Genomic DNA, 57,671 nt, shown 5'->3' with positions numbered 1-57,671 from the left:
TGAGTAATTGTTAGTAGTTAGTGTCATAACAACCAACGACTAACTACTAACAAATAACAATACTACCTAAATTCAAAATCTCAATTCGACCGTCCCTATCCCTGTTAATTATGGATTGGGAGCGTCGTAGGTAGCTGTTCCGCTGAACTTAACTTTAGAAGGACTGGGATTTTTACCGATACTGCGGTCTACATAACGTACTTTTTCACGACCTTCCTTGACTTTTTCTGGGAAGGTACCATCAGCTGGGTGTATGTACTGAATTTCTCCGTTGGGAAAAATCCGGTAAACTTTGTAGTCTGTAATTTTCAATTTCCGGAATACTTGACCACCCAAATAAACGCCGTATTCCTTACGAGCCAAATACAGCAGGTTATCGCCTTGGCGCATAATGGCGGTACCACCTGTTGGCAGTTCAAACGGTTGCTCTTTGGGGCTAGTCCAGGTGATAGCGTACTTTTCTTCTAATTCTGCTTTTTTGAGCAAGCCACCAGTGCTGCCACCAAATACGGGAGTTTGTCCAGAAAGGGTTTCTGCCATAAAGTTTCTCTCAACGTTTTTACGGCATCCTATCACCGCAACCAGGGTCATGTTGCGATCGCGTCATAGTCTGTAACAGTTATTTAGTTATAAGTCATTTGCTTGAATATAAGGACTTTTTACTCTTGACTTTTGACGATTTTTGGTCTATAATCCCCTGAATCATCGGTATGGTAAAGTGAAACTGACTCCCCTGGTTTTTGCCTTTTGATGTTGCCCAAATCTCTCCACCCCAACCATTGACTATTTGACGACAAATTGCTAAACCAAGACCTGTGCCACCAGCTGTACGCCGGAGTGCTCCTTCTTCTTGATAGAAGCGGTCAAAAACGATTTCTAAAAGATGTGGTTCAATACCACGTCCAGTGTCAGCCACGGTAACCTCAACCATTTTGTTTCGGTTGCGTTCACCTTTAATCGTGATTTGTCCGTCTGTGGGTGTAAATTTGCAAGCATTGTCTACCAATTTTGCCAAGACTTCCACCAGCCAATCTCCATCAGCTTTGATTAAGGGCAGGTTTTTTGGAATTTGAGTGACTATTTTGGCCAGTTTTTCGGAAGCAAATCGGGTACGAATGCGACTCAGTGACAAATCCACACACTCTTGTAAAGTCAGCGATTCTGGATGCCATTCCACACGACCGCTTTCTAGATTGGAAAGTGTCAGGAAATCTTGTATGAGTTTGCGCATTCGTTCTGAGTCTGAAAGAGCAGTGCTTAACATGACCTGCTGTAATTCTGAAGGCATATCCGGTTCGCTAGCAAGACTTTCTAAACAGACTTGAATGGTGGACAATGGCGTGCGAAGTTCGTGTCCTGTGATTGCTATCAAGTTGCTGCGGGTGCGGTCAAGGGCTTCCAACTGCTTATTAAGGTCTTCTAAGTTAGCATAAGCCTCTGCTTGAATAAGCGCAGCTCCCACTTGGATCGCAATCGCTTCTGCTAGGTCAAAATCCCCTGCTTGCCAATCATGTAAAGTTTCATTGCAATAGTGCAGCTCGACGATACCCAACAACCGCCCTTGGAAGAACACTGGTTCCATCAGCCAAGAGCGAATGCCATACTTTTTGACGAGTTCTTCAAGTTCTCTAGAAGTGGTGATGCGAACGTCGGTACGAGTATCAGTCACATAAATCCCTTGGCTTTGGAGGACAACTTCCTTAAATAAGAGATTTTTTTCCAAGGGCCAGGTTTTTCCCCGCAAAGATGAGATACCAGGACTTAAAAATTCATGTTCAATAATGGCTTTAGCATCTGTCTCTTGAGCGCGGTAAATTAAACAACGACTAGCTTCCAAGTTTTGTCCCAGTTCTTGGGTTGCGACTTGGAGAATTTCGTGGGGGTCGAGCGATCGCCTGATCGCGGTACTAATTGTATTGACTAAACGCTCTTTACGTGCTTGAGCTGCTATAGCTCGGTATGCTTTGTGCAATTTGTACTGACTTGCTTGCAGGTAAGTCACCAAACGCTGCACAAACGGGTCAGTGTCTATGTCGCAGGCATACTCGTTGTTCTGGTCTACTTTTGTTTCGTTATTGTTTTCGCCTATCCCAAATCTCAAGCGTGCTTGCTGAATTTTGTCTACCAGTTCTGGTCTGTAAACCAAAATCCTGTTCAAAAGTAATTCAGCAACTTTTAGGCTCACTCCCCGTTCTGCTGTCCAAATTCCTTCAAACCTGCGCGCCGTGTCCATATCTAGACTTGGGCTGATCTCCGCCGGTAGTTGTTGATTTTTGGCAACAGAACCCATGTTCTCCCGACAAACCAAGCAAGTCGCATAGTTTTGAGCAATGACCACTAAGTGCCATTCTTGACTTAAGGCATCATCTGTTTCAAAGGCTATTTTTTCATAATATTCCGAACTGTTGGTGAAATCCGTTTCGGGTGCGGATAATACGTATATTTGATTACTGCGCTGAGCAAGCCGCTGATATCGATGAGCTTCTTGACGGTAAAATCGCTCTCTTTGGAAGCTAGCAATGACCAGAGGCTGCTCCAAAGTAGCCGCCAATACCTGGTCTTCCATAGCGTGGGAAAGCGCCGTTAGTGAAGCCTTGAAATATATTTGAGGTCTCAGGTGGGGTAGAGCCTGTAGCAGTTCACTTAGCACGGAAGTCGCAATGCTCATCAATTTCATTAAGGAGCCACAATCTGGACAAAATCCAAGTCACAGCTGCATTGTACAAATTACAACGGACTCTCAAGTGAATGAGATAGTTGCAATATGTAAAGAATGGTGAAAGACACGTTAAAACCCTGATTCAGAAGCAGCACTTTGTTTAAGATGCTGCAATACTCATCCTTTGGTTTCTCACCAACAAACCAAAGGCTGCTTGAAGGCTATAGTAAGCATCTCATAGAAATAGACTGGCATAAATATTCCCCACAAGCACCCTGTTCTTTGCTTAAATCTTCTTAAGTTTTGTGTACTTGACATATCACAAAAGATATTATCAACGAACTTTATAAAAAATAACAAACAAAGGCATGAGGTAGTTCTGTGATCAGATAGAAATTCAAACCCAACTTGATTTTAAACCGCCAAAAACAGACGGGAGTCACGGAACTCAATTAAGCAATCGCAATGGGCATACCTGAAAGTTTCCTCTTTCCTTCTGCTTTGGAGCCTTCTACCACGCCCGGTAACAGCAGTTGCTACAATGAGGAACCCTCTGTTCCTTGCGCGTACCCGTTCGCATGATTGCGTGTGCAAAGCACATAGGGCATAGATTAGAGACTCCCTTTTTTGATAAGCTTATACGCTTTTAAGATATTAACATTGCCTTGGCTATCAAAACTATCTGTCCTTGGGCGTTCAGCATGAGCTTTTGCGATCGCTGCCTACAGCGCGGCTTGGCCTAACGTTTTAAAGTTAAACCAAAAGGAGTCAGGTAAGATAAATTACATTGCTGCACCTCGCTCTTCTGGGAACTCAATACATTAGTCACATCTTTCTTAAAAATAAACAAAAAGCGCAATCGGCAAACACTGCTCAAAGGGGCAGTGCTTACCAGCGTCTAAGCAATATTTGTGTTTTGCAATCATGTTGATTAAAGGCGGCGCTAAGGACTTTACTGACGTCGCCTGGTTGTTGCCAATTGCTTGCTTAATTCAATTTTATAGATCTCTAAATCTTTATGGTCTCTAATATTTTTCCAGTCATTCCCTTCATCTTCCCCATAAAAAAATCATGATCCTGCGACCACTGCTTGTGTTTTTAACATACAGACTAAATCTTGAACTCCCTTTTGCAAATATCGCGTAACTGTCATTGGACTAGTACCAATTTTCTTAGCGGTATCTTTGCGAGAAAGTTCTTTCAAATAAACCATTTCCACTGCCAGGCGGGGCTTTTCTTCTAACAAACTTATTGCCCCTTGAAGTTGTTGCCGTTCTTCGTCTTGTTGTTGCAAGGCAATACAATGATGACAAGGAAGTGCATCACCCAGAGTAATTTGACAATCAATAGATTGAGCTATAGTAGCATCTAAACTCAAAGGCATACGGTTTTGAGCCGCTAATTTTGTCTCTTGCCATTCTTGCAGAGATACTTTGAGTTTGCTTGCAATTTCTGAATCTTTGGGAGGACGACCTAAAGTCAGTTCCAATTCTTTACGAGCCTTTTGCCCTTCATTGTACAGTTCTTGCCAACGACGTGGAATTTTTAATAGGGTACAGTGATCTCGTAAAAAGTGTAGCATTTCGCCCCGAATATAGGGGACAGCAAAAGAACTAAAAGCATATCCTTGGCTTGGGTCAAAGCGCTCAATTGCCCTTATTAAACCAAGATAACCCACTTGCTCTAAATCTTCATAAGGCTCCTTGCATTGATAGCTAAATTTATGAGCCATCTTACGCACTAAGCCAGTATGTATTTGTACTAGTTGATTACGAAGTTTAATAGAGGGATTTTGGTGGTATGACTGTAATAATTCTATACCATCAAATTGCACAGAGAATTGACTTGCTGCCATATAAATTCCTTTTTAGAAACTCCTTTTCAAAGAAAAAATGGAGTTGCGTAAACCTCCATTACAGCTGTTATTATTTTCCTTAGGAATGCTGGTTGAAACCATTCGTCGTTTTACTGAAATTGTTAGTAGTCTTACCAAAATTACCAGTATTTATACGGTTGATTTTTATCATATTTTTTCGTCAAATTCCTCAAGAAGGTGCTGATACCAAATCTTCATGAAGCTGCATTAACTGCATTTAATATTTTGCAATGGTATGGTTTAAAATCCTAAAGTTTCACCGTCATTGCCGACCTATTATTAAGTGCAAGTTTACTCCAGAATTGGTATGATATGTGAGTCATGTAAACTTGACGGACACGTTGATCGGGAGCATGTCACCTTTTTGGGTTAGGTTTAGATAGTTAACATCGCATTGAGATAAGCTTTGGCGTTGAGCCAATACTTGAGGAACATTTTCCTTTTTCCAGGCTCGCACCGGATATTTTAGTACGTCGGTCAATCTGCTTAACGGCTGACTCTATAGCGCCAGAACGAACCCTCGCAAATCTGTTCAGCTTGGTAATATTGGTAGTTAACGATGCGGTGACGATGGTTGTTAAGATAGTTAATAAAATTTTCAGATTGTTTCCGGTTGCCATCGCCAACAAGTGCGATCGCTTGATCACTAGTCCTTGCCAAAGAAGGTTTTTGACTTGCTTCAAACGTTTCAATGACTGAGGAGATGTCAACTTTATGGCTACTAGCTCTGGTTATTGGTAAAAATGGAAATAAACACGAATGCATAACTAAAAACAAGTGTGAAATATGAGCAATACCAGTAATTTCCGTGATGCAATTCGTCAGGCTAAAACTCAAGCCCTGGTGGGTCCTAATGTCATTGCTAACGCTCTTCCCTACGTAGGCGGCGGGCTGGTGCTAACAGCATTAGGAGCATACGGTGGATTGAATGTTATCCGTACTAACCTTGGACTGTTCCTGCCTACCTTCTTTGGTGCAATTGTTGTAGAATTGATTCTGTTCTTCGTTGCCCAGAATGTTGCCGAAAAAGGCAATAACAAAGTTGCACTGCCTCTGTTGGCAACCTACAGTCTTCTATCTGGGTACACAATCAGTGGTTTAATTTATGTAGCACTGCAAACTAAAGGTGTAGGTATTCAAGGTATTGGGATGGCTGCCCTTGGTTGTGGTGTCACCTTTATCGCCGCTCGTCAAATTGGCTCAAATCTTTCTGAGCAAGACGGTATGGCATTGACAAAAACGATTAATCTGGGGTTGATTGCCTTAGTTGTTGTAGTTGGTGTGCAATTTCTATTCAGTTTGTTTGGTGTTTACACGCCGAACTGGTTGGAAATCGGCATCTCAGGCTTGGGTGTATTTCTCTTTGTAGGCGCGTCTGTGGTTGACTTCTACATCCTGCCACGTTCATACCGCGATGACCAATATTTGCCTGCAGCTTTATCAATGTACTTGACATACATCAATTTGTTTGTTTTCATTTTACGGTTGCTTATTGCTCTTAACAGCCGCGATTAAGGACATTGAATATTTTTTGTAAGAACTAAAAAATAAGCCGTGGTTTGATCTTTTAAACCACGGTTTTTTATCGTTGAAGGGATGAAAATTTAAGATTCAACTTAATGGAGCACAAAGAACTTTACTCAGGTCTCATTCGACTTCACATCCTTCATCATGCAGTTCATGAACCGATATTTGGTTTGGGCATTATTGAGGAGTTAGCTTGTCATGGCTATAAGCTTAGTCCAGGAACTCTCTATCCCATGCTTCATGAGTTGGAACGCAAGGGATACCTGTACTCAACTGAGGAGCGTTCAGGAAAACACTCGCGCCGAGTCTATCGAGCCACGGCTTTGGGAAAAGAGGCATTAGAGGATGCTAAACAGAAGGTTAGAGAGTTGTTTGGAGAATTATTTGAGAATTACTGACTTTCCAAAAACTGCTTGAGGTGTGGTTGATTAGTGTTAATTCCCAGTTCCTCTGCTTTTTGAAGAATCTGCTCGCGGTTCAATCCCTCCTTGGTAGCAAGAGCAATGAGAGCCAGTGCGCTGGCTCTTGCTCCTGCTGCACAATGTAGTAGAATTGGTGTTGGTAATCCCGAAATCTCCTTCAAAACCTTATTTGTTAATTCGGCGTCAGCTTTTGCGGGGTTGAGTGGAACGTTAACATAGTTCAGTCCCGCTGCTTCAGCCTGTTGTTGCTCATCTAAAAAGAAATCCTTTTCATCAGGAGAACGTAAGTTCACAACAGATTTGAACCCCTCTTGAGCCGCCTGTTGCAAATCTTCAGGACTTGGTTGCCCTGCTGCATAGAATTCTTCACTGACTTTTTTGGCGTTAGTCATAAATACTCCTGCATCTTGCTAGGAATAGTGTAGCTATCTTCTTTAAGAAATCATACAAGATTTATGTCATTTAATTTATCGAAAATAGATATCGATATACGATAATATTGGCATGTCAAAATTAAAGGTACTAGATACCGCTACAATCTCTTACTCACAAGGAGGCTTCTTGTGTCGGGTAAAACGGTAACACCCCAATTACAGCGAGAGTTAGGGGTTGTGGGTGCAACCATGATGGGGCTGGGATCGATTATTGGTACTGGCGTATTTGTGAGCATAGGTATTGCGACTGGGATTGCTGGATCTGCCGTGATTCTTGCAGTAGCACTTGCCGCTTTTGTCGCGACCTGCAATGGTCTTAACAGCGCTCAGTTAGCTGCTAATCATGCTGTGAGTGGTGGAACTTACGAATATGGCTACAAGTACTTGAATCCTTGGTTTGGTTTCACGGCAGGGTGGATGTTTCTTCTAGCCAAAACAGCTTCTGCTGCAACAGCTGCTTTAGGTTTCGCAAGCTACTTGTTGACTACAACGAATTTGCTAGGGCGTGGTTTACTAGTTCCCACAGCGCTTTTAGCTGTAGTTGGTTTCACTGCAATTGTGTTGAGCGGAATTCGGCGCTCTAACCGCATTAATATTATTATCGTATCGCTAACGCTGCTTTCTTTAAGTTTCTTTGTCCTTGTTTGTCTGCCGCGTGCTGTCACCGTTGGTGCAGATAATCTCACACCTTTTTTCTCAGAAAATACCGCCTCGCTACTCCAAGCTACAGCTCTAATGTTTGTGGCGTACACGGGTTATGGTCGTATCGCCACAATGGGCGAAGAAGCAAAACAACCGCGCAAAACGATTCCTAAAGCGATGATTGTTTCTCTGCTGCTGACAATGTTGCTTTATATATCTGTGGCTGTGGTTGGCATTGGGGCAGTGGGAGCAGATGTTTTGGGCAAGGTGACTGAACAAGCACAAGCTGCACCTCTTGAACTCGTTATCCGTAACGTTGCTGGTCCTGCTGCTGGGTTAGTCGTAGCAATTGGTGCTATTACTGCTATGCTAGGCGTGCTACTGAACTTAATTTTGGGATTATCCCGTGTCGTACTAGCGATGGGAAGACGCCGTGATTTACCTAGGATTTTTGCCAGACTTAATCATTCAGGAACCACACCAACTTCGGCTGTGCTGTTTGTGGGAGTAGCAATTGCAGGCTTAGTACTCATTGGAGATGTGAAAACCACATGGTCGTTCAGTGCCTTTAATGTTTTGATTTACTATGCAATTACGAACTTGGCAGCACTACAATTGCCACCGGAAGAACGACTCTATCCCAAATGGATAGGCTGGGCTGGCTTGGCTTGCTGTGCGTTTCTTGCTTTTTGGGTAGAACAGCAAATTTGGTTATTCGGTTTAGCGCTAATTGTTGCTGGACTCATCTGGCGTGTCACAGTACAACTACTCGCACGAGAATAAAAGGTATCAATCTTGTCAAGAATAAGTAAAAAAAATGTAAAACTTATGACAGCTAGAAATCGCTATGGGTATGTATTTGGTAAAGTATAGGTAAAACTGAAAAAGCAAATAAAATAGAGAGCAAATTGCATATTATCTAGAGCGCTCATCAATTACTCATATGGAAGTCTTAGAACTCAAACGCGAAATCGAAACGTTATCTCATCGCCTGGGTAAAACCCAGGACTATCTTTGACATACCTGCACTTTCTGCCAAAATTCAAGACTTAGAACAAATAGCAGCCCAGCCAGAGTTATGGAACGACCAAACTCAGGCGCAGGAAACACTGCAAGAACTCAACGACTTGAAAACACATCTGCAACAGTATCATCAGTGGCAAGCGAGTTTGGAAGACACTCAAGCAGTTCTAGAACTGTTGGAGTTAGAAACAGATGATGGGCTACTGCAAGAAGCTGAGTCTAATGTTGATAAACTCAAGCGCGAACTTGACCAATGGGAGTTACTCCAGTTGCTTTCCGGTCCCTATGATGAAAAGGGCGTTGTACTCACAATTAACGCAGGTGCGGGTGGTACTGATGCTCAAGATTGGGCAGAAATGTTACTGCGGATGTACACCCGTTGGGGAGAAAACCACGGCTATAAAGTCCATTTAACAGAACTTTCTGAGGGTGATGAAGCCGGTATCAAATCTGCAACTGTAGAAATGACCGGGCGCTACGCCTATGGTTACCTACGTTCAGAAACAGGTACACATCGTCTCGTGCGGATTTCACCGTTTAATGCCAATGGTAAGCGGCAAACCAGCTTTGCTGGTGTGGAAGTGATGCCCCAGATAGATAATAATGTACAGTTGGAAATTCCGGAGAAGGATTTGGAGGTAACCACAACTCGTTCTGGGGGAAAGGGAGGACAAAACGTTAACAAAGTAGAAACCGCAGTACGAATTGTTCACATTCCCACTGGAATAGCTGTTCGTTGTACGGAAGAACGCAGCCAATTGCAAAACAAAGAAAAAGCTCTCACCCGCTTAAAGGCGAAACTGTTGGTTATCGCTCAAGAGCAACACGCCAAAGAAATCGCGGAAATCCGGGGTGATATGGTAGAAGCTTCTTGGGGTAACCAAATCAGAAACTACGTTTTTCATCCTTACCAGATGGTAAAGGATTTGCGGACTGGTGAAGAAACAACTGCGATCGCCGATGTCATGAACGGTGAAATCGATATGTTTATCCAAGCCTATCTACGGCAAGAAAACCAGTTAGTGGAGGCTTCTACGTAACTCTGAATAAGGGAGATGAACAAGAAACGTTATGGTTAATTTGCTTGTTCATCTTCTCATCTGGTTCTCAAAAGGGGCACAATGGCACCTGAATCTAATAAGAACTGTTACATTGTTATAAGAGTTTGTTGACAAATCATCATTATGAGCGACTCTCCTTCTGCAGAACCTCAACCTAGCTACGTCAAACTCGCCATGCGAAACATGGTGCAAAAGCGTTTTACCTCCTTGAAGCATTTTGTACTGACAACTGTAGGGCTTTTAGCAGTCCTTGTGGGTCTGGCTTACCTGACTCACTAATATTAAGACCCCGTCCTTAAGGACAGGGACTAATAAATTGATACCTAAGTTTAGGAGACTTTGTCGCTGGTGCGAGTTGAACTGTATGTGCAGGATTATTATCATGAGTCATCCCAGTCAGACGCCCTAAACTCTGGGAATAAGGATGCTCATATTGCAGTTGAAACTTGGAAAGACTGGTTTGAGCGCTGGTTGAACATACTACACCCAAGTCTTTCTCCAGCGCCAACTTATGAAATTGGACTACGTCTGACAGATAACAGAGAAATTTGTACACTCAACTACGAGTATCGTCATCAAAATAAGCCGACAGACGTGTTATCTTTTGCAGCACTGGAGGTAGATACTCCTGCGTTATCAGAAATGGATGCCCAAGAACCACTTTATCTGGGTGATATTGTTATTTCTGTCGAAACAGCTCAGCAGCAAGCTCAACAGCAAGAGCACCCTGTGTCAACAGAACTCTGTTGGTTAGCAGCTCATGGGTTACTGCATCTTTTGGGTTGGGATCATCCTGACGAGGAAAGTTTGAACCAAATGCTCAAGCAGCAAGTAATGCTACTGAAATGTATAGGTATTGACATTGACTTTGAATAGCAATGATTTAATATAATCTAAGTGCTATTGTGTATTTTATATCTACTATTTTTCTGTTAAAAATTGCTTATAATTGTTTCTTTTTTTCTTAACATCTGCCATTTTCTCCTCACCTATTGTGCTCTTTGGTTCTTATGCCTATGTCTCAACAAATCTCGTCTCCACCAAAAGCTTCATCCCTGCCAGCACCGAGTTGTATAGAAACAGTTGTTCATACGCAACGTGATTTATCGTGGCAGGTAGCCTCTAATTTATTTGTCAGTTTTAAGTATGCTTGGTGCGGAATTAGCTACGCTTTTCAAACACAGCGTAATTTTCGCATTCACATTGGTGTTGGCGCTTTAGCAATTGGCTTGAGCGTTTTTTTACATCTTAAATCAGTGGAAATTGCTGTCATTGGACTAACAAGCGGTTTAGTTTTGGCATTGGAGTTACTGAATACAGCCATTGAGTCAATTGTGGACTTAACGGTTAAGCAGACCTATCATGAATTGGCAAAAATTGCTAAAGACTGTGCTGCTGGTGCTGTGCTAGTGTCTGCCTTGGTTGCTGTGATCGTAGCTGCTGTTCTCTTACTTCCCCCCCTGTTCGCTTTAGTCTTAGCATCTATTTCGCCTTAGTGGCGTTTTTACCGTTCGCGAATTCATGTCCTTCGCTTTTGGTGTGCCGTTGGCATAGGACATAGGTTGCCAGATTTTTACATGTTTAAACCCAACCGTTGTCCCTCCTTGACTAAAGTGACGAAGTATAGTAAAAGCCTTGGGTATAGTGAAGCTTGAATAAAGCCCTAGTTGACCTGTCTTACGTACCTTGAGTACTACATTTCTTAAATGACCGCAACGAGGTATCATACTGTAGTGATTGAGCGCAATACTTGCCCAAATGTACGATGAGTTACTGCTTGGGTTGAGAATAGTCCAATCACGGGGTGCGACACCGGAACTATCCTCATATTGAGGGCGTCCAGTTGGACTCAGAGAGTATCCTGACAATTTCAGGAAAGCAACTACTGCGAAACTTTCACAGAACAATTGCAGTCTTGAGAGATGAATCCATGAAACGACGACAGTTATTGGGCTATGCAGGGGCAGGATTAGTAACAACATCAGTTACTAGCTTGGGTTCCTACTTTCAAGCTAATGCCCAGTCTGGTGGTTCATTATCAATTCAGTGGCTGGGTCATACTAGCTTTTTGTTTACTGGCGGTGGAGTCAAGATTCTCACAAATCCTTTTCGGACTGTTGGCTGTACCACTGGTTATCGTGTACCAAAGGTTGCGGCTGATTTAGTTCTGATTAGCAGTCAATTGCTAGATGAAGGTGCTGTAGAAGACCTTGTTGGAAATCCAAAGCTCATTTACGAACCAGGAGCTTACGAGTTTAATAAGATTAAGTTCCAGGGAATTGCCATTAACCATGATCGTAAAGGTGGTAAGCAGTTTGGTATAAATACGGCTTGGCTTTGGAAGCAAGGGGGAATTAATATCCTTCATATGGGAGGAGCAGCAGCACCCATTTCCATTGAGCAAAAAATCCTGATGGGGCGTCCTGACGTAGCGTTAGTCCCTGTCGGAGGGGGTGCAAAAGCTTATAATCCTGAAGAAGCAAGACTTGCAATTCAAACCCTCAATCCCAAAATAATTATTCCTACTCATTATCGTACACAAGCTGCAGATGCTGCCAATTGTGATATCTCACCTTTGGATGACTTCCTAAAAGTCATGGATGGAATGACAGTACGTCGTAGCAGTAGTGACACAATAACTGTAAGCTCTGGTAAATTACCGGATAACAGTGCAATTCAAGTTTTGAGCTATAAATTTTAAGTGAACTGTAGATAAAAATGCAACATACAATGTTTGTCTGCACCACCTGTGCGAGTGTGTGGGAAAATGGAAAGCTAGTTGGCGTTAGTGGTGGTAAAAAATTATTACAGCAGTTGCAGGAATTGTACCAACATTGGGAATTGCAAGAAGAGTTTGCAATTGCGCCTGTAGAATGTATGAGCGCTTGCAATCGCTCTTGTGTTATTTGTTTTACGGCAGAGAGTAAATACACATATCTTTTCGGTGATTTATCACCAGACTTGTCAGTTTCAGCAATAGCGGATGTATTGGAGTGTGCCAGTAAGTATTATACTCATCAGCAAGGTTTGTTACCTTGGGCAGAAAGACCAGAACTTCTGAAAAAAGGAATCTTGGCAAAAATTCCTCCTGTATCTATATCCTATGCAAGTTAGTTTCCAAACGGCAGTCATTTTATCCTTTAACCTAATTCGGCGAAATTCCCCATCCGCCTATGCGGTGGGGATGGATAGCCGGACAAAAACGAGATACTCCCCTTCAAAAAGGTTGGAATAACTAACCGCTTGAAGGGGAGTTCGAGTTTTTGTCAATCTCCGTTCTAGCCCACCGTTCAATAAGCTCACTTACACTAATTTGTTGTTGATGAGCTAGTGCGGTTAGACCTTCCCACACGAAATTGGTGAGAGTAATTCCGTGAACACGCTTTTTTTCATCATAAAAAAGAGGAACACCCCGCACAGCTTTTTTCCCTTTTCTGCTTGACATAAATTGCTCACTCGAATAAGCTAAATACAGCTTAGCAAAGAAAAGGAGGTGTCGCATTGTCCCCGAAAAAGTTGGCGTTAGCGTAGCGGCTCCGGAGGAGCTTCCTTCATTGTGTTAATTCGTCGGCGTAGTAGGGTACTCGTTCTTACAAGGCTCGCCAACTTTTTTACGTGTAAGACCTCGGGAGTGATACATGGCAATTCGCAGGCAAACATTTCGTCTTTATCCAAACAAAACGCACGAAGGTAAGTTGCTTCAAGCAAGGCGAGATCATGCCTACTTATACAACGCCTGTATCGCTCACCGTAAGTACGAGTGGAGGGCGAATCGCAAATCAGTTTCGTACCTGGAACAACAAAATTGTTTACCTGATTACAAGAAAGAGTGGGTTGAGTTTGCCTACCTTCATTCTCAAGCCTTGCAAGCCAGGGTTAAACGGGTTGACTTAGCGTATAACGCTTTCTTTCAAGGATTGCGTAAGCTACCTAAATTCAAATCAATCCGCAAGTTTTCAGGCTGGACTTACCCTGCACTCTCTGGATGGAAAGCTAATACGTCTGGTAAGCATGGCAGCGTGAATTTAAACGACCTCGGCATCAAAATAAAGATGCGAGGCCAAGCGAAGCAGTGGGGCAAGCCAACCACGCTTACCATTGTGTACAAGCCTGGTTTGAAGCAATGGTTCGCTTCTTTCACTGTTGAGATTCCCGACATTGCAACAAAATTTGGGTCGAAATCTGATTTAGCGTACGACTCAATCGTTGCTTTTGATTTGGGATGCGAAACGGCAATTACAACCTATGACGGGGAAAATGTTGAACAAGTCGCTAATCCGCGTTTTACTCAAAAGACAGAAGCGAAGATAAAAAAGGCGTCTAAGGAATTACGGCGCAAACAAGCTCGTAATAGAAACAACAAGATTAAGGCGTCGCGACGTTAGAAAAAAGCGAATAAGCGTATTGCAAAGCTACAACGCAAGGCTGGAACTCAACGTCGGGATTGGCAACACAAGGTTACGTCAGAGATTGCAAGTCGTTATGACATCGGCGTAACTGAGGGGCTCAACACAAAGGGGATGACGAGAAAGGCTAAGCGCGGTAGCAAACGCGAAGCTCGCCGGACAGAATCTTCTGCCCGGCAGACTTCGCGTAAGAAGCAAAAAGCAGGACTCAATAAGTCCATTCTTTCTGTGGGTTTTGGTACTCTGAACAAGATGCTGACCTACAAAATTGAGGCGAAAGGGGGATTGATGGTTGTGCTACCCACACGGGATGTAAGACCATCTCAGCGTTGCCCAAAGTGTGGAGCAGTTCACAGGGAATGGGCGGAGTTGTCAAATCGTCATCATGCCTGCCCAGACTGTAAGCTTGAAATACCGCGCGATGCGAGTAGCGCGATGGTGATGTACAACGTTGTTACGAATCAACAACCGGGGTTGGGAACCAGCCTCGATAGTCTCGGATGTCTAAGCTCTACCTCAAAGACCAGTAAACGAAAGAATACCGGATCAATGAGGCAACTTGGGCAAATGAGGAGACAAAAATTCAGCAACACGACGGAACCGGGTGAAACCCCGTCCGCCTGTGCGGCGGGGTAGTTCATACTACAGTCGCGGTAATTCGAGAACTCTGGCGTAAGTCGTTGTAAAATTATTTTTTAATTTTTGACTGTTTGAGTTGTCATAATCCTTTTTCAGAGGATAGACAGCTTTACCAAAAAGTCTTATAATGAGAAAACAAAAGTATATATACTTATTGTAAAATCTTCCCATACATAGTAAAGATTTTCAGAGAATTTCTTTAGACATCGAAATTATTCTATTAAAATCAGAAAGTCTTTCGTAAAGGGCAACAAACACATGGATGTAAAGCTGATTCTAGCTGCACTAACAATTGTCTTCACAGTTTCGTGCTTGTTCTTTGGTACGAAAAATGGATTCTACGATTCAGATAACTATCATGGGAACGGATCTGCCCACTGAAGTTATAAAAGCCATCAGTTACCCAATGAGAGAGTTACTTGCCTGACGTCATTTTCTCCCCTCTGGGAAACTGCTCTTCGGGCGTTCATAACAGGACGCTAAATGCGTGAGTGTCACTGAAGCCAACACCAGTAGCCTCAAAGTCCAAAACCTCCCTCAGTCTTTTGCCCTACGCCTGCGGCACGGCTACGTTTAACAGGTATGACCTATCTGTAGAGTTCACAAATCAGGCGTCAGTCCTGGGGAGGTTGGTGCCAACAAACCAGCATCTGGTGTAAGTATATACACTCACACTGTGCGCTCCGCAGTCGTCTAAATCAGGAGAACGCCCAATGAGTTCACTCTATGCCTGCCTTCGTCTTGTGACGAAGAGCATTTCCTCATAAAGGCCACGGCAGGTGCAATCAACGAGGGAACCTCTTTGGGCGCACTACCTCCCTAACACAGTGGTTTGGGAATCCCTCACAAAACCGAGTTTGAAGGGAAAACGCCACTTGCTACAAGTCGGAAAACCCTCCGGTAGCAGGTTGCCGTCTCTACCCTCTGTTGTTAGCTTGAAGCATTTTTATCACCCATTTATTTACATACCGCAAGTTTGGTACAGTTATCTTAATCGAACAAACATCAGCGTTCCAATGGTGTGGAGATGCATCACTGAACTGGCGATGGACATTGTGTAGAAGGAAAAACTATCCACGAAAAATATCCACAAAGGATACTTTGTTTTCGTTAGAAGTTTCCTTCCACATGCGAGTGTTCTCCCCTTTGGAATAAGCATTAAGCAAATGTCCATAAAAATGAGGTTAGAGGGGAAAGGAGCATGAGCGATCGCCTGTCAGTATCCTCTAAATTTGATACGGAGGAGACGGCGAGTGAATTAGAATGTTTGCCCTTTGGGGTTCACCACGATGATGAGGGTGTTTGTTTGTTAGTACGGATGGGACCACACCGCATTTTGCTTGACTGTGGCTTGGCGGATGTATCACCTCTAGTACAGGGATTGAAAAAATCGGCGCGTCGAGGGAGTTCACCGTTACCAGCAGATTTCGTCTTGGTCAGTCACGCCCATAGCGATCATGCCAGAGGATTGTTAGCTCTGCATAAGGCATTTCCTTTACTACCAATATACGCCAGCGAAGTGACCAGCAAGTTATTGCCTCTCAATTGGCTAGAGCAAGACAATCAGGAAGTAGCGCCATTTTGTCAAGCGCTACCATTGCGATCGCCTGTAGAATTCAAAGAAGGTCTGGTGGCAGAAATCTTTCCTGCCGGTCACTTACCAGGAGCAGTGGCAATTTTACTGACGTATACCACTCAAGAGCGTTCTTACAGGTTACTATATACAGGCGACTTTTTTTTATCCAATTCCCGACTTGTAGAAGGTTTGCGGTTGGAAGAATTGCGGGGAATAAAGTTGGATGTGTTGATTATTGAAGGCAGTTATGGAACTTCCCGTCATCCCCACCGCCGTGCTCAAGAAAATCAACTTGCTGAAAGAATTAACCGAGCGATCGCTGAGCGTTGTTCGGTGCTTCTTCCGACACCTACTTTAGGACTCGGTCAAGAACTGCTGATGCTTTTACGCAGTCATCACCATTTTACTGGAAGAGATTTAAATATCTGGGTTGATGGTACTGTCGCTGTTGGATGTGATGCTTACCTGGAATTGCTACCTCATCTACCACCATCAATACAAAACTTTGCCCGCCATCAACCCTTATTTTGGGATGAACGGATACGCCCACGTGTGCGGCGCATGCAGCCAGAACAGCGCCTTGATGTTGACAATCCTTGTATTATTTTGACTGACTTTACAGCTGACCTATACAAATACTGCCAAAGCAATACTGGTTCTTGGCTCACCCTTTTCCCAGAGAAAACTAACATAAAAATTAACGACGAATATTTACAGGTGATGAGCGTCGAAACTTATCTTCTTGCTCAACATAGTGATGGTCCTGGGACAACTCAACTGATTCATAATTTGCGACCGCAGCATGTCATCTTCGTCCACGGTTCCCCCACTTACCTAGCAGATCTCACAAGCCTAGAAGAGCTACAAAACCGTTATCATCTTCATTCTCCCGCAGCTGGCACACTCGTGGAACTGCCTATTGGTGAAACATTTTTACAACCAGCTGCACCAGAAGCCAATTATGAAGGCGAACTCACGGAACTCGGAACTGTAGTCACAATCACTCTACCCGATGCAATCACTGCTGATCCTCGGTGGCGACACTTCGCTGATACAGGCTTAATTGAAGCCCGCTGGCAAGGTGAAGATTTAGTGTTACGGGGACTGTCGCAAAGAGAACTGCTAAACCAAAATAGCGATCGCTTTACGTGGTCTGATCTTGATTGTTGCGGTACTTGCCGACATCAAAGGGGACAGAGGTGTTGGAATCCTGCGTCCCCACTGTATAATTTCAAAGTCACTCTTGAAGGTTACTGCCCTGCGTTTGAACGTAACACTGAAAAGAACTCAGAGTCGTGAGTGCTAACTCCATTGATTTTCCCCCTGGAGTATCAAGCGCCTCTGCTCAAGAGTCCGCCTTAACGAGAAAGCTTCTTATCGAACCACCTTAGGTTGTCTGTCCTCAAAAACCCAGACATTGTTCGACAAGCGATATCTTAATTGACGTTTTAACGTGGGCATGAGAGTGGTTGGCCGTTTTTAGCCCTCAACGTCCAGACACACTTAAGCCAAGGTTAAGCCATCCGTGCATATCTTATTTTTCTTTGTTTGGTTCGACTAGTGACAGTATGACCAGTCAAAAACTCTTCAACAGAAGCTGCTTTGCAATTCGTAGCCTGTCTACAGGACTGACGCTAAGTTTCCTACAGAGGAAAAACATCAGTTCCTGCAAGTCGCCATCATCACAAGTCAGTCGCTTCTCTTGAGAAAAGGTGACTTGCAGGATTACTGGGAAACCCGCAAGGGCGGACTGCTTCCCCTCCTATGATACAGACTACCACCCTGCTTCGTGCCTCGTTCTATAGTGTGCCTTTGACACTCCCCGAAATTTAATTTCGGGGATTCTTGTTTCACAGGGAGATCCAAAATGCCCCAAGGAGGAATCCATACAGGAACATTCCAGATTACTTTACCCTCCACAAGCGTATACCGTGTGCCCCACGGCGAAGAATAATTAGCCACCCATTCCGAGACAGGTTCCTCCTTTGCAGCGAGACTCTGCCTGTGTAGTGGACAATTTTATTATACTATCTGACAGGACAAATAAATTTGTCCTATTCGCTTATATCCCCCCTTTAGAAAAGGGGGGCTTTATGCATCACGACTCGTAAGGCATCGGCATACGACTTAGAACTTAACAGCATTTGTTTGATCGTCATTTGCGCTGAATCCTTACGCAGTGATTATTCTGGATTTGAAGAATCAGTCAAACGATTACGGATGCGCTCAACTTCAGGACAGTCTTCAGTTAAAAGAGGTTCTACATTACCACGTGGTACTGAAGCTAATTTTTGTGTTACAGCACCAATACTTTCAAGGCGAACCATTTCCTCCCAAGAACAAATTTCATCTTCTTCTTCAGTTTCATAACGTAGGGTGACCAAATCTCCCTCTATGTCGATGATGCGGGCGCGTTCAATCCAGCGTTGCTGGTCCCGCAAGAACACACAGACCTCCCGCCCGTCGCAACACAATTGATAAATCTTGCGGTGTAGCATCTACAGCTTCTGCCTTTTTAAACTTAGTTAAATCTGTCAACAACATCTGGGCTTTATCCCCTACATACAACACCCTTTTATGGTTCGTTGACCGAACCAAGTCAAGATGTCTTTCTTGACCCAAGCCAAAGACTTGTTTGTCGTTGTCTGTTTTGTGAGCTTTTTGGGTCATAAAGTTCACGCCTCATGCACAAGTTAAATTTTATCTTTGTCGAGGTCATTCAAAAAATGTTTACTTCATAGAAGTTACATATTTCGGGGTTTTTCCTGAAAAAGATAACGTTAGCTGGTGAGTCCTTACAACCATTATGTGACAACTGATACTCAAAAACAAACGTTAGCTGCGGTTGTTTTAATTGCCTGCTTATAGTCGTTGGCATTGCTGGGAAGTCAGGGGATTTTGCTTTACTTTTATCCCTATGTATTTGATCTTAGCTTATTCTCTTGTGAGCTTCATGGTTTGAAACAACAACATCTGAGTAAATGGTTCTTAACGTAATCTTTTTCCTTCCTTTGATGAGTAGACAAGCAGGAAGAAATTAAGCTGTGTGGAGATCTGCAAAAATTTATGAAATCTTTACCAATAAACGGCAGGTGCTGATACTGCACCTTGAGCATGAGCAATAGTACCATTAGCGTGACGTTTTGATCTACCGTAACTGAGATTTTGCACCAGCTTCAAAAACGGGTACGAGTGCAACTCATACAATCTAGAACGCTGATTCAGTATTCAGAATTTTGACAAAAAAACCCGGTTCCTTCTTGTTTAGCCAACGACAAATTGGTTTTCCTGTTTAAGAATAAGCTGAAAAAATTCTATTTTTTTTAAGCTTTCTTAAAAAAAGATTTTGTTTGTAAAATTTTCAACCAATAGTTTCTACGGAGAGCTAAAAAACGACCGAAAATCCTCATCCTTTTGGCTTAGCTGTACCCAATCTAAGTTCAAAGAGCGAAACTTTTGCACGAGGCGATCGCATGCTGGGCGTTCTGTAGCGTAATGTCCGGCGTCAATCAAAATGACACCGCGATCGCGGCTTTCCTGAAACTGATGGAACTTACAGTCAGAAGTTAAGTAAGCTTGAGCACCTGTTTTCGCAACTGCTGAGAGAAAACTGGCTCCTGAACCACCCAAAACAGCAACTCGGGAAATCGTCTGCTTTAAAGAAGCCACAGGAGAGGAAATCAGATGAGAAGGAGTAAGCCGGGTTTGAATTGTTGTGAGTAACTCTTGTAAACTTATCGACGGCTGTAAATTTCCAACGCGTCCATATCCTAATCCTGGTTGTGTAGGTACTACAGCAGAGACTTCCTTAAGTTCTAGAATTTGAGCTAAAACGTCAGCAGTTCCATCGTCCACTTGGTCAAAATTTGTATGAGCACTGTAAATACCAATATTGTGGGTAAATGCTAACCGTGCTATTTCGCCGATGGCGTCGCCACGACATAAAGATTTGGGTGGACTGAAAATCAAAGGATGATGGGCAAAAATTAGATTGACGGGGATACCAGCATTTTGGATGGCGATCGCCTCTTGCATGACAGCCAAAGTTGGTGTCAAACAAACCAAAACTTGTGCTTTTTCTTGTAACACTCCTGGCTCAATTTGCCAACCACAATTATCCCAGCTTTCTTGCCAAGCTGGATTTGCCCATTTTTCAAACCAGGTTATGAAATCAGCGATTTTCATTATTCAATTCATTAGTTATCTATTATTAGTCATATTAGTCATTAGTCAGACTACAAACTGGGGACTATAGCAGTCCTATTCGAGTTGTGAGAGAATACGTAGGTTGAAAATCAAATATAAAAGTAAAATTTTATTCAGTCCTGGCGAGAGCGAAATCGCGGCACTCTCCCCAAACCTGCTTGCGCGGGTTATCTTATTAAGTCCACGTAGGTGGACGCATGTTTGTGTAGTAGCGAATTCTATTTGCCCAATTGTTTCCAAATTTCTCACGAATAATTTAGGATGGATTGCTATTATCAATTATTTTTAGGAATATGCAGTTTTAATGATAACTCTTCGCGAAGTTGACAAAAAGGTTTGTTCCAAATAGGTTGGGCATTCCAATCCCATCCTGGTACGGGAATCAGTTGCTGTGCTGCCAAATAGGTAAGCAAGCGATACTCATTTTCTGGTTCACGGGAAAAGCAGAAAGGATTGCGATAACATTTTTCACGCAGTTGATGATAGTGGGAATCACCAACACGGATAAGTTGTAGAATTTTTTTACCTTTTGAGAGCAAATAATCCAAAAAAGTCAAGCTAAAAGGTTCAATCACGGCGCGAGTTTGGGGTTCGTTCTGTACCCATTTTGCCCAATCAAATCCATATGTAAAGTCATGGACGTAGCGAAAGCAGATTTCCGATTTTCTTCCAAACAACTCCATGAGCGACACTATCTTATCACCCCAAGATTCTACAAAAGATAGAGCATTGTCTTCAGCAACCAAAGCCTGCTTCAGGATACTGCTTGTCATCAAATCAAAATCCCAGAAAATATTTTCTGGAAAGTTGTATAACATGGCATCTAGTATACGCTCCAATGTATGGCTAAGAGAATTTATTAGTTGAATATCACAAGTGTTTTCAGTAATTAAATTACCCAGTTCTACAAAGCTTGTCGAGAAAGTCTTGTGGGGATTAAGTGATAAAGGACTGGCTGTATGCTGAGCAAGGATTTCATCAAGAAGTTGAAAATGATGACTGAGCGTCCGATTTTGCTTCATATGATTAAAACAGCTCGATAGTTTGGGGAAAAAGTTATTTTTACAATCCAGAGATATGAATAACCAATTCTCTTGTATGGCTTCTTTGCCTATGTTCCCAAATATAAATTCCTTGCCAAGTTCCCAATACTAAGTAACCTTTATTGATGGGAATAATTTCTGAAGTGTGAGTCAGAACTGTACGGATATGTGCTGGCATATCATCAGGACCTTCTGCATCGTGAATATACTGTCCTGATTCTGGTACAATTTTTGCCATAAAATTGACTAAATCTTTTAGGACATCTGGATCGGCATTTTCTTGAATCAGCAAACTAGCTGAGGTGTGGCGCAAAAACAGAACGCATAATCCTGTTTCAACTCCTGATTCCGCGACTGCATCTTCAACTTTTCCGGTAATGTTATGTAAAGATTTGCCAGTAGTGGAAATCCTCAGTAGCTTTTGGTAGTGAGTCATCTTTACATTAATTATTAGTTATTCGTTATTTGTCATCAGTCTGTTGGTCGTCAGAGTTGATAGACTCTTGAGTGTCATCTGTTGACTCTAAAACTTCTTCCTCTCCTTCTTCTGGATGATTTTCTTCGTTTTCTAGCCAAGGAGAGTCGAAGTGAGTCCAAGGAAGAATTGGTTTATTGGGTAGATTGGGAGTTAGGACTGTAATATTTGCTGGATCTGGTTTTGGCAAACGCAAACCAGCACTTCCAGATTCTGTGTCATAAAATCTTTTGTAATTCTTCATATTTGTTGCCGCAATTGGGGTATGAAATAAACAGCTACCACATGCAACAAGCCAACTAAGGCAATTCCCCAAGTAACACCAGCAGCATAAAATAGCGACTGAGAGATATCGTTAAGAGGCTGCTTATTCGCATTATACGTCTCTACTAAGTTCACTAGCATCTGCAACTGATATTCTTCGGGTGACATTGCCAAATAACCCTCCAGGAATTTTTCATTTTCTGGGTTGGGAGTAATGACGAATTGACGTGGGAGTAAAGCATTGATCAGCAGTGTAAAGTTTATCAGAAATAGCACGATTTCCGTAATGCTAAACAGACTGAAGACGGAAATAAGCCTTGCGATGGTGAGAACGCTCAGTAATGCACTGTTTACTACAAACAGGATATTTGTTTGAGTCAGTAGAATTTGTCTTTCTTCCTTTTGTTTGTCTAAAACTCGACGTATATCCTCAGAAGCTAAGCTTAGAGTCAGGGAAGACAAATTTTGTTCCATGACAAAACTTACGAATATCATTAATATACCGCTTTGGGATGCACCGCGCGGCTTCACAAACTTTGTAAATAACTAAGAACAGCATAAGCTACACTTTCATTCCCATCCTTAGCAATGGATTGAGATTGCTTTGGTGAATTGGGTGGTTGGTTGAGAAAATTCCAAGTTCCTTGGAAAAGTTCAGATGGTTGGAGGATTTGATGCTGGTTATAATTCTTAATACCTTCTAATAAAAAAGCAGCTTCTGCAAAGTCATCACGAGTTACTGAAACAATCGGTACATCTAGACGTGTAGCTTCAGCAAATGTACTATAACCAGGTTTCGATATCACTCGCCCACAAATAGGCATAAAATCCACAGGACGGTATTTGTGGTCGGTGATCTGTACTAAGTTTGGCAAGTCTGGGGTAAATTTATCAAAGGTGATAAACTGCCAATCTGAAAATTGCTTCAGGTTTTCGTAGGGAATTTGCTGTAAACCTAAGCCACCAAAGGTGAGTAAGATAGTCTTTTCTTTTGGCGCTGTGATTCCCCATTTAGAGCGTATTTCTTGGAGAACGTAACGAGGAGAACCGCCTGTTAAGGCTACGTCTGTGATGTTTTTGAAGGCTTGCATGCTTTCATGGAAAGGAAGACGAAACAGGCGATCGCACTTCGAGTAACAATCACTAATCCAATCAGCAATGTCTGTAAAGTCACTACCCCAATCTCGATAGATAAAATCAAAGCCAAAGTTACTCATCATCCAACAAGGTACCTCAGCTGCTTTGGCAATTTCACAGGCGAGGAAAGGAACATCTGCCAAAATAAAATTGACACGATTTTGGCGCATAAAGTTAACTTCAGAAGCAATGATAGAATTTTGATTTTTCTTAATCTCAAGTAACTTTTCTAGAGTTGCAGCCTTATCCATTGTCAAGCTATCTGCTTGTACCACACCTAAATCCATCGCACGGGGACGATGGATAAAATCGCCTTCTATGTAAGACTCTAGTAACCATCGTGGTGCTGTGGTTACCATGATCAGCAAGACTTCTGGACATAATTTTTGAATTGTCGCGGCGACAGCTGCTGTGCGAGTAGTATGTCCGAAGCCATGATTGGTGATTGCTATATATAAAATTGGTCTATCCATTAAAGTCATGAGTTGTGATTTTTGATGTTTGTCTACTTGCTATGGACAGATTTTACCGGAGGACACACATCTCTATGCCTGCAATGGGGCTATTACCTTTTGCCTTCTTCAAAAAATTGTTGAATTCCTTCAACGAGTTTGTCCATTTCTGATTCTAAAGTCAAATAGTGAACACAAGCACGCACGCAGTCAGGATCAGCGATTGTCCGAGTTAAGAACCCTTGTGACTCCAAAAAAATCACGAGTTGACGGGTAGTCTGTGGTGTTTGATTTGTGAATTGAAAAGAGACTAAACCGCTTTCTGGTGGAGAAGTCCGCAAACATTTGACATTGGATAACCTTTGTAATCGTCGCCATAGATACTCACTGTTGTGGCAAATTTGTTGATAACGTTCCTCTGGTGTTCCCCACTGATGATGAGTGGCGATCGCCTCCCTTAAGCCCGTATAAAGTGGATAGTTAGATGTCCCCACTTCATAACGTTTCCCATCGCTTTCCCAATCGACAGGTCTTGCTTGACTAGAGATAATACCTCGCCAACCAATAAAAGTAGGTTTTAAGCTGTCTCGAACTTCTGGTCGGACATACAAACCTCCTGTACCACCAGGACCACACAGCCATTTGTGACCCGTAAAAGCGTAAAAATCCGCTCCCAATTCAGTAAGATTTAAAGACAGCAAACCTACAGATTGAGCTGCATCTATCAAAAGTTTGACTGATTTTTCTCTACAGAATGCAGCTATTTTGTCAATTGGTAAAACTTGACCAGTATTCCAAAGAACATGACTCAGTATGACAAGACGAGTCTTTGGACGCAAGTGTTGGGCAATGAGGTCAATGGGGTCGCCTTCATTTAAAGTAGCCATTAAAGGACAGAAAGTTACTTCAACACCAAACCTACGTCCGATTTCTTGAGCTGTTGCAATAATACCAGGGTGTTCGCAGTCGCTAAGAAGTATATGGTCTCCACAGAGCCACTCAAGACCCCACATAGCAATGTTACAGCCAACGGTGACATCCTCAGTGATGGTGATTGTTTCGGTTGGGACACTAAACTCAGAGGCGATCGCATTTCTCGCCGCTTTCATCTCCTCTTGTATCCAACTGTTCACCTCAGTGCCAAAAGGACCTATTTGTTGAATATAAACTTGCGTCTGAGAAATCGCATCCAATGCTGTTTGTGGCATTGGTCCTTGACCGCCGTAGTTAAAATATGCCTTATTTGCCAAACCTGGAAATAGCTGTCGATGTTGCAGTAACTTGGTTAATGATGCAGAAATACTAGCCATCATTCATTAATGATTATTTAGTCATGACATATTATTTATTCTGATACATTTATGGCCCATAGCCTGATATGGATCGGGATTATGCAGCAATAGCAACACAACTATTGCTCCTCTACTCCCAATACGGTTTAAAACACCACAGATAAAAGTTTTTGTCAATAGTCATATTTTTCATTCATTTTGGATAATTATCTGTACTAAGTCTACTGAAGGGTAAAATGAAGAACTATACATACACATATGTACACAGATAAAACTTCTAACCAAACCGTATTGCCCTGACTCAAAAACTCTAGACAATAACATTAATTTTAGTTATCTGGGTCACTGCCACAAAGTAATAATTCTTGTTACCTTAAAAGAATGTTAATTAATGCTGAACTGTTGCTGCAATACCAACGCTGTAAGCGCCGACCCTTTTTAGACGTTCACGGGGACAAAAGTCGGCGAGTGCTTGAGAATGACATGCTGTTGAAACTGTACCAAGAAAGAGTTGCTCATCAGACAAGTATTCTGACACAATTTACGCATCACCAACCAGTGTATCGACAAGGAGACTGGAAAACAGGAGTAAAAGCAACCTTAGAGTTAATGCAGCAAGGGGCTGAATGCATTTATCAAGGAGTGCTAATAAGTTATTTTCAAACACATACATTACTCAGTCGTCCAGACGTTCTCGTCAAGCATAGAGGAGAGTCTCGCTTTGGAGATTGGCAGTACGTTCCAGTCAGCATTGAACTGGGAAAGCGTCCTAAACAAGAGTATCAGGTTGTCGCAGCATTTCACGCATATGTGTTGGCAATGGTGCAACAAAGTGAGTGTGAAATAGCTTGGCTGATGTTGCGTGGTAAAGAGTCGGGTTACTCTGTGGATTTGACGAAATGGATACCACAAATGCATAGCGTTCTCGAAGAGTATATTCAAACTCTCGAAACAGATGAAGCACCTGAAGTCTTTATCTCTCGTCAACGGTGCAATCTTTGCCCTTGGTATAATTATTGTTATGCTGTTGCCCAATCTCAAAAACACCTTTCTTTATTACCAGGAGTGACACCTGTTCGCTACATACAATTGCAAGCACTAGAGATCACAACAGTAGAGTCTTTGGCAAAAACTCATTCCACTCAACTAGAAAACCTACCAGGTTTCGATAGGACAGTCGCAGCCAAGCTGATATTACAAGCAAAATCGATTCTAGAAAATCGTCCGTTCGTCATACCGTATCAATCACCAAAGCAAGAATATGTCCTCAACTCTTGGGCGGTTGACATTTCTGTTTGTCTCGACAGAACTCCAGAAATGGATACAGAGGTTACACAGTTGCTTTTGCCTAAAAATGACATCCTATCGACAGCACCTGTAGAAATATTCTTTGATATCGAGGCGCAACCAGACTTGAATTTAAATTACCTGTTAGGGGTTTTGGTTGTTGATAGACGAGCGAAAACAGAACAGTTTTATTCTTTTTTAGCAGAAAAAACAGAAGAAGAAGAATTTATTTGGCAACAATTTCTGGATTTAGTTTGGCAATATCCAGATGCACCAATTTACCATTTTTGTGTTTTCGAGTATGATACAGTCAAACGACTCGCCAAGCTCTATCACACTCCACAAAGTTCTGTCTTACCCGTACTGAATCGGTTTGTGGATGTGTATGAGATCTTAACGCAAAACGTGACATTGCCCATAGAAAGTTATGCTTTAAAAGCAATTGCTCGATGGTTGGGGTTTGAGTGGCGTGATACAGAAGCTAGCGGGATGAAGTGTATTTACTGGTATGATGAGTGGTTGAAAACAGGCGATCGCTCTTTACTTGAAATGATCCAACGCTACAACGAAGACGACTGCCGTGCAACCCGCAGCGTGAAAGACTGGCTTGTAAACTTTTTTCAAAAATTTCAAAAAAATAGTAGTTTGTCGTGAGGGCTAACAAACAATATAGGTATTAGCACAGCAATGCTGTGTTCCCAGAGGTAGCAAGTTCCTTGCTGGCGTGATATCGTGTGTATGATTTTCACAGTTTAGCAATAACTAAAAATGCAATTCGTCAAAAATATTTTTAAGTTTCCACAAATTCTTTTCCTTCTTATTCCAATTCTAATTGTTAGCATTTTTTTGATTAGTGTACCTGCCCCAAATTATCCCATAACTGGAATTGATTTTATAGGCTCTGCGACTTTTCCCACAAGTTTTTCTTTTCAAAAAACTCCAATGGGAGGGTTTTCTGGAATAACCTACGATGCGAAAAAACAACTTTATTACACTATATCTGATGACCGTAGCGAAAAAGCTCCTGCCCGCTTCTACACATTAAAAATTGACCTGACTAATGAAACACTAACCGATAATAGGGTTGAACCTGTTGGAGTGACGACACTTTTAAATGAAAATAGTCGAACTTTTTTGCCTGGTAGTCTTGACTCAGAAGGTATAGCCTTCACAAACAAAGAAACTATATACGTTTCTTCTGAAGGTGATAAAAACAAACAAATCAAACCTTTTCTGAAAGAGTTTTCAATCTCTTCTGGTAAGGAATTGAGAACACTACCAATTCCTAGCAAGTTTTTGCCAGATAATAATGGTCAACAAGGTATCCGCAACAATTTAGCTTTTGAATCTCTTGCTATCACACCTAACAATAAGTTTCTGTTTACAGCCACAGAAAACGCTCTGATTCAAGATGGTCCAGAAGCAAAACCAAAAAGAAGTAGTCCTTGCCGCATTTTACAATACAATTTGCTCACTCAAAAACCTGAGAAAGAATTTCTTTACAAAACTGAAGCCGTCACACCATTTTTGAATATCTCTCCTCAATTTTCAAGTGGATTAACTGATTTAGTAGCTCTTGATAACCAAGGTCATTTCTTAAGTTTAGAGAGAACTTTTACTGGCTTTGGGTTAGCTATTTCACTGTTTCAAATTTCCCTGGGAGGTGCTGATAACATTTCTAATATTGACAGCCTTTTGACTGTTGATATTAACAGAGTCAAACCCACAGACAAAAAGCTACTTTTGGATTTGAGAAAACTAAATGTGGGACTAGACAATATCGAAGGCTTAACTCTTGGTCCCAAGCTATCTAATGGGCAACTTTCATTAATCCTTGTAAGTGATAATAATTTTAATCCTCTTCAGAAAACCCAAATACTTGCCTTTAAACTGAAGATGGAACCACCACTTATCAGGTTATTTCGGCGTTTTTTCCCCAATTTCAATCGTTAATAATAGCCATCATGAACTGCGTATACCAGAAGCAATAAAAAACCATTATCCTTTTTTCTTCCCTTGTGAGCTCCTAGCTGAGGAGATAAAATCCCCCGTACCCTACACCTCTACACCCGTACACTCCTAGTTCGTGACTCATGACGAATGACTTATGAAAAAAAGCTTGACAAATTTTAGGAGAAGAAGCATAATAGGGAAAGTGAAAAATTAAGGGACTGTAGTTCAATTGGTTAGAGCACCGCCCTGTCACGGCGGAAGTTGCGGGTTCGAGCCCCGTCAGTCCCGTTAAAAGTTATGAGTGCTGAGTTCTGAGTAGAGAGTCGTAAGTTATTCAGAACTCAGCACTCATTGCTTAAAGCTTAATATAAGCTACATAAATTGTCGTTTGCAAAACATAGAAGAGAGAAAACATTGTGACTGTTAGAGTCCGTCTTGCCCCCAGTCCAACTGGAAATCTACATATTGGAACCGCTAGGACAGGTGTATTTAACTGGTTGTTTGCTCGCCACCACGGCGGTCAGTTTATTCTGCGCATTGAAGACACAGATAGCGAGCGATCGCGTCCTGAATACACCGAAAATATTCTCCAAGGATTGCGTTGGCTGGGATTGACATGGGATGAGGGACCATTTTTCCAAACAAAGCGTCTGGAAATTTATAAACAAGCGGTTCAAACCCTTTTTGATAAAGGACTTGCATATCGCTGCTACACCACAGCCGAGGAATTAGAAGCACTGCGTGAAGCTCAAAAAGCCAGAAATGAAGCTCCTCGTTATGATAACCGTCACCGCAACCTGACACCAGAACAAGAAGCCGCATACAAAGCCCAAGGACGTAGCTTTGTGATTCGTTTCAAAATTGATGACGACCGAGAAATTGTTTGGAATGACCTGGTACGGGGAAAGATGGTTTGGCGAGGTAGCGATTTAGGCGGTGATATGGTTATTGCTCGCGCCGCAGCAGATGGTATTGGTTTGCCACTATACAATTTTGCTGTTGTGGTGGATGACATGGATATGCAAATCACTCATGTCATTAGGGGAGAAGACCACATTGCCAATACTGCTAAACAAATTTTGTTATATGAAGCTTTTGGCGCAAAAGTACCAGAGTTTGCCCATACGCCCTTGATTTTGAATCAGGAAGGACGCAAGCTTTCCAAGCGAGATGGAGTTACATCCATTTTTGACTTTAAGCAAATGGGCTTTACTCCTGAAGGTTTGGCAAATTATATGACATTGCTGGGTTGGTCAGCTCCAGACTCAACTCAAGAAATTTTCACTCTAGAAGAAGCAGCCAAGCAATTTGGCTTTGAACGTGTTAACAAAGCTGGGGCAAAATTTGACTGGGCAAAGTTAGATTGGATCAACAGTCAGTATATTCACAATATGCCAGTGGATAAGCTGACAGATTTACTCATTCCCGTTTGGGAAGAAGCTGGATATCAACTGATAGCAGGACGCGATCGCTCTTGGTTAGAGCAACTTGTCGCTTTAATTGGTCCGAGTTTGACTCGCCTTGTTGATGCAGTTCCTATGAGCAAACTGTTTTTTACAGAAACAGTTGAGTTTAGTGACGAAGCACGTGCTCAATTAAAACAAGAAGGTTCTGCTGCTACTCTCAAGAGTATTATCGCTGCTTTGGAGAATCACCAACTCACTGAAGCTAGCGCTCAAGAAATTATCAAGCACGTGGTTAAAGAACAAAACGTCAAGAAAGGCTTGGTCATGAAAGCACTTCGAGCTGGCTTAACAGGAGATTTGCATGGTCCTGATCTGATTCAATCGTGGTTACTCTTGAATCAAATTGGTTTAGACAAACCGCGCTTGATTCAAGCGGTAAAACAAGCGAGTTAGCAACCATTATCAACCACTCTCAAGAAATATACTTTTTGTGAGCAAGGAACACAACGAGTGAACAGGGCTTGAAACTGTAACTTAATCTCTGGACAAAGCTACCCATTGCTGCTCAATCTTGGGTAAATTCATTGGAATCCCTGCGAAGCAAGAATCCCACGGCTTTTTGTCAAACTGAGCGTAGCGAAAGTTTGGCAGTCGTGGGAGTGTCAACAAGGTGCAATTTAGTTTGATGCGGAAGATGTGGAAAAAGTAAAAAAACTAGTCGAAGACCTTCACATTGGGAACCTCTAGTGTGGTATCCATGTCTCTAAAAATACTTAAAAAAGTATGTTATTGGAATGCTGACAAAAGAGATATATCGAGAGATAAGATTATCTTTGATGATAGCTGCGCTGGTAATCGCGTCAGCAATCAATGCAACGTGTCATGCAGAAGAAACACCTCCAGAAATTTTTGGAGATGTCACAATCGGTCAAAAGTTTTCCCCAAATCCCTATACCGTTCGTGGTATGAGTGGTGGTTCCGTACGGGCGAGGGAAATTGCTGGTAAAAAAGAAACTCCCACAGGTACCTGTACTGGATATTTCGATGAAGAACCAGACCATACAATTGAGTTAACAAGTAAGTTTGACTTCCTAAAATTAGAAGTGGAAAGTCCTGAAGACACTACCCTCATTGTTAGAGGTCCTGGAGGTAGCTGGTGTAATGACGATTTTGATGGCAAGAATCCTGGTATGATTGGAGAATGGCTACCAGGAATATACGATGTATGGATTGGTTCGTACAAGAAAGACAAGTATTTTCCCTATACCCTACGAATTACAGAAGTTAAGTAGAGACCATGAATGCCCAAGTTTACCTAAAACGCTTGATTGGTTGATTTTGGAGACGGTTGTTGTAAGTCCTTGGTTTGGTCTTCAATTCCTCCCTCACCAGTTAAAGCAAGGTAAATACCCAGCATAATGATGGCAAAAGCCACCAAGTTCAACCAACCCAATGCCTCTGCAAAGATTATCCAAGCTAAAAAAGCAGTCACAACCGGATCTAAAAGATTAATCATTGCTACAAGGCTAGAAGATAAGTATTTGAGGCTGTATGCAAGCAGTCCATTAGCGAAAATAAGAGTTAGAGCTAGAGCAATAACATTCAGCCACCCCTCCCAAGAGTGGGGAAACCATTCATCGTTGCTGATGAATAGAATCAGCACAAACAAAAGCGTATTAATCCTACAAACCCAAGTCAGGATAGTTGTTACTGTTAACTGTGTCCGAAGTTTTTCAATTGCCAGAAGATAGGCACCCCAGAATAGTGCTGACAACAAAGCAAGTAAGTCACCTTGAAGTTTAACAGAGGTAACTTGTAAGTCATCTAACCCAAGGACAATTGTTCCTACAGTTGCGATAGCAAGACCAATCAGGAACTTATAATCAAAGCGTTGATTGAAGAGTAAGTATCCTCCCAGTGCAGTGAAGAATGGAGTCAAACTATGTATCAGTGCTGAGTTCGCAATACTAGTCTGAGTTAAAGACCAAGCCCAGAGAATCTGAGTGGCGCAGAAAAACACTGCTGTTACCAACAGTAGCAGGATTTGTTTGTTGTCGAATGACTGCTTGATGATAGTTTGCTCTCCCAACAAACGCTGACGCACAAGCGAAAACTCTTGCCATAGTCCAAAAATAACAGCGGCTATCCAACAACGATTGAACATCGTGGCATTAGGGCTGATTTCATTTTCGCTCCATCGAATTAAGATGGGCATCATGCCAAAAATCAATATAGCAACAAAAATAGCAATTATTGCTCCTGTTGCTTTGCTATGGGACTGCGCTTTAGTGATTTCAAGCTGATCGGTCATATCATTATTAATACTTTATCTCTTGTCGTATTTTATTAGGAAAAATTTAAGATTGCGATAGTGTTATAGAATATCACTCTGTCAAGTTTTTTTTAATTATTTTTCAGTACTTTATACTAAGTCATATCATTCAACCAGTATTTAGCTTAAAAGCCTATTCATCCCACACGGGCCTTTCAGATCGGATGTGGGATGAATAGCCGGACAAAAAGAGTGCATCCGACGCATTGTCCCGTGAACTACCTACACTATATTGCCAGGTCGGTGTAGGTAGTTCACATTATCCTCAAACCTTGTAAGAGTGGCAAGTTCATACTTTAGTACAGGGCTGTCGCAAAGCTTTTGAGAACGAGACTTGGTGGTGGACATCATTGCCAATTGAAAATGATTAATCGGTAGGTCGCAAATAAGTAATTTGCTTTTTTGTTAGAATTTGAACTGTGTTAACCAGACTTGCATTTTCGCTCTAAGACTGAGAAAATAACCAGGGATCTATGAAATCTATTCATAAACATCGATAGTTTTCAAGCATTCCAAATTATGTGAAATATAAAGAAAAGTGATGAAAGACAAATTCCAGCTTCCAAATTTAGAACATCTTACTGAGGAATCGAAAGTCAAGTTTGTGCATTTCCCTGAAAAAACGATCTATTTTTGTTTCGCTCATGAAATTCCCTACGGTTGCTTTTGTAATTTCTCGCCACATGATTTTATATTGGATAACTTGTATTGGAAAACCAGCGAACACTATTTTCAAGCACAGAAGTTTGTAGGCACACCTTATTTTGAAAAAGTGCTGCAGGCGAAAACCCCTTTAGAAGCAGCAAACATTGGTGGCGATCGCTCCCTCCCCCTCCGTCTAGACTGGAGACAAGTCAAAGATGAGGTCATGAAAAAAGCAGTTTTAGCAAAATTCCAAAACCATGCAGATATTCGAGATATTCTGCTCTCGACTGGTCATCAACTACTGATAGAAACTACATCGCATGACTACTACTGGGGTTGCGGAGAAGATGGTAGTGGTAAAAATCGATTAGGGCAGATTTTGATGGAAGTCCGAACTATACTTCGTCATTCTAGTTAATCCTAACGACGAAGCTGACATGACAAAGAAACGCTTTCAACTATAGTTTACAAGTTTACAACTACAACACCTGTTTTAATCACAACAAAGTAAACAATCTGCCCCATGATCTTTTTGAGGCAATTTAGACCTTAAAACATGAGTTAAACGTGGTTATCTTGGCGCACTACTATCAAAAGTGCCGATCACATTGGGGACTCTTTAGGACTTTCACAGCAAGGTAGCAGTACGAATGCTGACCTGATTGTTTTTACTAATGTTCACTTCACGGCAGAAACTACCAAAATTCTAAGTTTTGTTACTTATAGACAAATACTCTATAATCTTAACCACTCACCGATTGATAAAATTGTTGATGGTAAGTTTTGAGCCAGTAAAAATAAATTTTTATGACCCAAATTGAAATAATAACAATCGGTAATGAAGTTTTAATTGGAGATGTTCTTGATACGAACACTAACTGGATTTCTAAGAGAATGACAGGTATGGGTGGATTGGTGAAACGTGCAGTGTTAGTTCGAGACAACTTGAATGCGATCGCCAAAGAAATTGAGTCAGCAATAGAGCAAAAGATAGACTTGATTATTACAATAGGAGGTTTGGGACCTACGATAGATGATATGACGCTTGAAGCTGTTGCTCAGGCGACAAATCACTCTTTAGAACTGAACGCTGAAGCTATATCTTTTGTAAAAACAAGATACGAATACTTTGCAAGTCAAGGATATGTTGATAGCTCTGAAATGACACCAGCTAGAAAAAAGATGGGTATTCTACCTAGAGATGCCACTCCTATCGAAAATCCTGTTGGAGCCGCACCAGCAGTGATTTTGAAAGTACAAAACTCCACGATAATTTGTCTACCTGGTGTACCTACAGAATTAAAGAAAATTTTTGAAGAGCCTTTGCAGCCAATCCTCAAAACTATATTTGGTAACAGTGTATTTATTGAAATAATTGTCATTGTTAATTGTAATGACGAATCAATTTTAGCTCCTATTATCAAGAAAGTTTTTGAAAACCATCAGGATAAAACTTACATAAAATCAAGACCTAAGATTTTTGGTTCCGATGTTAAGTTAAGAGTTATTATTTCTGGTACTGGTAATTCTAAAGAAGAAGTAGAACATAATTTAAATAGAACGCTACAAGAACTCAAAGAAGAATTACTCTTAGCGGGTATATCGATAGATTCTATCTCAAACTAAGTTTTCTTTTAATCAACCTTCCCAGACTACATTCATCCGTGAGAGGTAAAGGTAATTGATATCTTGCACCATTCTCAACAAGACCTAAAAAACCGGGTTTCTAAACGGAAAATTAAGGTTTTAAAGTGTTGTCATTCTCAAGAAACCACAGGTTTGACCTTGGTGCAAGATATAAGTAAAGGTAATTGATATCTTGCACCATTCTCAACAAGATCCAAAAAACCGGGTTTCTGAACCAGAAATTAAGGTTTCTACGAGTAGGTCTTCTCAAGAAACCTGGTTTTTCAATCAGGTGCAAGATCTGAGTAAACTCTAGTTAAAAATAGTTACTGATATTAAATTTATCTATGGGTTCAGTTATAATGTTACTTCTTCCTATTAGCTGACTTAAAACTAAAATACCTGCTTGGTGAAGAGTATCACCTCCATTTGATGCTGAGTAATACTCCAAAACATAAGGATTAATATTGTTTTCAAAAAAATCAATAGCAGTTTTTAAGACACAACCTTCAGTATCAATTCCACAAATAAAAACTGTTTGAATATCCCTTTTTTTGAGAAAACTAAGAGTTTCTTCATTGCAACCAGTATATATGTATTTATGAAAAATAATTTTTGCAAATGGCTGAATTTCATCAACAAGTTTTTGCTCTGTTTCTGAAAAAAGTTTATTCCAATTTAGATATCTTACATAAGGACTTTCAAAGGTATTTAGAAATTTTGTGAAGATCACATACTCAAATATATTTTGTTCTAATAAAGACTTCACCCGTTGTATAACATGACTTGTATTTGGAGCTATGAACCCGTTTTGAATATCAATGACAAATAGGCAGAAGTTCATATTGTTAGAGGGGACAACGCGTCGCATGGAAAAGGAGTGCCTTATGCATCGTATCGTCATGTATTAGATAGTCTATTGTACATCGTGAAGAAATTTTACAGAAAGCTCGTCTCTTAAGTAAAACGAAGAGCTAACTCTGAGTACTACTTTAGTAGTGCAAAATCTCTAATTTTGCACTTAGCAAACAAAACTCAGGGTATTATATGCCGATTCGTCGCAATATTTACAAGATTTTAGAGGATGGTGGCTCAGAAATTGCCGCTTATCGTAAAGGTGTAGAAGTGATGAAAGCCCGTTCCAATGCCAATTTAAACGATCCAACTGGGTGGATATTTCAGGCAAACATTCACGGGACTTCACAAAGCAATCCTACCTTTGGTCAATTTTGGAATCAGTGTCAGCACCGAAGCTTCTTCTTTTTGTCCTGGCATCGAATGTATATTTACTTTTTCGAGCGAATTGTGCGCTCTGCATCAGGAGATTCAAGCTTTTCACTTCCCTACTGGAATTATTCTGAGCCAAATCAACGTGTTTTACCAGAGCCGTTTCGCATTCCTGCAAATAGTTCAAATACGTTGTATGTGAGTCAGCGGAGTGCTCGAAGCAATCGAGGTGAACCATTACCAGAAAGCTCAGTTGACAATAGACCTGCTTTGAGGTATACTAACTTCCTCTCTGATATCGGTTCTTTGGCTCCTTCTTTTGGTGGTGGCGTGGTGCGTCAGCCAATACAGTTTGCGAATCCTAGTGTTACAGGGCAACTAGAAAACCTGCCTCACGATGTTATTCATGTGAATATAGGAGGAGCAGGTTGGATGAGTGATCCTAGGTTAGCTGCTCGTGACCCAATTTTTTGGCTCCATCACTGCAATATTGATCGATTATGGGAACAGTGGTTGAGCCAAGGTCAAGGTCGTTCCAATCCAGTCGATAATTCAACATGGATGGATACTAAGTTTATCTTCTTTGATGAAAATGGTCAGCAACAGGAAATGTCAGGTAAAGATATCCTAGATACAGGTTCGCAGTTGAATTATGTTTATGACGAGCAGCCAAGGACTAGACCTTTAACAGAAAGTACAGTGTCATTTGTTCAACCGCCTTCAAACCCACCTGAGTTCCTTGGAGCTACGCCTGAAGGAGAAGTTATTCGGCTGAGCGCAAATACAGCTGAATTTTCAATCTCTCCCGTTGCTCAAAGAGGATTTAGCACTACCGAAAGAGCAGTCAACCAGAGAGTTATTCTTGTATTCGAGGGTATTGAGTATGACACGCCACCCGGCGTGAATTATGAGGTATATCTCAATCTGCCGGATGAAGACTCCGCATCGAAACAGGAGTACTATGTTGGCACTATAGGATTATTTGCAATGGAAGCTGATGCTCACTCACACGCTGGAGGTCACTCTGGGCATGATGAGCACATGACTCACGAGCATGGCAGCCATAACACTGATGAAACAGATTCTGAGCATAGCAGCCATGACACTAATGAAACACATCCAAAACCAACAGTTGTATTGGAAGCAACTCCAGTCGTAGAGGCGCTACGACAACGGGGTGAATGGTCTGGTCAATTCCGAATTAGCTTACTAACAACTTACCAGGATCAGCCACTTTCCGAAGTACGCTTCCAGAAAATTTCTGTTTATACTTTTTAACTTGAGGGATAAAGGTGGAGACCAAACAAAGTTGTCTTCACTTTTATATCTTTTTTTACTATTCATTAGAACACATGAACGGTCTATAAATAAAGAGGAACAATCGCACATTATTAACGTCTTAAATATGACTTTAACCTTATAATACGCATACCAATAGGTAAAAAAAAACCAGAAACAATCTCGGTAACAGCACGTCAAATACACTAAGAAAAAAACAAAAGGATTCTACTATGACTCGCTTTCATCGTTGGAAAACAGGAACCGCTGCACTTATAGTAATGGCAATCACAACAGGAACCATTGCACCTATGTTTCTGTTTGCTCCTGCTTCTGCACAAGAAATTTTTCGTGGGCAAAGAACACAAACACAAACAGGAAGAGTTTCAATTCCTGCTGGAGTCACACTACCAGTGACATATGACAAAGATAAAATTGTTGTCACTCCTGATGAAACGACATCTATAAAACTGAAGATAGCAAGAAACATTGTAGACAGATCCGGAAATGTATTAATTCCAGAAGGGAGTGAAGTTGAAGGAAAACTGCAACCAATTACCCAAAATGGTGAAAAAGGGACTTATTTTGTTGCTCAAGATATCTTGCTTCCCAATGGTGAGCGTCAGTCTATTAATGCAACTTCTCGGATTGCAACCAAAAAGGAAACAATTACTAAAGGAAGTGGAACTGATAAATTAATACAGGATGCTGCTATTGGTGCAGGTGCTGCTAGTGTGATTTCACTGTTAACAGGTAACCAAAAAATTGAAGCTCTCGAACCTATACTTGGTGCAGGTGCAGGTGCTGCTGCAAGTCTTCTACTGCGACGCAAAAAAGCTGAAGTTATCGTCATTGAACCTCAACGAGGAGATTTGAATCTCACACTACGCTCTAATTTGTTAGTATCTCGTGGCTACTACTAGTACGTCGCAGCCCAAATAAAGCAATTGGAATGCCTAAAAGACTTATAAAATTTTGGTTCTTTCTTTTGAATGCGTGATTTTTGAATGCGTGACTTTTGCCTTGTGGTACTAGGTTTCTCCTCATTGAGTTCGTAAGTTTGATCGATTTGCAGTACAACAGTTATCAACAAACAAGGCAGACGGCAGCTATGCTGAAGCGAAGAAGATTTGACTTGTTTGTTCTATTCATCACGGGTGGTGCGCCGCCAGTGAGGCGCTCTTAAAGGGCTGGGTGGTGTATTATGCCATCGCTCTCACACTACCAAGGGGTTGCCAGAAGAGCAACCCCTCATCTTTTTTGGAGAGGAAACAAAGGCGATCCTTTTTAGGACTTACGCAAAAACTCTTTTAAACTCTCTTAACTTCGTGCTCTTTGCGTCCTTTGCGGTTTATTTTTTCATTATTTTGCGTAAGTCCTGCTTTTAAAGGAGCAGTATTGGGCTTGTGCATCGCCTGGGCGATCGCCAATCAAAGATTAGTTCTCTAAATTTTTTTCAAGGCAAACACTTCGTGCTTTGGGCTTATCGCTTACAATTTACACAAAAAGAACATTGAAGTATATTTTTATCCTGATGAGTCGCAGTTATAAAAGAAGTAAGGAATAACGAGTTATGAGTTATTGGTTACACAAGAAATGTGCTTTGTGGATTTAAAGCTCGCTCAACAAAATGATTTGTATGTTTATGCAAGGCAGAACATACTAGATATTCTTATTTCAGTGCCACGTTTAGTCGGCGTGGATTTACTCAACTCCTAATACTCTATACTCAGCATTATCGAAGTAAAATTTTTAGTACAATTTTTAATTGACCTGCAACTATTTTTTCGATAGCACGTCTTGCAACTATAGACATAAATTGTCTTTCATTTGGCGAAATATTTCGGAAAGTAAACGGCGTCTACCTTAAAAATCGTAGTTTTTTGTAATGGGACTAAAACTCAGAACTCAAGCCAAGTAGAGAATAATATACTGTCCTTAAAAATTTTATGTTTGAAAATGGACAGGATTTTTCAACTGAATAAAGTCCAAATCATCAGAGAAAGGATAAAAGTGAAAAATGAATAACTTCATTTTTCGTAACTTATTCTTGATTGACTGTTATCGCTCAATGAAACTATTAAGTGAAGCCTGGGTGTGTTGGAACCTCTGAATTCTAAGGTAGTCTAAATAACTAACAGAAAAGAGCAGATTTTGTGGGGAGTACGAATATAATGTTTGGTCACTTTCGTTGGCAATCTGGATGTGCTGCCTTCATGGCTTTGGGCATAACAGCAGGAATTATCGCACCTCTAGTGACACCTACAGCTTCTTTCGCCCAAACAAGTTTTAGTGATGTTCAATCCGACTATTGGGCAGCAGGGTTTATTCGAGAACTAGCACAGCGGGGTGTTATTGCGGGCTTTCCAGATGGTACCTTTCGCCCAGAAGTGCCAGTCACCCGCGCTCAATTTGCTGCCATGATTGGTAAAGCTTTCCGAAAAGCACCAGAACGGCAAGCAGTCAGATTTGACGATGTACCAAGCAACTCCTGGGCATTGAGTGCGATTCAGGATGCATATACCACTGGTTTTTTATCTGGATATCCTGGCAATCGTTTCGAGCCTAACCAAAATATTCCTCGCGAGCAGGTTTTAGTTTCTCTCTCTAGCGGTCTAGATTACAACGCTAGCGGTAATATTGAAAGCACCCTACAGTATTACAATGACGCCAATAATATTTCTGGCTATGCCCGTAGCCCTGTGGCTGCAGCGACTGAAAAGCAAATTGTCGTAAACTACCCTAATGTTAAGTTTTTAAGCCCCAATGCAACTGCAACTCGGGCACAAGTAGCAGCTTTTATCTACCAAGCATTGGTGAGTTCCAATCAAGCCGCAGCAATTAACTCACCCTACATTGTGGCTTTTGGCGAACCGACTCCATCAAAACCAGTAGCGGTGACAATTCCTGAAGGAACTGTTATCCCCATAAAATATGAAAAAGCAGAAAAAATTCTTGTCACTAAGGATGAAACAGCACCTTTAACCCTTACTGTGGCGCAAAATGTGATCACTGATAAAGGAACTGTAGTCATTCCAGCGGGCAGTCAAGTAGTTGGTGAGCTCCGTCCCGTCAAAAACAAAGGTGGTTCTCAATTCTTTGCCCAAAAACTCATTTTAACCAACAATGGTCAGGAGTATCCAATCAATGCAACTTCTGAACCGATTACCAAGACTGAAACTGTCAAAAAGGGTATCAATACAAAAACAGTTCTTAAGAATACTGCACTCGGCGCGGGCGCAGCTGCTGCGGTTTCACTTGTGACAGGCGATAAGGCTATTGCTGCGGGAGAAATTCTAGGCGGGGCTACTATTGGTGGATTAATTGGTTTGTTCTTTGGTAAGAATAGTGTGGACTTAATCGCCATTGATCCAAACACTGATTTGCAAATGACTATTGATCAGAATTTTCAGATTTCGTTGAAATAGTTTTTTAGTGAGTTATTAGTAGAGTGGGCTTTTTTATACAGCAGATGTGTCTTTTAGTCAACTCAAAAGCGCTGTCAAACATATTTGCTTGCTAAGTATTGGCAACAGGTAACCAAATAATAAAAGTCGTTCCAGGTGCATCAGGTGATGAGGTTAGCGAAGTTAAAGCAGGGCTGAAAACTTGTATTTCACCCTGCATTTTTTCTATGAGCTGTTTAGCAATTGATAATCCCAACCCTGTACCAGGAATTTCCGTCTGGGCTTGAACACCCCGGTAATGACGCTCTCCTAGATGCTCTAAATCTTGTGGTGGAATACCAGGACCTGTATCACTTATAGCAATTCCCTGAAAATCAGCTTTTTCTTGTCCCGTCTGAATTAGAATTTTGCCGCCAGTAGGAGTGTATTTCAAAGCATTGTCAATAATATTGCTAAGTACCTCTCGTAATGCTTTTGGGTTAGCGCGTACCAGGGGTAAGTTAGGAGGAATTTCAGAAACAAGTTGCAAATTTCTCTCTAGAGCAATGACTCTGGCTGATATTAACAATGGTTCTAATATATCTAATACAGAACAATCAACCTCTTTGTCTCCTGTACCAGGTAACAAGAGTGGTGCTATGAAGTCTTTTTTTGCGTTTGCTTCTTTTCGGACTTCTTTTTGGGGTAGCGCCAATGGTTCTAAATCTTCTGTTGTTAAATCAATCACTTCATCAAACTGTTGCAACAATTCTTTGAGGCGATCGCTTTCTCGCACAATACTAACTGCTACCTCCCGGTTAGTATCGCTTGGTCGCAGTCGTTTCACCAACAGTTTACCAAAAGTACGCAATGCTGTTAACGGGTTGCGAAACTGATGCAATAAATTATCGAGTAAATCTTGCTGCTTTTCTTGAAAAATTTGTTGTTGCTGCAACTGCTGGTGTAACCATGCCCGACGCTGATCCAAAATACAGGCAAGTGATAGGGTTCGGGCAATCCGTTCTATTTCACTTCTTTCTTGTTCATTCCAGGCTCGGTCTTCTCTGACTGTGACGAGTAACCCCATCATCACATCTTCATGAACAAGAGGTAAAACAATTTGATCGCCTCTCAATAAATATTCTTCCTCTGTTGAATGCGGTGGTGCTGCATCTGGTGTCGCATTTTCTCGTGATTGGGCGGGAAAGTCTTCTGCTGGTTTTAATAACCTTCTATTATGGCGGTTGTATTTACGGTTGAACACACCACCCTTACGAGAATGCAGTGTTTTATCTATGGTGGTGGAGGCTGAACGATAAAAATCCCAATTAGAAGTTGAGATAGGTATTGACGTGGGCAATTCCAAAGCACTCACTTCCTGCTGTTCCACTTTTGTTTCTGGATAAACCACCACAGGAATAAGCTTTGCTTCACTTGTCGAAACTCCTATCAATTCTTGCGTTAAATAGACAACACTCAAAGATGCTTCCAGCCCTTGGGCTAACAGTGCCAATTGCTCTCGGCATAGAGCCACAAATTCAGAACTGGCAGACATTAACATTTCAAGAGCCCTTATTTTAAGACGACAGACTATACGGACGAAAAACAACAGAAGTTAGCTTTTTCCATTTAACAAAGCTTAACTGAATCTTGCAACTAACGGCTCGTTCCAAGGAATTATCTTGTTTACCAAAAAGGTACTCAGCAACTCCTGACTTAGTAGCCGCTCAGAATGAGCGAAGGGTACATTTCAGTACACTTTGTGTCGTAAGTTACATAACTTGCGTTTTGGAGAAAGCGCATTCTTTGCGTGAAGAGCAAAAAATTTTTCCTTGTTTAAATCCCATGCGACTTGACGACAGAGTTGCAACTAGTCGAAAAATTTGCTTCCAGATTCTATCTGTGGAGATATTTTGTGTTCTACCTTGGTGCATTATAGTCTCTCCTTAACGTTTTTTATACAAAAAAATAAATTAACTGTTTTGTATCAAAAGGTTAATAACTCTTGATTTTTTGAACTAGAACTTTTATAATTACGACGGTTTTTGTAGCTATCACTACAATCTATCTGCTTGTAAGAGGAGGTAAAGAAGGTTGGCAAGGAGACGAAAGAGGAAGAGTCGTCGTCGCCAGGAAGGACGGCGAATTTTAGAGCATGTGCCTCAATTCAGTATCGAAAGCGGCGAAGATAAGCCTGTGACAGCAGCTAGAAAATTTATTCAAGCTGAAGGGATCTTGCCACCGGCTTTGCTACTTGTAAAGCGAAATGAACACACAACAGACCGTTATTTTTGGGCTGAAAAGGGGCTGTTTGGTGCTCAATATGTTGAAGAAAATCACTTTTTATTTCCTAGCTTGAGGGTACTTGAAACCCCTCCAGGTCAGGAGCAACTAGCTGTTGCTAGTCGTTAAGTGCTAGTCATGGTGATCATAGAGTTTGAGTTTGACTCATGACAACCATTAACAAGCAAAATTGCTAGTTTTTTTTTAAGTTTCATTTTTTTTTAAGAATGCAGCTCACTTGCCAGTGTTAAGCTAGCAATTTTGTTTTTGCGACTATCAACTCTCATCAAACTTTGTGTTTGTATGAGTTGATCATTTAAGTATAAGAAACGACAGAGAGTGAGGATAGAGCGAACCTGTTCTGAGCAAAACTTTGGCACGCTCCGTTAAGCGATATGGCTTTTTTCTACAGTAAGTAGAGAAAGGCTGTCTATTGCGAGTCGTTTTACCTCCTCTCTCTATTCCGTTTGTTAAAAGTTAAAACATACAGAACTTACGCAAAGACTTTTTTGTCATACTCAAGAAATGTTGTATTGATAATTTGACTGGCTTGGAACGCTACCGAACTCAGAAACTCGCTGAGAACATACGACATGAATTAAACAACACTATGGCTATCAAGATTTTCACGCTCAACCAAAGCACTGGAGATTGGTGCGTTGGTTGTATCAATGGTCAATTTTGGACCCTGGTGAAAGATATAAGCCTAAATCAATAGATGGTAAAGCTTTATAGTCTGGATGGTTTTTGAGTAACTTTTGTACAGCATAATACGTCGCTTCAAACATGGTTACAACATCTGAAGCAGAAGGTTGAACAAGCAGCCTAACAACTGTGTTGCTGCGGATCGTAATTTGCTAGTACATAAGTTAATCAGCTTCTCGCTACAATTTTAAAATGCACTTGCCCTGTATCTGATAGTCATTTTTCATACTTGATGACTCCTATCAACGAGTAAGTCCTACGAGTAACCTTCCTTATAAGGAGTGTTTGGGTGAATAAAGCATTTGTGAAAAACTTTTTGGGATCGAAACAGGTAGCATCCGAAGTGGCACAGCGTGCCCAAAGATCTGTAAGAGCCTACAAGCAGTTTTTGGAAAAGCAAGGGTTTAAAGTCGGAGATTCATTTGAGCATCTGCCCAAGTCAGACAAAGAATCCTACGCCTTAGCCTACTCATGGGAGGAACTATTGGCAGACGATTATGAGGAATGTTTTAGCATATTTCGCTCTTCCGGGTCGTCAGGGCAAACCTTCTACTGGCCGCAGATGAAGTCAACCAGTCGGTCTTCACCCACTGCTTTGAGAATTTTTCTCGAAGACGCCTTCGCTGTTCACCAAAAAAAAACACTAGCCATTGTGGGATTTAGCCTGGGGAGCTGGATCGGTGGAGATGCAATGTCCTGGACTTTAAAAAGTATGGCAGTTGATACAACTTATCCCTTCTACGTATTCTCTCCAGGCAACAATCTCGATGAAATTATCGAAATGATCTGCAAAATGAGTCCCTTTGTGGATCAGATCATCGTGTTTCTAGTTCCATCAGCGATCGCCTATCTTCACCTCAAGGCAAGTCAGTTAAAGCAATCTCTCCCGTTAGATAAATTAAAGTACGTAGTTACTGGTGAACCTTTTCCTGAGAGCTTGCGAGTTTCTCTCCAGAACCGTGCAGGGGTTGGGGATGACACTCCATTTATGTTTTCCCTTTACGGGAGTGCTGATACAGGTACCCTTGGAGTTGAATCGCAAGCATCGGTAGCTCTGCGAAAACTGTTGTATCGAAACAATGCTCTGGCTACTGAGTTGGGTATAGAATCCCCAATTCCCCACTTCTTTCATTTCCTTGCTACTGACACTTTTCTGGAAACTGTCGATGGACACCTTTGCATAACCCGTTGGCAAGGAATTCCGCTAATACGCTACATTCTCTATGACCAAGTTTCCTTATATAGTTGGAAGGAATTGAAACAAGCCGTTCTTACCTCGAAGCATCTGGATTCCGGGAATGAAGCCCTGCTAGAAATTTTGTCATCTGCTAGCGAACAACTCCCGGACTTGTTGGCTGTCACAGGTCGAGCTGACAAATGTGTAATTCTTGGTGGTTCTAATTTCACAGAATATATGCTGGATGCAGCGGTCAAATGTGAAGAACTTGACGAGATTCTCACTGGATTATACCGCGCCCAGATGATTTATGAAGAGGATAGACAGTATCTTGCGTTTGACCTGGAAATTCGGCAAGATATTTCTCCCGATAAAGCAATGATTGATCGAGTTTATTACTCTCTCATGCAGTCTTTGGGTCGATTTCAGCCTATCTTCCTTACTTATTGGCAAAATATTTATAGTGCTTGGGACAACGACCCTACAAAGCGTATTCTCAGGCTGAATTTCATTCCTTGGCCTGGTTTATCTCAGACAACAAAAACAACCATTAAACAGAGGGGAATTATCAACTAAAAACACACAAGCAATTTTTGAGCAATTAGCGAGCGTCAACTCACTAGCTGATTCTGACCCTGTCCTACCCACTAAACGTTATCACCGTTGAATTCCACGCTACTCTACACATAGAATCTCCCGTGCTTCAGCCGAGGGAGTGTTATTTTCAAAGAAAGTCTCGTCATTCTATGAAGTTCTGGAATCAGCACCTAACCACTAAAGTGACTAGTTCCTTCTTACTTTTGTCGTTAGTGACTGTGAGTGTAGTGGGAGGAGTTGCCTTTTTCAGAGCTAGGGAAGCTCTTCAACAAGCCGCTTTTGAGCGACTTCGTGCTCCTGCTAGTCTTAAGGAGGAAGAAATCACCCGTTGGTTTGAAGACCAGCAACGGGACTTTATCCTCATAACTCAGTTTCCAGACATACAAAAGAATCTGGTAGTACTTTTAAATTCTAAAAATTCTGATGTAAATTATCGTAATGCTTTTAATGTTCTCTCCAATTTTATCACAAAAGTAGCGAAAAATCAGCTAAGTTTTCGGGAAATTTACATTCTTGACCGCAGCAATCGAATTATTTTATCTACTGATAAACAGCGTGAAGGTCAATACGAAATTTTAGCCAACATTACTTATATTGAGCAGATTCAGCAGGGAGATTCTTTTGCCCCTATTTTTTATGTTTCGCCTGTGACTGGTAAGCCATCGGTCACCTTCGCAACACCTTTACGTGATGCCTCTGGGGTACGCCAAGGAATTCTGTTAGCTGATTTAAGCTTATACCGAATTGACGAGATTATTCGGGAACATACAGGTTTAGGTAAGAGTGGAGAAAGTTACTTAGTTGGCTCTTTGGTGACTAAAAACTCATTTATTTCCAGAAAGGAAAATAAGAAACAAGAGTTTCCTGATGGAATCAGCAGCAAAGGTATTGATGCAGCAATGAGTGGAATCAGTGGTGAAGGACTCTATAACAATTATGCCGGAGTGCCTGTTATTGGAGTCTACCGCTGGCTTAATGACCAAAACCTTGCTCTGATGGTAGAAATGCAACAGGAAGAAGCGTTTGCCCCAGCTAGCCGACTCGCAGGGACGATTATGTTAGTGGGGTTGGCGTCCGCAGGATTTCTACTGATTGGAGTGTTGGTATTGACGCGACAGTTGAAAATCTATCGCGATCGCTTAGAGAATTATAGCCGTAAATTGGAGGTGAAGGCTCACGAAGCTGAGGCGGCAAATCGTGCAAAAAGTGAATTTTTGGCAAACATGAGTCACGAACTCCGCACTCCTCTCAATACGATTCTCGGCTTCACTCAACTGATGACTCGCGATTCATGTTTGAATCCTTTACAGATGGAAAATTTAGAAATTGTAAGTCGCAGTGGTGAGCATTTGCTGACTTTAATTAATGATGTCTTGTCAATGGCGAAAATTGAGTCAGGTAGAACGACACTGAATGAAAGTAGCTTTGATTTATATCATTTGCTTGACTCTCTTGAAGAGATGTTCCAACTCAAGGCAGAATCTAAGAGATTACAGCTGATATTTGAGCGCAGTTCTGAAGTTCCTAAATATGTGCGAACAGACGAAAGTAAATTACGTCAAGTCTTGATTAATCTCCTTGGTAACGCTATCAAATTTACCCAAGAAGGTGGTGTTGCTGTGCGAGTTAGGAAGAAGGAAGAAAATAAACAACAGCAAGAAGTTTCATCAAAACAAAACTCTCAGATTTCAAATCATAGCTTTGAGCCATATTCCTTGCTTCATTTTGAAGTTGAAGATAGTGGTCCTGGGATTGCACCTGCTGAGATGGAACGATTATTTAAACCTTTTATCCAAACAGAAACAGGTCGAAAGTCTCAGCAAGGAACTGGTTTGGGTTTAACTATTAGCCAACAATTCGTACACTTGATGGGAGGAGATATCACTGTTAGCAGTACATTGGGTGAAGGAACGATTTTTTCTTTTGATATCCAGTGTAGTGCAGCAGAAGGAGCTGAAGTTCAAACTCAACAGCAAAAGCGACGAGTCATTGCTCTAGAACCGAATCAACCCAAGTATCGTATCTTGATAGTGGAAGATAAATGGGAAAATCGTCTACTCTTGGTCAAGACACTAGCAACGCTTGGCTTTGAGGTGCGGGAAGCTGAAAATGGTCAAGAAGGTGTCACTTTGTGGGAAAATTGGGAACCTCACCTGATTTTGATGGATATGCGAATGCCAGTGATGGATGGCTATGAAGCTACCAAACAGATAAAATCCCATTTGAAGGGACAGGCTACCACTATTATTGCTCTGACTGCTAGTGCTTTTGATGAGGAACGAGCGATTGTTTTATCTGCGGGTTGTGATGACTTTGTACGCAAGCCCTTCCGCGAAGAAGTTCTTTTGGAAAAGATGACTGAGTATCTGGGAGTGCGTTATGTCTATGCAGATAGTGATCACTCATCCGCATCTAGCAGTTCGCAACAAGAAAAAACCGAAAGCTACGTGCTGAATGCTAAAAGTTTAAGTGTTATGCCTCCTGAGTGGATAGCACAGCTTTATCAAGCAGCTTTATGCACCGATGAAAAGCAGATTTTTAGCCTACTTGAGCAAATTCCTGAGGAATCAGCCCTCTTGGCAAATGTGCTAGCTGATTTAGTCAATAATTTCCGTATTGATAAAATCATCGATTTAACGCAACCGGACTCATAATGAATGACAATCAAGCTCAGCAGCCTAAAGCAAATATTTTAGTCGTTGATGATACACCAGACAATCTACGACTTTTATCTGCAATGCTGACTCAGTTGGGGTATGAAGTTCGCAGAGTCATTAACGGACAAACAGCGTTAAAGACAACGCAAGCCGCCCCGCCTGACCTTATTTTGCTTGATATTATGATGCCAGATATGAACGGTTATGAAGTCTGTCAACGGCTGAAAGCTTCTGCTTTGACTCGGGATATTCCAGTGATTTTTATCAGTGCCTTAGATGAGGTTCTCGATAAAGTCAAAGCTTTTGCTGTTGGTGGTGTAGATTATATCACAAAACCGTTTAGCGAAGAAGAAGTTTTTGCCCGTGTCGAAAATAATTTAACAATTCGGAGACTGCAAAAGCAACTAACCGAGCAAAATGCACGGTTACAACAAGAAATTAGCGATCGCCAAAAAGCAGAGACAGCACTACGGCTTTCACAGTTTTATCTAGACAGGTGTAAGGATGCTGTCTTTTTTATGAATTTAAATGCTCAGTTTGTCTACGTCAATGAAGCAGCTTGTCAGACTCTAGGCTACTCCCGCGAACAACTGCTAACTATGACTGTCCACGATATTGATCCAAATTTTCCAGCGGCAAATTGGCTGTCACATATGCAAGATTTGAAACAAAGAGGTTGTTATACCTTGGAATCTATTCACATAACTCAAGATGGTCGAGAAATAGAGGTGGAAATTAGCGGTAATTATTTAGAGTTTAACGGTCAAGAATACCTCTGTACTAGTGTTCGCTATATGTCTAATCGTTAATCTGTTCCCAATTATGGATTTAAAATAATAGTCAAATCTAGAATAAAACCAGGTAAAACTTCTTCACCAGAAAGTTGAGGAGGGTTATCAAAAGAGAAATTCAAAACTTCTACATCTTGTCCTGGTCGATAAATTTCTACTAAAGGCGTTTGTGGGTCAATTAACCAACCTAAACTTGCACCATTCTGTTGATATTCTCGCATTTTGGTGCGTAATTTATCTAAAGCATCACTTTCGGAACGCAGTTCAATTACAAAATCAGGACAAATAGGTGGAAAACGCCGTTTTTCATCTTTCGTTAATGCTTCCCAACGTTCTAACTTCACCCAAGCAACATCAGGACAGCGATAAGCACCACTGGGTAATTTAAACTCAGTGGAAGAGTCAAAGACTTTCCCTAACTTGGTTTGACGGTTCCATAAACCGACTTGTACGTTCATATCTGAATTTCTAATTCCGCTTTCTCCGCCTGTTGGGGGCATAATAATTAATTCTCCAGTCTGGGTAAGTTCTAATTGCCAAGGTTCGTTAGCAATGCAGAGTTGATAAAACTGCTCATCGGTTAAACCTACAGCTGGAGGTATGTTTAAGGTGAGGGTTTCCATGATGATGTTTTACGAAAGGGGTTAATTCTATTATCGGATCGCCCTATCATTATAGTTAGTGAGTAGAAAAAGATCCCGCGTTTTTTTCAGACATCTCCCAACCCGTAAAAGTAAAGAATCTGCAGGAGTTAAACTCACAGAAGCATCTGCAGCAGAAACCATGTCACACTAAAATCAAACTACAGATGTAAATCTGGAAAGTTAGATTTCATCTGGCTTGCTTAATTACGAATTACGAACTACAAACTACGAATGAGTATGAATTGGAGTGCTGCATTACCAACCTTTTTCATTACCTTAAGAGAAGGTGTAGAAGCTGCTTTAGTTGTCGGAATCGTCTTTGCTTGTTTACAGCAAGCTGAACAACAAAGATTGCATCGTTGGGTATACCTGGGAGTTCTCAGCGCCACTTTAGCGAGTTTTGTTGTCGGTTTACTACTACATCTAGGAATCCAAGGATTACAGACATCTGATTTACTCTATGCACCTGTTTTTAAGCAACTTTTCGAGGTTGGATTAGGCGTGATTGCGATCGCCATGCTTAGCTGGATGCTAATTTGGATGACGCAACAAGCACGATTTCTCAAAGCCGAAATCACAGGTTCAGTCAAAAGTGCTTTGGATCAAGACAACCGTGCAACTTGGGCGATTTTCAGCTTAATTTTTATTGCTGTATTTCGGGAAGGCTTAGAGACGGCTTTGTTTATTGTCGCGAAGTTTCAAGAAGGCTGGACACCTGTACTTGGGGCAATTGGAGGACTAAGTACAGCAGTTGTCATCGGGATGCTGCTTTTTAAATGGAGCATCCGTATCAATTTAAGCAAATTTTTCCAGGTGATGGGCGTCATGCTGCTGCTAATTGTCTCTGGATTAGTGATTTCTGCACTCCGCCATCTTGATGCTGCGGCGATTGCCTTTAGCCAAATCAATTCTTCTGTTGCTGATATTTGTGGACAAGGAAAGACTTCTTGTCTTTTAGGTCCTCAAATTTGGGATCTTTCTGGTATTTTACCCGACCGACAGTTTCCTGGAATTCTCCTGAAAACTTTATTTGGCTATACCCAAAAGCTGTATCTCCTTCAAGCTGTGGGATATCTCCTTTTTTGGGCGATTGTGGGTAGCCTCTACTTCCGCAGTCTTAGTCAACCTACACAACTAAAGCCAGCAACTAAACTCAATTAACTTCAATTTTTCAACATCAATCTAGAGAAATTTAACTGAGCAGGACAATGTAATATCTAATATTCAAAACATAACAGTTGCAAGATATCTTAATTTGTAGCGTGCTTTAACCAAGTAATACACTCTACAAATTAGATATTTTTTGAATTGGAAGTCTGGTGATAGCCGTTTAAGCTAAAAAAGATTTTTTGCTCTACGATTTTTTACTGACTCTTCGACTCAACCCTAACTTCTGAAATATTCTGCGACGATTGAGAACCACCTTCAATAGAATAACCGAAAGCATCTCTCGCCTCCTTCATGAGACAATAACCAATAAGTCCTGCTGTGAGGACAGTTAAGCCACGATTTTCTAAAGTATGGCTATCTATCAAAATGAAAATACCCAATCCAATCAGAACAAAAGGAACAAGATAACTACCGTAGCTAGTCAAGAGTTTCGCAAGTGTTGGAACTTGCGTAAAGCGATAAGCTGTGTAACACCAAACTGCGACTAATAAAAAGAAGACAAGCAAAATAATTCCTAAATCTTCCCACGTACTGCTGGCGAATAATGAAACGTAAATACTCAGGTTGTCGCCACCGTTAGCGATAGTTACAGCAGCTACCCCGTAAGCTTGGGGAGAAAACAGATTCTTCAGCCAAGAATTTTCCGACTGTTCCGGTTCTATAGCAGTTTCATCCTCATCATTCTGCGGATTGAGTAAACGATTAATGCCAATTGCAATTGGAGCTGTACCCAAAAGTCCAATCCAAGCTTCTGGGAAAAGTCTACCACCAAAGAAACTGGGTAAACTGGCAAGTACCAAAGCTGTAAAACCGAGATACTGTCCGACAACAATATGTTGATGTCGGAAGGTTGCATTGACTTGTGAGAAAAACAATAGCAAAACGACAATATCATCTAAGTTTGTAGCAGTAAAAGCTGCAAATCCAGTTGAAATTGCACTAAGAAAGTTATCCATTTCAGTTGTGTTATTGAATCAAAATTGAATCAAAGAGGTACATTTAGTTCTTGAAAAGTGCAGTTGTCAGTTCAGAGCGAGATTCGACTCTATTTTGTTCGGGGTTGTTCTGAGCTGCTTTCACAATTTCATCTAACTCTAATTGAAAGAGTCTTGTATTCTCACCACCACCGGCTGAAATCCAAGGTAACCTACCATCCCATCTGGCTATAGCTTGTCGTTGTAAAATGGCTGGTGTTAGCGTCTCCATTATTAATCGATGTGCTTCAGCTTCTCCTTTAGCTAAATTCACTTTCGCTCTTGCTTCTTTTTCTGCCTTGATAGCAAGAAAACCTGCGCGTTTAGCTTCTTGTTCAGCAATTTGTTTTGCTTCTACAGCACTATTAAACTGCATTGAAAAATGAATATCCACCAAAGAAATATCATCTATTTCTATGTCATAGGCTCCTAAACGAGATGTCAAGGCTTTATCCACCTCAGCTTTAACTTGTCCTCGTGTCGTGATAATTTCTTCCGCTGTATACATTGCCATCACTGCCTTCAGCACTTCTTTCACGGCTGGTTGAATGATACGATAGACAATAGCTTCTTGATTTCCAATACGCTGAAAAATGACGTTAGCTTTTTCGGGAATAATGTGCCAATTCAAAGCCACATCAGTATAGACATCTTGAAGATCACGAGAAGAAGCTTTAGTGGAAATCTCTTGATTTTGAACTCGAACACTCAACTTTTCGACTGTGTACACAATCGGGATAACTGGGTGAATTCCTTCTCCTAGAATCTCCGGTTGCACCTCACCAAACCGCATAAGCACTCCTCGCTGTCCAGAATCAACAATGACAAAGAAGCTAGAGATGATAGTCAAAATTAACAGCAACAAAACAATTCTTACAACTGCCTGGATATCCTTATTTGGCTTTGGAACTGAATGTTGACTGCTAATGTTCGTTATAGATTCTATGTTCATAATTTCAGTTTATAAAGCAGAAAAACATTCTTGATACAAATTAAGGTTATCTCTTGTTGTTTGCATACCACTTAATATTCAATCTCTTTGAATTTCTGCTACAACACGTCTAGAGAATCCCCAAGTAAACAGAAGCACAATCAGTGTTAGCATCATCCATTGAGGTGGTACATGGTCTGGTATCAATGCTTTAAACATCAATCTGACACCTACAGCAAACACAGTCAAATAAGCAGCATCCAGTAAATAAGTGAACTCTGAAATCCAGCGCACAAACAAACCAGCCATGAATCGTAGCGTGATAATACCAAGAGTGCAACCAGTCAGAACTAACCATGTTTCACTAGAGACTGCAACTGCAGCAGTCACGCTATCCAGAGAAAACGCTAAATCTGTCACAGCAATCAAGAGAATAACTTGCCCAAATGTACAATTTTTATCTTTTTGGGAATCACCAATTTGTTCTTCTACAGCATCCGGGTAAAAATAATTCCAAAAGTGCTTTCCTGACAACCACAACAGGTAAAGTGCGCCACCTAATTCAAACTGCCAAAACTGAATCACCCAAGTTGCAGTAAATAACAACCCAATCCGGAGAACAAAGGCAATAATTAACCCCCAATTCAATGCTTGACGCTGCTGTTCTGGTTCTTCAACGTCTTGAACTAATGCTGCTAAAGCGACAGCGTTGTCAGCAGAAAGAACAGTTTCTAATGCAACAAGTATCAGTAAAATCCCAAATGTTCTTAAAGAAAAGTCCGTACTTAAGTGTCCAGTTAACTGTTCTAACATCACTGTTTCTCTGTAGTTGTAACGCCAAGCGATCAGTTGATTCAGATAATCAGAATTTTTTTGAAAAGGCAGAGAGCGGAATTTAAAATTCAGAAAACTTTTGATTTCAGCCCTCTGCTATTTATTTATGAATAACTGGTGAATGCCACACCCTGGTCATTCAAAATGAAGAACTTTTTTTATTTTGCTAGCGCAGAACCATCGGGCATACTTTGAATTTTGAACTTTGTTAGCGCAGCGGGACGCAGTCCCGGATTGAATTTTGAATTTAAAAGCACCGAGGGTCAAAATTTCGGTTTAATCGCTCTCTTCACTGGTGAGTGTGCTAGGAATTCGGGAATCAACAAACGTCTGTGATACATTCGGGATAAACCAGTTCATCTTGTCAGGATTCACGACTTTGGCAGATGGGACATTGAATTCCCACTCAGAAGTTTCTGAATTTTTCTTCACTAAAAGTTGTGTACCATCTGTAATTTGGACTGCTGTCGCACCAGTATTTTCCAATCCTGCTACTTTGACATCACTTGGTAGATAAACACCCTGACAATCCCATCCATCTGGTGTAGTTTGATCGTTTGCTAAGAAGTAAAGTTGATTGTCATAGGAAGACTTAGACTTTTCACCTAAAGGACCATAAATAGCTAATGTTTCACCGGTTTTATTACTGCATTGTCCCCAAGTAACTCCTGACTCGATGGCTGCTTTTTGAAGTTGTAATTCATCAATTTGGCGTTGCACATCTTCAGGTATTGTAACTTCTGCATTTTTCTGCAATTTCTCAAGAGCTTTTGTGACTTCAATGTAATCAGGATTTTTGCTGAATTTAGGTCTATCTGCCCAAGAAGGCTGGGCAATAACCAGATTAACCAACATGACTACAATGACAAGAGTAATTTTCAGAAATTTCATCGTCTTTTCTCCTTTGAAAAATATAGGTGTTTTTGGAATATTTGGCAGCTTTTAACAAGTTTACATGAAATTTTCTAGCGTTTCACTCATTTGATTTTGATTAATATCTTAATGAGTTATACTTTTTGCTTAGGTCTATGTAAAAGACTAGTTTCACTTTAAGTTTCCTAGTCGATAAAATCAAATATTATTATTTTTGATAATCATAAATAAAAATGATTCATGAAAGTCATCACAGTCCTACCTCAGGCTAAAGTCAATTGTTCAAGACGCTTCATCATAAGCTACCAATGTCATAGACTCCAACAGACTGAGTTACGAGAAGAGACTTCAAACAGTACAACGCACAGTATGCTTCTTTTTGTCAAGCTTGCGTAAAATTACTTTACATTCTAGATTAATTCCATTTTTATCAACAGTTATAGATGTATACCATAATCCTTAACAATAAACAATGGTGAGACATTCATCACTTATATTTATTGATTTGAAAATAAATAACGTTTGCTTCTATCTACAAAGTTACTTAAAGTGAAAATAAATAAACAAGTTGATAATTAAATCACTTGCACAGACTCATAATATAGTAGTTAAAGTAGTTCGCAAAGCGAAGTAAGCACGACTCATAACATTCCTAAAAGCAAATTCATAAAAGCAATTGTTTTTGAAAACACTAAATGAGTACGTTAATAACTATAACCTCCACTGGTGTAGCTGCCTTTTTGATTACTAACCTTGATGACCTAGTTATTCTTACCCTTCTATTTGCTCAAGTAAATACTACATTTCGTCATCGTCAGATTGTACTAGGGCAGTATCTTGGTTTTACAGTGTTAGTTACTATTAGTCTGGCGGGATTTTTTGGAAGCTTAATCTTGCCAAGTGTTTGGATGGATATCTCCGGTTTTCTTCCCATTGCTATAGGTCTGAATCGCTTAGTCAATTTGAATGAAGATAATTTCAATAAACACTTAGCAACGTCATCTTCTCTTTCTGTTCCTATCCGTGGTTTATTGTCTCCTGAAATATACAGTGTAGCCGCTGTTACCGTTGGAATTGGTGGTGATAATATTGGAATCTATGCGCCGTTGTTTGCCAACATTAAATTAACAAGTTTGCTAGTCATTTTGAGTGTATTTTTTGTATTAGTTGCAGTCTTGTGTTACGCAGCTTATTTATTAGCTCACCAAAAAGCAATAGCCTTCATTATCAAGCGCTACGGTAACTCGCTCGTCCCATTTATTTTAATTGGTTTAGGTATTTACATTGCCTTGGACAACTTCACGCTAGCACTGTTTTCGGTTGTAGTTGTGTCTCTTGGATGGATGAGTTATGACAGGCTACGCCTTCCTTCAACTGAAGCATAAAGTTGACAAATCTGGATTGTTAGCTCTGAATGATTCAAATGGAGAGTGAGAAAGTGTTAGCGTTTGCGCAGTGCCTCCTACGGGGCACTTCGTGCTGTAGGCTGGAAGTGTTAGCGTTTGCGCAGCGCCTCCTGAGGAGTGGTTCGTGCCATAGGCTGGGAAAGTATTGAACGGTTTTTTTCAAAGTCAAAAAATGCATTTTCTCAGCGTAACAGTTTACGATTGACATCTCTAGGCTTTTTACGTTCAAATTTTGAAAAAATTAATTTGATGATTTTGATAAATAAGAATATTTGATTGAATTAAAGATGCTTGGATATAGTAGACTAAACAATCTAATTCGTTAAACAAACTTTTCCCGCGAAATAACTAAGTTGTCAGTGGAAAAGAGTCTTTCTTGTCAAAAAGGAGAAAAATCGTGAAAATATTCAAGGCAATTCTGGTATTTCTTTTCCTGCTAGTCAATCTAGTTATTGCTCAGCCCTCATTTGCAGATCCAATTGCGGAAAAGAGTCCTGAGTATGCCCAACTCACTCAACAACTTAATCAACTTTTACAGGGAAGGAGTGACCCGTCAGCAGTTGGTTATAATACTGCAGAGGAACTTCAGAAGAAAATCTCTGATTTGCAGTTCCAAAAATATATTATGGAAAGCTCTGAAGACTGGGGCGTTTGCCGTAATGAAACTGGAAAGACACTCGCTGTTTACGCTCACAAACCCAGCAAATATGGCTCTTCTGCTAACACCCTCTTTTACCTAGGAAATGGTCAAAAGACAGACGATGAGTGGGATTGTGATGGCATTTACCTACCAAGTGGTGTGAATGTCGCTGGTGTAAAGGTTCCCGTTGCAGAAAATCAAGAGCAAGTTGGAGAAAATCAAGAGCAACAGTTAGGACAGCCTTTATTTGTGAAGATAGTCGATGGAACTCAATTAGTTGCTAGAACCAACGCATTAACTGGCGAAATCGAGTTGAATGCTCCTTCTGCTGGTGTTGTCCCAGCAAGCGAGCTAAATCCGGTAACTCCGAATTTATCTCAAGCGCAAATTGACGCACAAGTTCCCAACGCACCGATTGATTAGTTTAACAGTTATCAGTTATCAGTTATCAGTACTTGTTACTCATAACCTTGATAACTGTTTACTGTTCACTGTTCACTGATTTAGGGGTGCAAGAGATTTTCAGACAATAAAGCTTTTTTTAGAGCAATACGGTTCAGATAAGCTTACAGGCAAACAGCCTACAGCGACTCACTGAACCGTATTATTTTTTAGCGTCTTCCTCCCTGAATCTTGTCAAAAATCGCTCCATCCGCAAAGAACTTCTTCTGAACTGCGTCCCAGCCACCGAAGTTTGCCACTGTGTAAAGCTTACCAATCTTGGGAAACTGCTTTTGTGTTTCGCCGGCTACTGTGTTGTCAACAGGGCGAAACCCGACTTTGGCAAATTCCCGCTGTGCTTCTGGTGTATATAGAAACTTGACAAAGGCTTCTGCGACTTGCCGAGTACCGCGTTTATCCACTATCTTGTCTACCACAGCAACTGGATTGTCAATAGAAATGTTGACTTGAGGAATCACTACGGGATGGTCAGATTCACCTTTTTGTTTAGCTAAAATCTCCTCATTCTCATAGTTCAATAGCACGTCTCCCTGATTTCGCTTGTAAAAAGTATCACTAGCTTCCCGCGCATCTTTGGGCAACACAGCAGCGTTTCTGTAGACTTTAGTGACGTAATCGAGGGCTTTTGCGTCATCCCCTCCTGATTGAGTGATTGCACCCCACAGTCCCAAGAAGTTCCAACGGGCACCTCCAGATGTTTTGGGATTGGCAGTGATGACACTGACTCCCGGTTTCACCAAGTCATTCCAATCACGAATTTGTTTTGGATTGCCTTTACGAGTTACCAGCGCAACCACCGACTTGGTGACAATCCCATTGTTAGGAACTTCTTTTTCCCAACCGGGAGAGATTAACCCTGCTTTCTGGATTTGGTTCACGTCACTTCCTAACGCCAGCGCCACCACATCTGCTTCTAAGCCATCAATGACTGCTCGTGTTTGAGAACCGGAACCGCCGTAACTCTCCCGAAAAGTGACATCCTGCTTGCGCTCTTGCTTCCATTTTTTTACAAATTGAGGAATGATTTTTGAGTAAGCCTCTTTAGTCACAGCGTAGGAAACCAGAGTTAATTCAGCTGGTTTGTTCTGAGTGATCAGCTCAGGTTTGCTGCTAGAAGGTGAGTTTCGCGAGGTAATTCCTCCATAGACAGGTACGACTGCACTGACGCTTAAACCTGCAGCAATAATCAGGGTACGGGCGCGGGTTGAAGACTTTTGCCAAGGCTGTGACCAAGACGAACAAGCTTTGAATAG

Annotated in this window: 50 protein-coding genes, 1 tRNA gene and 3 pseudogenes (1 of these 54 only partly in view); 31 read left to right on the top strand and 23 right to left on the bottom strand. The window is 41.2% G+C overall.

All coding sequences use genetic code 11. The features are described 5' to 3' along the window. Positions 1-108: 108 nt before the first annotated feature. The 4 genes and pseudogenes from DP117_RS02065 to DP117_RS02050 form a co-directional block, all read right to left on the bottom strand. Positions 109-540: a photosystem I reaction center subunit II PsaD gene (locus DP117_RS02065; protein ID WP_169216669.1), complete on the bottom strand. Its 432-nt coding sequence runs from the start codon at positions 538-540 to the stop codon at positions 109-111. 94 nt (positions 541-634) lie between these two features. Beyond that, positions 635-2,668, bottom strand: a complete 2,034-nt coding sequence (locus tag DP117_RS02060) for a DICT sensory domain-containing protein (protein ID WP_169216668.1) — start codon at positions 2,666-2,668, stop codon at positions 635-637. 1,060 nt (positions 2,669-3,728) lie between these two features. Then, positions 3,729-4,514 (bottom strand): RNA polymerase sigma factor SigF, encoded by a 786-nt coding sequence (locus DP117_RS02055; RefSeq protein WP_169216667.1) that lies wholly within the window; start codon positions 4,512-4,514, stop codon positions 3,729-3,731. A 340-nt stretch (positions 4,515-4,854) separates the two neighbouring features. Then, positions 4,855-5,230, bottom strand: a pseudogene (locus DP117_RS02050) (ISKra4 family transposase); the annotation flags it as partial. A gap of 91 nt (positions 5,231-5,321) precedes the next feature. On the opposite strand from DP117_RS02050, the gene DP117_RS02045 reads away from it, so the two are divergent. Both DP117_RS02045 and DP117_RS02040 read left to right on the top strand, forming a co-directional pair. Next, complete coding sequence (locus tag DP117_RS02045; protein WP_169216666.1) at positions 5,322-6,050, top strand: Bax inhibitor-1 family protein; 729 nt, start codon at positions 5,322-5,324, stop codon at positions 6,048-6,050. Positions 6,051-6,154: 104 nt separating this feature from the next. Next, positions 6,155-6,460 (top strand): PadR family transcriptional regulator, encoded by a 306-nt coding sequence (locus DP117_RS02040; RefSeq protein WP_169216665.1) that lies wholly within the window; start codon positions 6,155-6,157, stop codon positions 6,458-6,460. Here the strand turns inward: DP117_RS02040 and DP117_RS02035 are convergent. Further along, entirely contained in the window at positions 6,454-6,876 is a 423-nt protein-coding gene (locus tag DP117_RS02035) for a sulfur transferase domain-containing protein (protein ID WP_169216664.1), read from the bottom strand. The genes DP117_RS02040 and DP117_RS02035 overlap by 7 nt on opposite strands. Before the next feature lie 171 nt (positions 6,877-7,047). Here DP117_RS02035 and DP117_RS02030 point away from each other — a divergent pair, with 171 nt between their 5' ends. From DP117_RS02030 to DP117_RS01985, 11 genes and pseudogenes are all read left to right on the top strand, one after another. Continuing rightward, positions 7,048-8,343, top strand: coding sequence for an APC family permease (locus DP117_RS02030; protein WP_169216663.1), 1,296 nt, complete (start codon positions 7,048-7,050; stop codon positions 8,341-8,343). A 160-nt stretch (positions 8,344-8,503) separates the two neighbouring features. After that, positions 8,504-9,623, top strand: a protein-coding gene (gene prfB, locus DP117_RS02025; protein WP_169216662.1) for a peptide chain release factor 2 whose coding sequence is annotated in 2 segments (ribosomal slippage) — positions 8,504-8,575 and positions 8,577-9,623 — 1,119 coding nt in all. Because the reading frame shifts where the segments join, the coding sequence is not laid out codon by codon here. 144 nt (positions 9,624-9,767) lie between these two features. Beyond that, a complete protein-coding gene (locus DP117_RS02020) occupies positions 9,768-9,923 on the top strand; it encodes a DUF3285 domain-containing protein (protein ID WP_169216661.1) in 156 nt (51 codons plus the stop codon). A gap of 69 nt (positions 9,924-9,992) precedes the next feature. Further along, positions 9,993-10,520, top strand: a complete 528-nt coding sequence (ybeY, locus tag DP117_RS02015; RefSeq protein ID WP_169216660.1) for an rRNA maturation RNase YbeY — start codon at positions 9,993-9,995, stop codon at positions 10,518-10,520. A 140-nt stretch (positions 10,521-10,660) separates the two neighbouring features. Continuing rightward, positions 10,661-11,140 carry a diacylglycerol kinase family protein gene (locus DP117_RS02010; RefSeq protein ID WP_169216659.1) on the top strand — a complete coding sequence of 160 codons (480 nt, stop codon included), beginning with the start codon at positions 10,661-10,663 and terminating at the stop codon, positions 11,138-11,140. A 210-nt stretch (positions 11,141-11,350) separates the two neighbouring features. Continuing rightward, a pseudogene (locus DP117_RS35885) lies at positions 11,351-11,541 on the top strand (aminodeoxychorismate/anthranilate synthase component II); the annotation flags it as partial. A 33-nt stretch (positions 11,542-11,574) separates the two neighbouring features. After that, positions 11,575-12,345: an MBL fold metallo-hydrolase gene (locus DP117_RS02000; protein ID WP_169216687.1), complete on the top strand. Its 771-nt coding sequence runs from the start codon at positions 11,575-11,577 to the stop codon at positions 12,343-12,345. A 17-nt stretch (positions 12,346-12,362) separates the two neighbouring features. Continuing rightward, positions 12,363-12,758 (top strand): DUF1636 domain-containing protein, encoded by a 396-nt coding sequence (locus DP117_RS01995; RefSeq protein ID WP_169216658.1) that lies wholly within the window; start codon positions 12,363-12,365, stop codon positions 12,756-12,758. A 524-nt stretch (positions 12,759-13,282) separates the two neighbouring features. Continuing rightward, positions 13,283-14,029, top strand: coding sequence for a transposase (locus DP117_RS35880; protein WP_248277489.1), 747 nt, complete (start codon positions 13,283-13,285; stop codon positions 14,027-14,029). Between the two features lie 135 nt (positions 14,030-14,164). Further along, complete coding sequence (locus tag DP117_RS35875) at positions 14,165-14,686, top strand: transposase (RefSeq protein WP_248277488.1); 522 nt, start codon at positions 14,165-14,167, stop codon at positions 14,684-14,686. A gap of 1,204 nt (positions 14,687-15,890) precedes the next feature. Beyond that, a complete protein-coding gene (locus DP117_RS01985; protein WP_169216657.1) occupies positions 15,891-17,564 on the top strand; it encodes an MBL fold metallo-hydrolase in 1,674 nt (557 codons plus the stop codon). A gap of 884 nt (positions 17,565-18,448) precedes the next feature. Here DP117_RS01985 and DP117_RS01980 read toward each other — a convergent pair. The 9 genes from DP117_RS01980 to DP117_RS01940 all read right to left on the bottom strand — a co-directional run bounded on the left by DP117_RS01980 (position 18,449) and on the right by DP117_RS01940 (position 25,152). After that, positions 18,449-18,763, bottom strand: a complete 315-nt coding sequence (locus tag DP117_RS01980; protein ID WP_169216656.1) for a DUF6679 family protein — start codon at positions 18,761-18,763, stop codon at positions 18,449-18,451. Further along, entirely contained in the window at positions 18,681-18,935 is a 255-nt protein-coding gene (locus DP117_RS01975; RefSeq protein WP_169216655.1) for a hypothetical protein, read from the bottom strand. Before DP117_RS01975 ends, DP117_RS01980 begins: the two co-directional genes overlap by 83 nt. 705 nt (positions 18,936-19,640) lie before the next feature. Continuing rightward, positions 19,641-20,450 carry a Nif3-like dinuclear metal center hexameric protein gene (locus DP117_RS01970; protein ID WP_169216654.1) on the bottom strand — a complete coding sequence of 270 codons (810 nt, stop codon included), beginning with the start codon at positions 20,448-20,450 and terminating at the stop codon, positions 19,641-19,643. A gap of 296 nt (positions 20,451-20,746) precedes the next feature. Next, positions 20,747-21,493 carry a hypothetical protein gene (locus DP117_RS01965; RefSeq protein ID WP_169216653.1) on the bottom strand — a complete coding sequence of 249 codons (747 nt, stop codon included), beginning with the start codon at positions 21,491-21,493 and terminating at the stop codon, positions 20,747-20,749. Positions 21,494-21,533: 40 nt separating this feature from the next. Beyond that, positions 21,534-21,950: a secondary thiamine-phosphate synthase enzyme YjbQ gene (locus tag DP117_RS01960; RefSeq protein ID WP_169216652.1), complete on the bottom strand. Its 417-nt coding sequence runs from the start codon at positions 21,948-21,950 to the stop codon at positions 21,534-21,536. A gap of 25 nt (positions 21,951-21,975) precedes the next feature. Next, the gene (locus DP117_RS01955) at positions 21,976-22,233 is read right to left on the bottom strand and encodes a hypothetical protein (protein ID WP_169216651.1); all 258 of its coding nucleotides are present in this window, start codon (positions 22,231-22,233) and stop codon (positions 21,976-21,978) included. Then, a complete protein-coding gene (locus DP117_RS01950; RefSeq protein ID WP_169216650.1) occupies positions 22,230-22,727 on the bottom strand; it encodes a hypothetical protein in 498 nt (165 codons plus the stop codon). Before DP117_RS01950 ends, DP117_RS01955 begins: the two co-directional genes overlap by 4 nt. A gap of 53 nt (positions 22,728-22,780) precedes the next feature. Beyond that, positions 22,781-23,863 (bottom strand): glycosyl transferase, encoded by a 1,083-nt coding sequence (locus tag DP117_RS01945; protein ID WP_169216686.1) that lies wholly within the window; start codon positions 23,861-23,863, stop codon positions 22,781-22,783. A gap of 92 nt (positions 23,864-23,955) precedes the next feature. Beyond that, on the bottom strand, positions 23,956-25,152 hold the full coding sequence (locus DP117_RS01940) for an aminotransferase class V-fold PLP-dependent enzyme (RefSeq protein ID WP_169216685.1): 1,197 nt from the start codon (positions 25,150-25,152) through the stop codon (positions 23,956-23,958). A gap of 363 nt (positions 25,153-25,515) precedes the next feature. On the opposite strand from DP117_RS01940, the gene DP117_RS01935 reads away from it, so the two are divergent. The 5 genes from DP117_RS01935 to DP117_RS01915 all read left to right on the top strand — a co-directional run bounded on the left by DP117_RS01935 (position 25,516) and on the right by DP117_RS01915 (position 31,072). After that, positions 25,516-27,075, top strand: coding sequence for a TM0106 family RecB-like putative nuclease (locus DP117_RS01935; RefSeq protein WP_169216649.1), 1,560 nt, complete (start codon positions 25,516-25,518; stop codon positions 27,073-27,075). 114 nt (positions 27,076-27,189) lie between these two features. Further along, positions 27,190-28,374: an esterase-like activity of phytase family protein gene (locus DP117_RS01930; protein WP_169216648.1), complete on the top strand. Its 1,185-nt coding sequence runs from the start codon at positions 27,190-27,192 to the stop codon at positions 28,372-28,374. A gap of 214 nt (positions 28,375-28,588) precedes the next feature. Further along, positions 28,589-28,662: transfer RNA gene (locus DP117_RS01925), tRNA-Asp, on the top strand. 128 nt (positions 28,663-28,790) lie between these two features. Continuing rightward, positions 28,791-30,233, top strand: a complete 1,443-nt coding sequence (gltX, locus tag DP117_RS01920) for a glutamate--tRNA ligase (RefSeq protein ID WP_169216647.1) — start codon at positions 28,791-28,793, stop codon at positions 30,231-30,233. 341 nt (positions 30,234-30,574) lie between these two features. Then, complete coding sequence (locus DP117_RS01915) at positions 30,575-31,072, top strand: hypothetical protein (protein WP_169216646.1); 498 nt, start codon at positions 30,575-30,577, stop codon at positions 31,070-31,072. Between the two features lie 23 nt (positions 31,073-31,095). Here DP117_RS01915 and DP117_RS01910 read toward each other — a convergent pair whose 3' ends face one another. Continuing rightward, complete coding sequence (locus DP117_RS01910; RefSeq protein WP_169216645.1) at positions 31,096-32,091, bottom strand: DMT family transporter; 996 nt, start codon at positions 32,089-32,091, stop codon at positions 31,096-31,098. A 562-nt stretch (positions 32,092-32,653) separates the two neighbouring features. Here DP117_RS01910 and DP117_RS01905 point away from each other — a divergent pair. The 3 genes and pseudogenes from DP117_RS01905 (at position 32,654) to DP117_RS01895 (ending at position 34,383) form a co-directional block, all read left to right on the top strand. Continuing rightward, positions 32,654-33,175: an NADAR family protein gene (locus tag DP117_RS01905; protein ID WP_169216644.1), complete on the top strand. Its 522-nt coding sequence runs from the start codon at positions 32,654-32,656 to the stop codon at positions 33,173-33,175. A 98-nt stretch (positions 33,176-33,273) separates the two neighbouring features. After that, positions 33,274-33,469: pseudogene (gene nadA / locus DP117_RS01900) on the top strand (quinolinate synthase NadA); the annotation flags it as partial. 95 nt (positions 33,470-33,564) lie between these two features. After that, entirely contained in the window at positions 33,565-34,383 is an 819-nt protein-coding gene (locus DP117_RS01895; RefSeq protein ID WP_169216643.1) for a molybdopterin-binding protein, read from the top strand. A gap of 316 nt (positions 34,384-34,699) precedes the next feature. Here DP117_RS01895 and DP117_RS01890 read toward each other — a convergent pair whose 3' ends face one another. Continuing rightward, entirely contained in the window at positions 34,700-35,254 is a 555-nt protein-coding gene (locus DP117_RS01890) for an isochorismatase family cysteine hydrolase (protein WP_169216642.1), read from the bottom strand. 176 nt (positions 35,255-35,430) lie between these two features. Between DP117_RS01890 and DP117_RS01885 the strand changes: the two genes are divergently transcribed. From DP117_RS01885 to DP117_RS01875, 3 genes are all read left to right on the top strand, one after another. Beyond that, on the top strand, positions 35,431-36,888 hold the full coding sequence (locus DP117_RS01885) for a tyrosinase family protein (RefSeq protein ID WP_169216641.1): 1,458 nt from the start codon (positions 35,431-35,433) through the stop codon (positions 36,886-36,888). 233 nt (positions 36,889-37,121) lie between these two features. Further along, positions 37,122-37,811 carry a conjugal transfer protein TrbI gene (locus DP117_RS01880; protein WP_169216640.1) on the top strand — a complete coding sequence of 230 codons (690 nt, stop codon included), beginning with the start codon at positions 37,122-37,124 and terminating at the stop codon, positions 37,809-37,811. Positions 37,812-39,062: 1,251 nt separating this feature from the next. Continuing rightward, positions 39,063-40,316: an S-layer homology domain-containing protein gene (locus DP117_RS01875; RefSeq protein WP_169216639.1), complete on the top strand. Its 1,254-nt coding sequence runs from the start codon at positions 39,063-39,065 to the stop codon at positions 40,314-40,316. A gap of 91 nt (positions 40,317-40,407) precedes the next feature. Here the strand turns inward: DP117_RS01875 and DP117_RS01870 are convergent, their stop codons facing one another. Continuing rightward, complete coding sequence (locus tag DP117_RS01870; protein WP_248277487.1) at positions 40,408-41,835, bottom strand: HAMP domain-containing sensor histidine kinase; 1,428 nt, start codon at positions 41,833-41,835, stop codon at positions 40,408-40,410. 533 nt (positions 41,836-42,368) lie between these two features. Between DP117_RS01870 and DP117_RS01865 the strand changes: the two genes are divergently transcribed. From DP117_RS01865 to DP117_RS01850, 4 genes are all read left to right on the top strand, one after another. Next, positions 42,369-42,686 (top strand): DUF3155 domain-containing protein, encoded by a 318-nt coding sequence (locus DP117_RS01865; RefSeq protein ID WP_169216637.1) that lies wholly within the window; start codon positions 42,369-42,371, stop codon positions 42,684-42,686. 865 nt (positions 42,687-43,551) lie between these two features. Continuing rightward, complete coding sequence (locus DP117_RS01860) at positions 43,552-45,015, top strand: hypothetical protein (protein ID WP_169216636.1); 1,464 nt, start codon at positions 43,552-43,554, stop codon at positions 45,013-45,015. Between the two features lie 170 nt (positions 45,016-45,185). Next, complete coding sequence (locus DP117_RS01855) at positions 45,186-47,690, top strand: hybrid sensor histidine kinase/response regulator (protein ID WP_169216635.1); 2,505 nt, start codon at positions 45,186-45,188, stop codon at positions 47,688-47,690. After that, positions 47,690-48,502 (top strand): response regulator, encoded by an 813-nt coding sequence (locus tag DP117_RS01850; RefSeq protein ID WP_169216634.1) that lies wholly within the window; start codon positions 47,690-47,692, stop codon positions 48,500-48,502. Before DP117_RS01855 ends, DP117_RS01850 begins: the two co-directional genes overlap by 1 nt. A gap of 11 nt (positions 48,503-48,513) precedes the next feature. Here the strand turns inward: DP117_RS01850 and DP117_RS01845 are convergent, their stop codons facing one another. Further along, a complete protein-coding gene (locus DP117_RS01845) occupies positions 48,514-49,107 on the bottom strand; it encodes a Uma2 family endonuclease (protein ID WP_169216633.1) in 594 nt (197 codons plus the stop codon). A 252-nt stretch (positions 49,108-49,359) separates the two neighbouring features. Here DP117_RS01845 and DP117_RS01840 point away from each other — a divergent pair, with 252 nt between their 5' ends. Beyond that, positions 49,360-50,289: an FTR1 family protein gene (locus DP117_RS01840; protein WP_248277486.1), complete on the top strand. Its 930-nt coding sequence runs from the start codon at positions 49,360-49,362 to the stop codon at positions 50,287-50,289. A gap of 203 nt (positions 50,290-50,492) precedes the next feature. Here DP117_RS01840 and DP117_RS01835 read toward each other — a convergent pair whose 3' ends face one another. From DP117_RS01835 to DP117_RS01820, 4 genes are all read right to left on the bottom strand, one after another. Then, positions 50,493-51,254 carry a cadmium resistance transporter gene (locus tag DP117_RS01835; RefSeq protein ID WP_169216632.1) on the bottom strand — a complete coding sequence of 254 codons (762 nt, stop codon included), beginning with the start codon at positions 51,252-51,254 and terminating at the stop codon, positions 50,493-50,495. Between the two features lie 43 nt (positions 51,255-51,297). After that, a complete protein-coding gene (locus DP117_RS01830; protein WP_169216631.1) occupies positions 51,298-52,224 on the bottom strand; it encodes a prohibitin family protein in 927 nt (308 codons plus the stop codon). A gap of 78 nt (positions 52,225-52,302) precedes the next feature. Next, complete coding sequence (locus DP117_RS01825) at positions 52,303-53,016, bottom strand: DUF475 domain-containing protein (RefSeq protein WP_169216630.1); 714 nt, start codon at positions 53,014-53,016, stop codon at positions 52,303-52,305. A 297-nt stretch (positions 53,017-53,313) separates the two neighbouring features. Continuing rightward, positions 53,314-53,928, bottom strand: a complete 615-nt coding sequence (locus DP117_RS01820; protein WP_169216629.1) for a hypothetical protein — start codon at positions 53,926-53,928, stop codon at positions 53,314-53,316. A 677-nt stretch (positions 53,929-54,605) separates the two neighbouring features. Between DP117_RS01820 and DP117_RS01815 the strand changes: the two genes are divergently transcribed. Together DP117_RS01815 and DP117_RS01810 are read left to right on the top strand one after the other, a co-directional pair. Then, positions 54,606-55,295, top strand: a complete 690-nt coding sequence (locus DP117_RS01815) for a cadmium resistance transporter (RefSeq protein ID WP_169216628.1) — start codon at positions 54,606-54,608, stop codon at positions 55,293-55,295. 418 nt (positions 55,296-55,713) lie between these two features. Next, on the top strand, positions 55,714-56,379 hold the full coding sequence (locus DP117_RS01810; protein WP_169216627.1) for a hypothetical protein: 666 nt from the start codon (positions 55,714-55,716) through the stop codon (positions 56,377-56,379). A gap of 188 nt (positions 56,380-56,567) precedes the next feature. On the opposite strand, the gene DP117_RS01805 is transcribed toward DP117_RS01810, so the two are convergent. After that, positions 56,568-57,671, bottom strand: partial view of a sulfate ABC transporter substrate-binding protein gene (locus DP117_RS01805; protein WP_248277485.1) — the 3' portion only. 9 nt of this gene lie beyond the right edge of the window; only the last 1,104 of its 1,113 coding nucleotides appear in the window; its start codon lies off the right edge, out of view; it ends in the stop codon at positions 56,568-56,570.

This window comes from Brasilonema sp. UFV-L1, assembly GCF_012912105.1.
In the GTDB taxonomy this organism is placed as follows: domain Bacteria; phylum Cyanobacteriota; class Cyanobacteriia; order Cyanobacteriales; family Nostocaceae; genus Brasilonema.
The sequence above is the reverse complement of the archived record's forward strand: the minus strand, read 5'-3'. Positions and strand labels throughout refer to the sequence as shown.

Coding starts and splice junctions, on each gene's coding strand:
- DP117_RS02065 (WP_169216669.1), bottom strand. CDS start 540: ATGGCAGAAACCCTTTCTGGACAAACTCCCGTATTTGGTGGCAGCACT.
- DP117_RS02060 (WP_169216668.1), bottom strand. CDS start 2,668: ATGAGCATTGCGACTTCCGTGCTAAGTGAACTGCTACAGGCTCTACCC.
- DP117_RS02055 (WP_169216667.1), bottom strand. CDS start 4,514: ATGGCAGCAAGTCAATTCTCTGTGCAATTTGATGGTATAGAATTATTA.
- DP117_RS02045 (WP_169216666.1), top strand. CDS start 5,322: ATGAGCAATACCAGTAATTTCCGTGATGCAATTCGTCAGGCTAAAACT.
- DP117_RS02040 (WP_169216665.1), top strand. CDS start 6,155: ATGGAGCACAAAGAACTTTACTCAGGTCTCATTCGACTTCACATCCTT.
- DP117_RS02035 (WP_169216664.1), bottom strand. CDS start 6,876: ATGACTAACGCCAAAAAAGTCAGTGAAGAATTCTATGCAGCAGGGCAA.
- DP117_RS02020 (WP_169216661.1), top strand. CDS start 9,768: ATGAGCGACTCTCCTTCTGCAGAACCTCAACCTAGCTACGTCAAACTC.
- DP117_RS02010 (WP_169216659.1), top strand. CDS start 10,661: ATGTCTCAACAAATCTCGTCTCCACCAAAAGCTTCATCCCTGCCAGCA.
- DP117_RS02000 (WP_169216687.1), top strand. CDS start 11,575: ATGAAACGACGACAGTTATTGGGCTATGCAGGGGCAGGATTAGTAACA.
- DP117_RS01995 (WP_169216658.1), top strand. CDS start 12,363: ATGCAACATACAATGTTTGTCTGCACCACCTGTGCGAGTGTGTGGGAA.
- DP117_RS35880 (WP_248277489.1), top strand. CDS start 13,283: ATGGCAATTCGCAGGCAAACATTTCGTCTTTATCCAAACAAAACGCAC.
- DP117_RS35875 (WP_248277488.1), top strand. CDS start 14,165: ATGACGAGAAAGGCTAAGCGCGGTAGCAAACGCGAAGCTCGCCGGACA.
- DP117_RS01985 (WP_169216657.1), top strand. CDS start 15,891: ATGAGCGATCGCCTGTCAGTATCCTCTAAATTTGATACGGAGGAGACG.
- DP117_RS01980 (WP_169216656.1), bottom strand. CDS start 18,763: ATGCTACACCGCAAGATTTATCAATTGTGTTGCGACGGGCGGGAGGTC.
- DP117_RS01975 (WP_169216655.1), bottom strand. CDS start 18,935: ATGACCCAAAAAGCTCACAAAACAGACAACGACAAACAAGTCTTTGGC.
- DP117_RS01970 (WP_169216654.1), bottom strand. CDS start 20,450: ATGAAAATCGCTGATTTCATAACCTGGTTTGAAAAATGGGCAAATCCA.
- DP117_RS01965 (WP_169216653.1), bottom strand. CDS start 21,493: ATGAAGCAAAATCGGACGCTCAGTCATCATTTTCAACTTCTTGATGAA.
- DP117_RS01960 (WP_169216652.1), bottom strand. CDS start 21,950: ATGACTCACTACCAAAAGCTACTGAGGATTTCCACTACTGGCAAATCT.
- DP117_RS01955 (WP_169216651.1), bottom strand. CDS start 22,233: ATGAAGAATTACAAAAGATTTTATGACACAGAATCTGGAAGTGCTGGT.
- DP117_RS01950 (WP_169216650.1), bottom strand. CDS start 22,727: ATGGAACAAAATTTGTCTTCCCTGACTCTAAGCTTAGCTTCTGAGGAT.
- DP117_RS01945 (WP_169216686.1), bottom strand. CDS start 23,863: ATGGATAGACCAATTTTATATATAGCAATCACCAATCATGGCTTCGGA.
- DP117_RS01940 (WP_169216685.1), bottom strand. CDS start 25,152: ATGGCTAGTATTTCTGCATCATTAACCAAGTTACTGCAACATCGACAG.
- DP117_RS01935 (WP_169216649.1), top strand. CDS start 25,516: ATGTTAATTAATGCTGAACTGTTGCTGCAATACCAACGCTGTAAGCGC.
- DP117_RS01930 (WP_169216648.1), top strand. CDS start 27,190: ATGCAATTCGTCAAAAATATTTTTAAGTTTCCACAAATTCTTTTCCTT.
- DP117_RS01915 (WP_169216646.1), top strand. CDS start 30,575: ATGCTGACAAAAGAGATATATCGAGAGATAAGATTATCTTTGATGATA.
- DP117_RS01910 (WP_169216645.1), bottom strand. CDS start 32,091: ATGACCGATCAGCTTGAAATCACTAAAGCGCAGTCCCATAGCAAAGCA.
- DP117_RS01905 (WP_169216644.1), top strand. CDS start 32,654: ATGAAAGACAAATTCCAGCTTCCAAATTTAGAACATCTTACTGAGGAA.
- DP117_RS01895 (WP_169216643.1), top strand. CDS start 33,565: ATGACCCAAATTGAAATAATAACAATCGGTAATGAAGTTTTAATTGGA.
- DP117_RS01890 (WP_169216642.1), bottom strand. CDS start 35,254: ATGCGACGCGTTGTCCCCTCTAACAATATGAACTTCTGCCTATTTGTC.
- DP117_RS01885 (WP_169216641.1), top strand. CDS start 35,431: ATGCCGATTCGTCGCAATATTTACAAGATTTTAGAGGATGGTGGCTCA.
- DP117_RS01880 (WP_169216640.1), top strand. CDS start 37,122: ATGACTCGCTTTCATCGTTGGAAAACAGGAACCGCTGCACTTATAGTA.
- DP117_RS01875 (WP_169216639.1), top strand. CDS start 39,063: ATGTTTGGTCACTTTCGTTGGCAATCTGGATGTGCTGCCTTCATGGCT.
- DP117_RS01870 (WP_248277487.1), bottom strand. CDS start 41,835: ATGTTAATGTCTGCCAGTTCTGAATTTGTGGCTCTATGCCGAGAGCAA.
- DP117_RS01855 (WP_169216635.1), top strand. CDS start 45,186: ATGAAGTTCTGGAATCAGCACCTAACCACTAAAGTGACTAGTTCCTTC.
- DP117_RS01850 (WP_169216634.1), top strand. CDS start 47,690: ATGAATGACAATCAAGCTCAGCAGCCTAAAGCAAATATTTTAGTCGTT.
- DP117_RS01845 (WP_169216633.1), bottom strand. CDS start 49,107: ATGGAAACCCTCACCTTAAACATACCTCCAGCTGTAGGTTTAACCGAT.
- DP117_RS01840 (WP_248277486.1), top strand. CDS start 49,360: ATGAGTATGAATTGGAGTGCTGCATTACCAACCTTTTTCATTACCTTA.
- DP117_RS01835 (WP_169216632.1), bottom strand. CDS start 51,254: ATGGATAACTTTCTTAGTGCAATTTCAACTGGATTTGCAGCTTTTACT.
- DP117_RS01830 (WP_169216631.1), bottom strand. CDS start 52,224: ATGAACATAGAATCTATAACGAACATTAGCAGTCAACATTCAGTTCCA.
- DP117_RS01825 (WP_169216630.1), bottom strand. CDS start 53,016: ATGTTAGAACAGTTAACTGGACACTTAAGTACGGACTTTTCTTTAAGA.
- DP117_RS01820 (WP_169216629.1), bottom strand. CDS start 53,928: ATGAAATTTCTGAAAATTACTCTTGTCATTGTAGTCATGTTGGTTAAT.
- DP117_RS01815 (WP_169216628.1), top strand. CDS start 54,606: ATGAGTACGTTAATAACTATAACCTCCACTGGTGTAGCTGCCTTTTTG.